The organism is Flavobacterium sp. UBA7682 (assembly GCF_002482945.1).
GTDB lineage: Bacteria > Bacteroidota > Bacteroidia > Flavobacteriales > Flavobacteriaceae > Flavobacterium.
Genome location: NZ_DLGY01000004.1, coordinates 403 through 58073 on the forward strand (window position 1 = coordinate 403; position 57671 = coordinate 58073).

At 34.1% G+C, this 57671-nt stretch carries 55 protein-coding genes (1 of these 55 running past the window's edge); 19 read left to right on the top strand and 36 right to left on the bottom strand.

The genetic code is table 11. The features are described from left to right. From B3C16_RS00370 to B3C16_RS16485, 11 genes are all read left to right on the top strand, one after another. Nucleotides 1-1114, top strand: a 1114-nt coding sequence (locus tag B3C16_RS00370) for a T9SS type A sorting domain-containing protein (protein WP_291127438.1), incomplete at its 5' end; no start/stop codon positions are given. A gap of 430 nt (nt 1115-1544) precedes the next feature. Further along, nucleotides 1545-3503 carry a tetratricopeptide repeat-containing sensor histidine kinase gene (locus B3C16_RS00375; protein WP_291127441.1) on the top strand — a complete coding sequence of 653 codons (1959 nt, stop codon included), beginning with the start codon at nt 1545-1547 and terminating at the stop codon, nt 3501-3503. An 8-nt stretch (nt 3504-3511) separates the two neighbouring features. Next, the gene (locus B3C16_RS00380; RefSeq protein ID WP_291127444.1) at nt 3512-4261 is read left to right on the top strand and encodes a LytR/AlgR family response regulator transcription factor; all 750 of its coding nucleotides are present in this window, start codon (nt 3512-3514) and stop codon (nt 4259-4261) included. A gap of 161 nt (nt 4262-4422) precedes the next feature. Continuing rightward, the gene (locus B3C16_RS00385; RefSeq protein WP_291127447.1) at nt 4423-4950 is read left to right on the top strand and encodes a hypothetical protein; all 528 of its coding nucleotides are present in this window, start codon (nt 4423-4425) and stop codon (nt 4948-4950) included. Between the two features lie 353 nt (nt 4951-5303). Further along, complete coding sequence (locus B3C16_RS00390) at nt 5304-5993, top strand: T9SS type A sorting domain-containing protein (protein ID WP_291127450.1); 690 nt, start codon at nt 5304-5306, stop codon at nt 5991-5993. A 154-nt stretch (nt 5994-6147) separates the two neighbouring features. Beyond that, nucleotides 6148-6561, top strand: coding sequence for a hypothetical protein (locus tag B3C16_RS00395; RefSeq protein WP_291127453.1), 414 nt, complete (start codon nt 6148-6150; stop codon nt 6559-6561). Between the two features lie 39 nt (nt 6562-6600). Beyond that, complete coding sequence (locus B3C16_RS00400) at nt 6601-7341, top strand: energy transducer TonB (protein ID WP_291127456.1); 741 nt, start codon at nt 6601-6603, stop codon at nt 7339-7341. Nucleotides 7342-7371: 30 nt separating this feature from the next. After that, entirely contained in the window at nt 7372-8622 is a 1251-nt protein-coding gene (locus tag B3C16_RS00405; RefSeq protein WP_291127459.1) for a hypothetical protein, read from the top strand. Nucleotides 8623-8779: 157 nt separating this feature from the next. Beyond that, a complete protein-coding gene (locus tag B3C16_RS00410) occupies nt 8780-9421 on the top strand; it encodes a hypothetical protein (RefSeq protein ID WP_291127461.1) in 642 nt (213 codons plus the stop codon). A 53-nt stretch (nt 9422-9474) separates the two neighbouring features. Further along, the gene (locus tag B3C16_RS00415; RefSeq protein WP_291127464.1) at nt 9475-10080 is read left to right on the top strand and encodes a hypothetical protein; all 606 of its coding nucleotides are present in this window, start codon (nt 9475-9477) and stop codon (nt 10078-10080) included. A gap of 216 nt (nt 10081-10296) precedes the next feature. Continuing rightward, complete coding sequence (locus B3C16_RS16485; RefSeq protein WP_414655245.1) at nt 10297-10497, top strand: GAD-like domain-containing protein; 201 nt, start codon at nt 10297-10299, stop codon at nt 10495-10497. Between the two features lie 326 nt (nt 10498-10823). Here B3C16_RS16485 and B3C16_RS00420 read toward each other — a convergent pair whose 3' ends face one another. The 12 genes from B3C16_RS00420 to B3C16_RS00475 form a co-directional block, all read right to left on the bottom strand. Then, nucleotides 10824-11666, bottom strand: a complete 843-nt coding sequence (locus tag B3C16_RS00420; RefSeq protein ID WP_291127467.1) for an alpha/beta hydrolase — start codon at nt 11664-11666, stop codon at nt 10824-10826. A gap of 21 nt (nt 11667-11687) precedes the next feature. Further along, nucleotides 11688-12128 (bottom strand): DUF1572 family protein, encoded by a 441-nt coding sequence (locus tag B3C16_RS00425; RefSeq protein WP_291127470.1) that lies wholly within the window; start codon nt 12126-12128, stop codon nt 11688-11690. A 68-nt stretch (nt 12129-12196) separates the two neighbouring features. Next, on the bottom strand, nt 12197-13159 hold the full coding sequence (locus tag B3C16_RS00430) for a ketopantoate reductase family protein (RefSeq protein WP_291127472.1): 963 nt from the start codon (nt 13157-13159) through the stop codon (nt 12197-12199). 74 nt (nt 13160-13233) lie between these two features. Further along, entirely contained in the window at nt 13234-13812 is a 579-nt protein-coding gene (locus tag B3C16_RS00435; protein ID WP_291127475.1) for a DJ-1/PfpI family protein, read from the bottom strand. A 44-nt stretch (nt 13813-13856) separates the two neighbouring features. Next, the gene (locus tag B3C16_RS00440; protein ID WP_291127478.1) at nt 13857-14537 is read right to left on the bottom strand and encodes an aspartate/glutamate racemase family protein; all 681 of its coding nucleotides are present in this window, start codon (nt 14535-14537) and stop codon (nt 13857-13859) included. A gap of 324 nt (nt 14538-14861) precedes the next feature. Then, the gene (locus tag B3C16_RS00445) at nt 14862-15071 is read right to left on the bottom strand and encodes a hypothetical protein (protein WP_291127481.1); all 210 of its coding nucleotides are present in this window, start codon (nt 15069-15071) and stop codon (nt 14862-14864) included. An 18-nt stretch (nt 15072-15089) separates the two neighbouring features. Continuing rightward, on the bottom strand, nt 15090-15608 hold the full coding sequence (locus B3C16_RS00450; RefSeq protein ID WP_121314209.1) for a GNAT family N-acetyltransferase: 519 nt from the start codon (nt 15606-15608) through the stop codon (nt 15090-15092). Between the two features lie 30 nt (nt 15609-15638). Beyond that, on the bottom strand, nt 15639-16166 hold the full coding sequence (locus B3C16_RS00455; protein ID WP_291127484.1) for a GNAT family N-acetyltransferase: 528 nt from the start codon (nt 16164-16166) through the stop codon (nt 15639-15641). 12 nt (nt 16167-16178) lie between these two features. Continuing rightward, a complete protein-coding gene (locus B3C16_RS00460) occupies nt 16179-16700 on the bottom strand; it encodes a DinB family protein (RefSeq protein ID WP_121314207.1) in 522 nt (173 codons plus the stop codon). Next, nucleotides 16693-17271 (bottom strand): DUF1572 domain-containing protein, encoded by a 579-nt coding sequence (locus tag B3C16_RS00465; protein ID WP_121314206.1) that lies wholly within the window; start codon nt 17269-17271, stop codon nt 16693-16695. Before B3C16_RS00465 ends, B3C16_RS00460 begins: the two co-directional genes overlap by 8 nt. A gap of 25 nt (nt 17272-17296) precedes the next feature. Continuing rightward, nucleotides 17297-17809: a DinB family protein gene (locus B3C16_RS00470; RefSeq protein WP_291127489.1), complete on the bottom strand. Its 513-nt coding sequence runs from the start codon at nt 17807-17809 to the stop codon at nt 17297-17299. Nucleotides 17810-17860: 51 nt separating this feature from the next. After that, nucleotides 17861-18457 carry a TetR/AcrR family transcriptional regulator gene (locus B3C16_RS00475; protein WP_121314204.1) on the bottom strand — a complete coding sequence of 199 codons (597 nt, stop codon included), beginning with the start codon at nt 18455-18457 and terminating at the stop codon, nt 17861-17863. Nucleotides 18458-19376: 919 nt separating this feature from the next. On the opposite strand from B3C16_RS00475, the gene B3C16_RS00480 reads away from it, so the two are divergent. The 3 genes from B3C16_RS00480 to B3C16_RS00490 all read left to right on the top strand — a co-directional run bounded on the left by B3C16_RS00480 (nt 19377) and on the right by B3C16_RS00490 (nt 23600). Further along, a complete protein-coding gene (locus tag B3C16_RS00480; RefSeq protein WP_291127494.1) occupies nt 19377-19862 on the top strand; it encodes a hypothetical protein in 486 nt (161 codons plus the stop codon). 178 nt (nt 19863-20040) lie between these two features. Further along, complete coding sequence (locus B3C16_RS00485) at nt 20041-20475, top strand: lipoprotein (RefSeq protein WP_121314202.1); 435 nt, start codon at nt 20041-20043, stop codon at nt 20473-20475. Between the two features lie 65 nt (nt 20476-20540). After that, on the top strand, nt 20541-23600 hold the full coding sequence (locus B3C16_RS00490) for a T9SS type B sorting domain-containing protein (protein WP_291127497.1): 3060 nt from the start codon (nt 20541-20543) through the stop codon (nt 23598-23600). 707 nt (nt 23601-24307) lie between these two features. On the opposite strand, the gene B3C16_RS00495 is transcribed toward B3C16_RS00490, so the two are convergent. The 10 genes from B3C16_RS00495 to B3C16_RS00540 all read right to left on the bottom strand — a co-directional run bounded on the left by B3C16_RS00495 (nt 24308) and on the right by B3C16_RS00540 (nt 33542). Continuing rightward, entirely contained in the window at nt 24308-25210 is a 903-nt protein-coding gene (locus B3C16_RS00495; protein WP_291127500.1) for a hypothetical protein, read from the bottom strand. A gap of 162 nt (nt 25211-25372) precedes the next feature. Continuing rightward, nucleotides 25373-25993 (bottom strand): hypothetical protein, encoded by a 621-nt coding sequence (locus B3C16_RS00500; RefSeq protein ID WP_291127503.1) that lies wholly within the window; start codon nt 25991-25993, stop codon nt 25373-25375. A 181-nt stretch (nt 25994-26174) separates the two neighbouring features. Then, complete coding sequence (locus B3C16_RS00505) at nt 26175-26366, bottom strand: cold-shock protein (protein ID WP_121314197.1); 192 nt, start codon at nt 26364-26366, stop codon at nt 26175-26177. Nucleotides 26367-26607: 241 nt separating this feature from the next. Further along, nucleotides 26608-27222 carry an RDD family protein gene (locus tag B3C16_RS00510; protein WP_291127505.1) on the bottom strand — a complete coding sequence of 205 codons (615 nt, stop codon included), beginning with the start codon at nt 27220-27222 and terminating at the stop codon, nt 26608-26610. A 106-nt stretch (nt 27223-27328) separates the two neighbouring features. Then, nucleotides 27329-28423 (bottom strand): Fic family protein, encoded by a 1095-nt coding sequence (locus B3C16_RS00515; RefSeq protein ID WP_291127507.1) that lies wholly within the window; start codon nt 28421-28423, stop codon nt 27329-27331. A gap of 181 nt (nt 28424-28604) precedes the next feature. Next, nucleotides 28605-28781 (bottom strand): hypothetical protein, encoded by a 177-nt coding sequence (locus B3C16_RS00520; protein WP_291127510.1) that lies wholly within the window; start codon nt 28779-28781, stop codon nt 28605-28607. Nucleotides 28782-29163: 382 nt separating this feature from the next. Further along, complete coding sequence (locus B3C16_RS00525) at nt 29164-29949, bottom strand: hypothetical protein (protein ID WP_291127513.1); 786 nt, start codon at nt 29947-29949, stop codon at nt 29164-29166. A gap of 60 nt (nt 29950-30009) precedes the next feature. Further along, on the bottom strand, nt 30010-30429 hold the full coding sequence (locus B3C16_RS00530; RefSeq protein WP_291127516.1) for a hypothetical protein: 420 nt from the start codon (nt 30427-30429) through the stop codon (nt 30010-30012). Nucleotides 30430-30432: 3 nt separating this feature from the next. Beyond that, the gene (locus B3C16_RS00535; protein WP_291127518.1) at nt 30433-31704 is read right to left on the bottom strand and encodes an McrC family protein; all 1272 of its coding nucleotides are present in this window, start codon (nt 31702-31704) and stop codon (nt 30433-30435) included. 2 nt (nt 31705-31706) lie between these two features. Then, complete coding sequence (locus B3C16_RS00540) at nt 31707-33542, bottom strand: McrB family protein (protein WP_291127521.1); 1836 nt, start codon at nt 33540-33542, stop codon at nt 31707-31709. Between the two features lie 377 nt (nt 33543-33919). Between B3C16_RS00540 and B3C16_RS00545 the strand changes: the two genes are divergently transcribed. Beyond that, complete coding sequence (locus tag B3C16_RS00545) at nt 33920-34933, top strand: helix-turn-helix transcriptional regulator (RefSeq protein WP_291127524.1); 1014 nt, start codon at nt 33920-33922, stop codon at nt 34931-34933. A gap of 31 nt (nt 34934-34964) precedes the next feature. Here B3C16_RS00545 and B3C16_RS00550 read toward each other — a convergent pair whose 3' ends face one another. From B3C16_RS00550 to B3C16_RS00610, 13 genes are all read right to left on the bottom strand, one after another. Then, nucleotides 34965-35555, bottom strand: coding sequence for a hypothetical protein (locus B3C16_RS00550; protein WP_291127527.1), 591 nt, complete (start codon nt 35553-35555; stop codon nt 34965-34967). Between the two features lie 8 nt (nt 35556-35563). Next, entirely contained in the window at nt 35564-38542 is a 2979-nt protein-coding gene (locus tag B3C16_RS00555) for a type I restriction endonuclease subunit R (RefSeq protein WP_291127530.1), read from the bottom strand. 1 nt (nt 38543) lies between these two features. Further along, entirely contained in the window at nt 38544-39014 is a 471-nt protein-coding gene (locus B3C16_RS00560; RefSeq protein ID WP_291127532.1) for a hypothetical protein, read from the bottom strand. An 11-nt stretch (nt 39015-39025) separates the two neighbouring features. Next, entirely contained in the window at nt 39026-40279 is a 1254-nt protein-coding gene (locus B3C16_RS00565) for a restriction endonuclease subunit S (protein ID WP_291127535.1), read from the bottom strand. Continuing rightward, the gene (locus tag B3C16_RS00570; protein WP_291127538.1) at nt 40279-42018 is read right to left on the bottom strand and encodes a type I restriction-modification system subunit M; all 1740 of its coding nucleotides are present in this window, start codon (nt 42016-42018) and stop codon (nt 40279-40281) included. Before B3C16_RS00570 ends, B3C16_RS00565 begins: the two co-directional genes overlap by 1 nt. Before the next feature lie 62 nt (nt 42019-42080). Then, nucleotides 42081-43169, bottom strand: coding sequence for a hypothetical protein (locus tag B3C16_RS00575; protein ID WP_291127541.1), 1089 nt, complete (start codon nt 43167-43169; stop codon nt 42081-42083). 3 nt (nt 43170-43172) lie between these two features. Next, complete coding sequence (locus tag B3C16_RS00580; protein ID WP_291127544.1) at nt 43173-44768, bottom strand: AAA family ATPase; 1596 nt, start codon at nt 44766-44768, stop codon at nt 43173-43175. Nucleotides 44769-44858: 90 nt separating this feature from the next. Then, nucleotides 44859-45953: a DUF6998 domain-containing protein gene (locus B3C16_RS00585; RefSeq protein ID WP_291127547.1), complete on the bottom strand. Its 1095-nt coding sequence runs from the start codon at nt 45951-45953 to the stop codon at nt 44859-44861. A 91-nt stretch (nt 45954-46044) separates the two neighbouring features. Next, nucleotides 46045-47604: a hypothetical protein gene (locus tag B3C16_RS00590; RefSeq protein ID WP_291127549.1), complete on the bottom strand. Its 1560-nt coding sequence runs from the start codon at nt 47602-47604 to the stop codon at nt 46045-46047. A gap of 68 nt (nt 47605-47672) precedes the next feature. Further along, entirely contained in the window at nt 47673-48461 is a 789-nt protein-coding gene (locus B3C16_RS00595) for a hypothetical protein (protein WP_291127552.1), read from the bottom strand. Between the two features lie 59 nt (nt 48462-48520). Continuing rightward, complete coding sequence (locus tag B3C16_RS00600) at nt 48521-50047, bottom strand: ComEC/Rec2 family competence protein (protein WP_291127555.1); 1527 nt, start codon at nt 50045-50047, stop codon at nt 48521-48523. Nucleotides 50048-51174: 1127 nt separating this feature from the next. Then, complete coding sequence (locus B3C16_RS00605) at nt 51175-52056, bottom strand: ImmA/IrrE family metallo-endopeptidase (RefSeq protein ID WP_291127558.1); 882 nt, start codon at nt 52054-52056, stop codon at nt 51175-51177. After that, a complete protein-coding gene (locus B3C16_RS00610) occupies nt 52040-52402 on the bottom strand; it encodes a helix-turn-helix domain-containing protein (protein ID WP_291127561.1) in 363 nt (120 codons plus the stop codon). The genes B3C16_RS00605 and B3C16_RS00610 overlap by 17 nt, the downstream gene beginning before the upstream one ends. 406 nt (nt 52403-52808) lie before the next feature. On the opposite strand from B3C16_RS00610, the gene B3C16_RS00615 reads away from it, so the two are divergent. The 4 genes from B3C16_RS00615 to B3C16_RS00630 all read left to right on the top strand — a co-directional run bounded on the left by B3C16_RS00615 (nt 52809) and on the right by B3C16_RS00630 (nt 56878). Continuing rightward, a complete protein-coding gene (locus B3C16_RS00615) occupies nt 52809-53288 on the top strand; it encodes a multiubiquitin domain-containing protein (RefSeq protein WP_291127564.1) in 480 nt (159 codons plus the stop codon). An 8-nt stretch (nt 53289-53296) separates the two neighbouring features. Further along, nucleotides 53297-53635, top strand: a complete 339-nt coding sequence (locus B3C16_RS00620; RefSeq protein WP_291127567.1) for a hypothetical protein — start codon at nt 53297-53299, stop codon at nt 53633-53635. Beyond that, complete coding sequence (locus B3C16_RS00625) at nt 53632-54960, top strand: HesA/MoeB/ThiF family protein (RefSeq protein ID WP_291127570.1); 1329 nt, start codon at nt 53632-53634, stop codon at nt 54958-54960. Before B3C16_RS00620 ends, B3C16_RS00625 begins: the two co-directional genes overlap by 4 nt. 502 nt (nt 54961-55462) lie before the next feature. Further along, nucleotides 55463-56878, top strand: a complete 1416-nt coding sequence (locus tag B3C16_RS00630) for a cyclodeaminase/cyclohydrolase family protein (protein ID WP_291127573.1) — start codon at nt 55463-55465, stop codon at nt 56876-56878. A 126-nt stretch (nt 56879-57004) separates the two neighbouring features. Here the strand turns inward: B3C16_RS00630 and B3C16_RS00635 are convergent, their stop codons facing one another. Next, nucleotides 57005-57671: the 3' end of a reverse transcriptase domain-containing protein gene (locus B3C16_RS00635; protein WP_291127576.1), read on the bottom strand. The gene runs 1241 nt beyond the window's last position; only the last 667 of its 1908 coding nucleotides appear in the window; its start codon lies off the right edge, out of view; its stop codon occupies nt 57005-57007.

The window sequence follows — 57671 nt, forward strand, 5'->3', positions numbered from 1 at the left end:
GCTTCCGGCAACACCGACGATTTCGGCTACGGGTGCGACGACCTTCTGTAATGGCGGAAGTGTAACCCTAACCTCATCATCGGCTACCGGGAATGTATGGTCTAACGGTGCGACAACACAATCAATTACGGTTGCTGCTTCGGGCACTTATACGGTTTACGTAAATAACGGAACCTGTGAGTCGCCAGTTTCTGCCGCTACGACCGTTACTGTGAACCCGCTTCCGGCAACACCGACGATTTCTGCTTCGGGCGCTACGACATTCTGCGATGGAGGAAGTATTACCCTGACCTCATCATCGGCTACCGGAAACGTATGGTCTAACGGTGCGACAACACAATCAATAACGGTTGCTGCTTCAGGAACCTATTCAGTTTATGTAAACAACGGAACGTGTGCATCGCCAGTTTCTGCCGCTACGACAGTTACTGTAAACCCACTTCCGGCAACACCGTCGATTTCCGTGTCGGGTGCGACGACTTTCTGCGATGGCGGAAGTGTTACGCTGACTTCATCATCGGCTATCGGAAATGTATGGTCTAACGGTGCGACAACACAATCAATAATGGTTGCTGCTTCGGGCACTTATACGGTTTACATAGATAATGGAACCTGTGAGTCGGCAGTTTCTGCTGCTACGACCATTACTGTAAACCCGCTTCCGGACTCGGGTGTCACCCAAAGTGGCGGCATAGTTACCGCGACGCAGTCGGGAGCGACGTACCAATGGTTTACGTGCGCAAACGAAGAGATTAGCAACGAGATGGAGCAAACCTTCATACCAACGGTTACTGGCAGTTATTATGTAGTGATTTCAAATGGTGATTGTACCGTGACTTCGCAGTGTATTTTGGTTTCGCAACTAAACACTTCCGACTTCGGTCACAGACAATTCAGGATTTATCCGAATCCTGTAAGTGATATCCTGAACGTTGAATACAACGACTTATTGACGGAAGTGGAAGTTTTCAATATGTTCGGACAAAAGTTGATTTCAAGAAGTGTAGACACTACTTCGGCCCAAATCGACATGAGCCATCTGCCGGCCGGTACTTTCGTTGTGAAAGCTACCTCTGGCGCTGCTTCTCAAACCTTCAAGGTTATCAGGAAATAATTTAATATACATTTTAAAGCCCGGAAGCAAATTGTTTCCGGGCTTTTTTATTTTTTCGGATTTTTATGTGAATGTCGGTTGCAAGTCACGTAGTGTACGCATTTTTGCAACAATAATTGTGTCGGTAATTTTTTTAGGAGCGAGTGGAAGGAGTGGTAAATTACTTCAATTAAAATTTTAAGCCATACATTGTTAGAAATATTTAGAATCAGATAAAAATTGGCTAAAACAACTATTATAGAAATCCTTATTGGTTGTGTGGGATTGCGGTAACTTTTCAGAATCCAGATGAATTTGCATATTGCTTCGTACTTCTCTTTCCTTTTGAACTTTGGAAGAAGGTTTGAAGTGTTAAACTATTGTTACGGATTTAAATATCTTCTTTTTTTATTTACTTTTAGCCAAGCTTTATAAACCAAAAAATACTTACATGTCTAAAATTATCAGACTAATTACCATAGTTGCTTTTTTATTTTCTTTTTTCATTTCCTATTCGCAGGATAAAACCATAGATTCTTTAAAAATAGTGTTTCAAAACTCTAAAATCCATGACACTACAAAGCTGCATGTGATATCTACCGTAATGGGCGAAAAGTATAGCCTTAATGAGCCCAATTATTATTACTTGAACACTATGCTCGAAAAGCTGGCCATCAAAAATTACCGTAAAAAAAATTCACCGGAATTGCATAAAATATATGCCGCCATGCTTGCAGAATCCTACTCTTCGGCTGCAATGGGCGAAGAAAGAAAGCGGAATTTCACTAAGGCTTTTGCTTATATAGACAAAAGCATCGCCTTATATAAGGAGGCTGAGTCCTATGAAAACATGAACTTTGCTATTGTGACAAAAGGTACACTATATTCGGACATACAGGAATATGAAAAAGCGATAGCCTGTTTGTTTGCCCCACTGAAATATTTTGAAAGCGCTAAAGGAGAAAACAGTGCCAACGGTGTATGCTATGTACAAACCTATTTTGGACAAATTTATTTGAAGCAGGGAAAGTTTGAAAATTCAATCGCGTCTTACCAGAAGGCTAACCGCTATTATGATAAATTACCAGCCATGACGGCACAGGATAAACACGCAAGAAGTTATGTTTATGGCAATCTCGGAAAATGTTATTTTGCCCTGAAAAAATATCCTGAAGCAATTAACAGTTACAATCAAGCAATTGCGCTGGCCAAAAGCATCGGAGATCAGGTCACTATAGATGTGATCTTAGGCAAAATTGCCTGCGTAAAAATAGAACAATTAAAATTTGACGAAGCGGAACAAATTTTGAAGCAAACCTTAAAAAGTGATTTCCATCCCGTAGCCACTACCGGCAACTATATAAATTTGGGGGAACTGCATTATAAGAAAAAAGAGTATGACCAGGCCGATGTCTATTTGAGCAAAGCCATTACATTGGCTAAGGAACATAACTTATTTGAACTCCAACAAAGTGCTTCTGACCTTTTATATAAAGTAAGTGCGGCTAATAAAGATTATAAAAAAGCCCTCGAAATGTATGTTTTGCATGATCAGCTGCTTGATTCGAGTAAAACGGAAACCTCAAAAAATGCTTTAATCCAACAACAACTCAAATACGATTTTGAAAAAAAAGAATTTAACCTAAAAATCGATGCAGAAAAGAAAACGGCTGCAAAGAACAATTGGCTTATTGGACTTTCTTTCTTACTTCTATTATTTCTGTTAGGGGGTTATTTTTATTACAGAAACAATAGACAAAAACAAGCCATTACCGTTTTAGAGAAAAACCAAATCAAACAAAAACTACTCATCACACAGATGAATCCACATTTTATATTCAATTCCGTGCAAAACATAAGGAGTTTGATTAACAACAACCAAAACGAACAAGCGGTAGATTATCTGGGTAAATTTTCGAAACTAACAAGGCAAATCCTCGAAAACTCTAATGAAAACTACATTTCGCTCGATGAAGAAGTGGAAATGATTGAAAACTACCTTTCGATACAACAACTGCTCTATGAGAATAAATTTAAGTTTACCGTAGATGTCGAAGAAGGAATCGACAAGGAATCAATATTCCTGCCGCCAATGTTGGCACAACCTTTTATTGAGAACGCAATTAAACACGGACTAAGCAACACTTTTAAAGACGGAAAAATTGCTGTTCATTTCTATTTAAAGGAAAACAAACTTTTCTTTGAAGTAACAGACAATGGTAAAGGATTTGATACGGACAAAAAAGTAAGCAACCACAAATCATTGGCAATGACCATTACCAAAGAACGATTGGTTAGTTATACCAAAAACAAAGATTTCGTCGTGCAAACAGATAACCTTTTCAATCCGGAAGGAATCGTTGAAGGCGCCAAAGTTGTTTTTGAAATACCTTATATTTACGAAAAATAAACCTCAATATGTTACGAGCCGTAGTCATAGACGATATAGAAAAAATCAGGAAAGAAAACATCGCTATTATCAAAGCGACCTGTCCTAGTATTTCGATTATTGGACAAGCTGAATCAGTAGCTTCGGGAGTAAAGTTGATAAAACAGTTGACGCCTGATTTGGTTTTTCTAGATGTTGAAATGTCCGACGGAACTGGTTTTGATTTGTTGCAAAAGCTAAGTCCAATAAATTTTAAAGTGATTTTTATAACCGGTTATGAAGATTTTGCCATTAGAGCTTTCCGTTTTTCCGCAATAGATTATTTACTAAAACCATTAGACAGCAAAGAATTATTAGATGCGGTAAAAAAAGCGGAAGATTCGTTGAGCAAGGAATTCTTTGATATGAAACTCCATAACTTGTTCACTAATCTTGAACGTCCCAAAAACCTTCAAAATCTAGTACTCAAAACAGCCGATAAGATATACTCCGTAAACATTCAAGATATAATCAACTGTGAATCTGATAAAAACTACACAACCTTTTATTTTATTAATGCACCTAAACTCGTTGTTTCTACCAATCTAAAAGAGTATGAAACCCTTTTGAGTCCTTATAATTTCTTTAGAACTCACAAATCCCATCTGATTAACATGGCTTACTTTGACCATTTTATTAAATCGGAAGGCGGCAACACTATAGTGATGAAAAACAAATCTTCCATTCCGCTGTCGGTACGTAAAAAAGAAGAGTTTTTAGTTTTACTCGACAGTCTTTAGTAGCTTTTAAATAAAAAACGGTTCTCCTTCAATTAGCTCCGTTAATCTTCTAAATCCTAACGTTAATTCATTGGTCAAAATTCTCATTTTTCTTTGATTTATTATTGTATTGTCATTCCACGTAAGGTGGTTTTATGTTCAACTAAATAAATTATAAAAAAATGAAAACAGTATTTAAAATTTTTGGAATCATTATCGTTTTGATTTCCCTTTTAACATGTTCCATGTCGATTTACAGAGCGCAAATGGATAAAAATGATTTGGCCGAAAGCCAAACCCAAATAGCAGAAGCCAAAACCCAAATGGCAACACTCAAAGACCAAGTAAAAAACATGACCGGAGAATCCAAAACGGAATTGGATGCGGAAATAGAGAGAATTGAAAAAATGCTCGATACAGTGCCATCGGCCACCACCTATACCATCGTTCAAATTATGCTGGCTGTATTATTAATTTTGTCGCTTGTTTTCGCCGTATTCTTGTTCAAAACGAACCTTAAATTATCTAATCAACTCTTTTGGGCTACCGTAATTTTAACCATTATTACATTCTTTGTATCACCTGATTTGGAGAGAGGACAATATAGCGGCTTACCCAGCAGAACCTTGGCATTATTATCGGGAATTCCTGTAGTAATTGCAGGTCTTTTCTCTGTATTGGTCGCGAAAAAAAGTATTGTAAAACACTAACTTAATTACTCAAGATTACTATAAAAAAAATGTTCTTATTACGTTGTTGGCTTGTTTTTGTAGTCATTCCCAGATTATTAAAAAGGAAAAGGAATTAAAACAGACGGAATTACGGGGGCTGTATATCAAAAAAATATAGGCAAGATTATTTTTGCGAAAGATTTCGATCCTACATTAAATAAAGGCCAAGAGATTGGAATGAATCTCAAATCCGTGTTTGAACTAGAGTCATAAACGCAGATATACTTCAAAGCCTATATAGATAATTCTCTATTCAATGTGTTGGACAAATTCAAATCGGCTCAAATATTCTCGGTGTAGCAGCAAATGATCAATGTGGTTCCAGTGTCGCGATGTCAAGCGATGGTAGCATTGTTGTAGGTTCATCTCCTCATGAAGGAAGCGGTGCTACAGCCGGTCCGAGAGCTCATACCCGTGTATATCAAAATGTATCATGGGTTTGGACACAAATTGGAGCAGATATAAACGGTAAAGCCGCTAATAACCATAGTGGTTCAAGTATTTTGCTGTCTGGTGACGGCACTATTTTAGCCATAGGTTCACCACGAAATAACAATGGGAATATGCAGAAATGTGGTCTTGTCCGAATTTATCAAAATATTGGTGATTTTTGGACGCTTCTAGGTACAGATATTTTTGGCTTAGAAGGCAACCACTTAAATGGAACCAGCGTTTCTTTATCAAGCAACGGAACCACCATATCTATAGGTACACCAATGACGTATGATAGCAGTCTTCCGGGCATGACTGGTCTATATAATTTATCGACTATTCTATCCAGTGATGATTTTGAACTAAGCAACTTTTCAATATACCCAAACCCCTTAAAGGATTTTGTCATTATTTCAAAGGAAAGCAGTTTACAACTGGAAAAGGTGACTATTTATAATCAGTTAGGCCAGTTAGTGAAAACAGCCGCCAACAATGTAATCGATATTTCAGAATTGGCGAACGGAAGTTACTTTGTAGAAATTGTTATTAATAAAGGTAAGGGACAAAAATACTGCTTAAAGGCTAACTAGGAATAATTAAAAATACAAAAATTCTATATTTGATTTTAAACCCCAAGTAATAATTTTGGGGTTTTGTTAATAATTGTGGAATCTTAAATATGAATTGACTTTAACAACTATATGAGAATACCAAATTTAATTTATAAACTATAAATATTTAAAAATGAACAAATTTGCACTACTGATTACTGCTTTTTTAATCACTTTACCAATATCTGCGCAGAAAATTGAGCTAAAAAAGGATGTTATACTGATTGATGGAAAAGATACTTTTAACTTCAAAGATAAATCGGGAGAATTGACTATTTATAAACTTAATACCAAAGAAGAAATCGTTTTTATCAGACATAATGATAATGGAACCATTGGGTACAAAATGTATGATGATGATTATAATGTCATCAATTTTGTTTCTTTGAAATTAAAAATGGAAACTAAAAAATGGCATGCGAGATGGAAAAATACTGTTCTTTGGCTATACGAGAATGGAGTTTTAACAAAAGATGGCGAAATAGATGCAGAAAAAACAGCTATACTCATTGATAAATACAGCGAAAATCTTTCAGGTAAAAATTAAAAGTAAAGAAAATAACTAACCATTCATGACAGAAGAGCAATGAAATCAACCTTGACAATTTTAATAAGCCTATTGACATTTTCGGTCTTTGGTCAATCCGTAACATCCAAAGATACAACCTTCCACGATGAGGATGGAGTTAAAGTAGCAACTTTTGAATTATGCCATCATTACAAAATCGGCACGCCTGGCATAGTAGATTCGCTGAATGTTATTGAACGGGTTTACTTTAAATCGGGCCAACTTAAAGCAGAAAACCCCTATTTTAAGAATAGATCTCACGGAAAAAGAAAAGAATGGTATGAAGATGGAAAAATACGAAGAGAAATTGATTATCAAAATTCAAGAATACATGGACAATTGATCACCTATTGGGAAAATGGACAGCTTAAGCGCAGGGATGTTTACGACAATGGTAAACGAATTAAAGGTGAAGTTTGGGATGTGAACGGTGCTCTAATGGAGTACTATAATTATGAAATTGCCGCTCAATTTCCCGGAGGGAAAAATGCTCTTTTTGATTATTTAGCTGAAAAAATCATCTATCCTAAGAAATCAAGAGATGAAGGGATTGAGGGAAAAGTTATGGTGACCTTCATGGTTGAAAAAGACGGAAGTATTTCACAATGCCAAATCATTCGTGGTGTCAATGACGAAATAAACGCTGAAGCGTTAAGGGTTATCAAACAAATGCCAAAATGGAATTCCAGATCAAAAGATGGTATAGCAGGCAAGCAAAGAGTAAGTTTAAACGTAAATTTTACCTTAGAAGGAAAATAAAGTCTGGCGATTGAACAAAAAGGCTCTAATATGAAGTTCAGACTTTTGTTATACATAATTTTATTTGCACAATTGGGATTTTCTCAATCCAAAAACGATTATTTGCAAAGTAATCGGTACGATATATTAGATGCAAGTTTTGAATTCCCTCACAGCGGTTTTAAGATAATGGGCTTTGGTGCTTATCACGGAAGCCAGGAAACAGAAAATGCCGAAAAAATAATACTAGAACAACTAATCAAAAAGCATAAAATTAAATATTACCTGCCTGAAACCGATTTTGGAATAGCTTATTATTTTAATCAGTATTTAAAATCGGGCGACACACTATTATTAAAAGATTTGGTTAAGCATTATGGGAGCAGGGTGCCACAAGAGAGGAGCATTGAAACATACAATAAATGGAAAAACATAAAAAAAATAAATGATAATCAATCAGCAGAGGATAAAATTGAAGTAGTTGGAATTGATTTAATTGTGACTTACAAATACACTTCAAAACTGTTGATTGAATTATTTGAAACCGGAAAAGGAAAATTTGTTTCATACGATAATTTAGCGGCAATGCTAGAGATTGATACAACCGATTATTCTCCAAACTATGACAGCCACTCGAAAAATATTCTAAAAGCGTTTGTGGCTGATTATGAAAATAATAAGGCGTATTTTGAATCCATTTCAAAAAATCAAAAAATCACAGATAATCTGATTGACAATATATCCCTGACTTTTAAAAAGAGGGATAGGGAAAAAACCATTTTTGATAATTATTTGTCACTAAGTGAACTCTATAATTTTAGTTCAAATGCGCAGTTTGTCAGAATGGGATTTTTTCATATCGAGAAAGAGAGAGAAAACAGTAATCCATCATTCTTCACGAGGTTGATAGAAAGTAACGTATATAAAAAAGAAGAGATTGTTGCAATCGCAGGGTTTTTAACCAAAAGCCGTGTGCTATGGGACTTGAAATTTGACGACAAAAAGAAATATATTGGTTACACAACAGAAGGAGGTTATGGCATTGGAGACTATTGGAAAGAGTATTTTAAGGGAATTAACAAACTCAAAAAAAACAGATTGTCCAACTTAACACTTTATAGCCTGAACAAAGAAAATTCACCATATACCAAAAATGAAACAGATTTGATGGAAATCAAATTGTTTCTGAAAAAGTCAAACAAAAATGATTTGAAAGGTAAAACAACGACAGATTATTTTGATTATGCGATTTTGATAAGTAATTCAAGGGCAAGTACCCCAATAGACGAAATGGACAAATAAATAACCATACATAAAGCCCCGAAACGGTATTGAATTAAAAGAGGTTTAGTATATTAGACAACGCAATTAAGTACTTGATTCATTTACTTAAATTTTAGAGCGTGATTAAATAATATGCGAAGAATTATAAATAACCTAATTTAAAAAAACAGACACAATGAAAAGAATAGCACTCTTACTTCTTTTGCTGCCATTTACCGCTATGGCAGATTTTTATCCGGGTACCATAACATTTGTTAATGGAACCACAAAAACCGGACTTATTGAAGAACCAAAGGGCAAAGACCAAAAAGTAGTCTTTAAAGCCGATGAAAAAGCAAAAGAAGAGAAATTTAAAACCGAAGAAATCAAAAGTTTCCAGCTGACAAATGCTGATAATGTGACAGAGTATTACACGACTATGATCCTTGGTAACAATAAAATATTGAATCCAAAGTCATTTAACCTTGATTCGAAAAAATCGGTTGTCAGGATTATTAAACAGGGAAGAATTACTATCTATGGATTACGCTTTTTAAAAGGCTCACTCAAAGGCAATAGCAGCGTTGGGATGAATAATGCAAAATACGAGTCTGAAGCCTATTATATGCAACGGAGCAAGGAAGATTTTGCGTTTGCTATTGGTATATGGCAATCTGATCTCAATTTTATGACAGGCTTTAACCTTTATCAGGTTGTGGAATTTAATTTTAAGGACACCTGCCCCTTGTTTGTGGAAGCATTGAAAAAAGCAGACCTGAAGAATACTGAATTTGCCAAGATTGTTGACATTTATGAAGCTACATGTATTGAAAAATAACAATGATTGGTGTATAATGTTTTCAGGAAAGTACAGATTTAATTAAAAGGAATATGAAGGATTTGGAATTAATTGCGGTGGCCCAACACTCCAAAAATATAAAAAAAGGAATGCGAAATTTACTTATACTTATAGTATTGTGTATAGTTTTGATGATTGTTGCCAGATTGTTTTACGAAGGACGCGTACATGAAGCAATAGTGTATAGAAAAGGAGCTCGGATAAATGCAGAGGTGGGTTGGCCGGCTACATTGTTTTCTATTGGAAGTTGGGGATTGGTTGCCTTTCCTCTTTTTTTGGTGTATCTGTTCTTTAAGCAAGACCTAAAACAACCAGCAGTTGGTGTTAGCAATGAAGGTTTGTTTATCAATCAGCAATTGTTACGTAAGGCTTTTGTGTCCTGGGATAACATAGAGCACGTTGAATTGAGAGGACATATTTCCAATCCAATATTGCGGGTGTTTTTTAAAGATGTTGACGTTTTGCTTAAAGGCCAGTTTTTTATTTTTAAATCAATTGCCAAAGCAACATTAAAATCAAACCCCAGTCTTGGTATTTCAAAAGATGAGGCCGTTGGCGATTTAGTAAGCATGTTTGATTTTATTAAGGAAAAAGGTGTAACCGTCCAAGATCGCATGGACGGACGGACGAAGATTTAATGAATAACAAAACGATATCTTGAGCCAACTGATGAATGTAGTTTGAGAGAGTATCAAATAAACCCATAAATGGATTTAATCAGAACAATTTTTAGGTTATTCAAAAGAGCAGCTTAATGACTGTAAATGAAGTAATTGGCTATTTATATAGTTTAAAAGAGACATAAAATAAAATTTCTAGCATGGCTATAGAAGAAATTCTACAAATTACACAACCTGAAGAATGTTTATAGGGAGGGCTTGTTTTGGCTGGTAAATCCGGACGACTACAATGTATTAGGTAGAAAATTCCCTAATATTTCTGAAAATGCAATCTTTTTTGCGAGGACAGGAATTGGAAATTTGTTTTTGTGGAGGATGGAGTTACAGGACAAAATATTAATTATCTCAATAAACATATCGGACAAGTTAATTTAGTTAGTAGAGGTTTTGCCGATTTTATGGAATTTATGCTACCTTCTGAAACCGTTTGGAAAAATGACTGTTATGGGAAAATAGAACTTAAGGCAATAAAAAAGCAGACATTTCAGCCAGACGAATGTGTAACCTTCATCGACAGTAGGCAATCCTAATATTGACCTGGCCAATATCATGGAGCTGGCAATACAACTTATTCCCAATGACGTGCCTGAGTTTTTGAATAGGGTGCAGGAGCTACATGCTGACGAAGAAAGCCAACCCGAAGGATAGCCTGAGTATTATTACAGCACGATACGGATTGTAGAAGAGGCTTCGTGATGTACCTATTTCTTATTTTTTGAACCTAACACCTTAAATGCATTTAATACTGCCTGATGCATTATTGTAGCGTGATTTTCTTGTGGTAAATAATCAAAAAAAACAGAAAAGTTTGTGTTTTGAATATTTTGTATTTTCTCAGCTAATAGATTTGCATCCACTTCCATTACTCTGGGAATTTCAGTTGGTGTGAAACCTTCTTTTCCAACAGCAATGTAGACGTCAGTTTTTTGAGCCAAATTGGTTTGCCACCATTGTATTTCTTGATTTAAAATTGAACCATTATTCCACCACAAACTTGGGCTTATAATAATATATTTAGTAAAAAGTACTGGTTTGGTTATTAAAATTTGTGTAGCTAACAAGCCCCCTAAAGATTGTCCAATTATTGTCTTGGTCGAATTTGTTTTATACTTCTTTTCAATAAACGGCTGTAATTCGTTTTCAATAAATGCAATAAATTTATTGGAGTTGCCAGAAGTTGGATATGCTAATAAATCTTTATCAATAGTAGTAGGAAATGTAAAATCTCTACGTCTGTCAATCGTTGCGATACCTACCACGATAGACTTTGGCACTTGATTTACCCATTCAAAATTATTGAATTGCACTATTCCTACAATGTGAATAAAATCTTCGTTCGCCGAACCGTCAAGAAGGTAAATAACCGGATATTGTATGGTGTCATTTAAATTATAACCTTCCGGAAGGTAAATATTTAAAGTTCTTTTTTCGTTTAATTCTTTGGAATAAATTTCGTCAATATTGCCTAATACAAATTGTTTTTGATTTTGGCCAAAACCTAGTGATGCTGTTGCTATAACGACTATTAAAATAATTCTAATCATTTTATCTGAATATATTTGTGCTTAAATAAATCTTCTGTGGTAATTAATTTGTCCGAGATGATATGATAAATGAGTTGCTAAATGAACCAGTAGGTACTCAGTGATTGTCATTTCTGATAAAACTAAAAGAGGATATTCTCTTTTTAGGTCTTTATGAGTTAGCGTTTTAAGTGATTTGTTAATGACTTGTCTAATTTCAGTAATACTTTCAATTAAATCTTTTCTTGGAATATTTTTAGTAGAAAATTCAAGCTCTCTATTTCTAACATAATTATTTTTTGCAATTTCCTTTCCAATGTAAGTGTTTAAGTTTCCAATTATATGTAACACTAAATTTCCGGCGGAATTAGAAATATTTTTTTCTATTCGCCATATATCGTCTTCATTTTTATAAAGCTCAATTTCGGAAATTAATTTTTTTAGATTTAGATCAAAAAGTAATGATAATGTGTTTGTAATCATTTTATAAAGTCAATAAAAATGAAATTGTAATTTGCCTTGATTTTATTAGAATCTTCGATTGATATTTTTTAAAAACTATTTGATAACGTATGATGTTTTTCAATCAATTGAGTTAATCCGCTTTCAAAATGAGGTGTTGGAATCTGAAATAATTTGGCTTCTTCAATAACATATTTTATTAGTGAATCCACTTCCGTTTGTTTGTTTTTCTCTAAATCCAGTTGAAACGAAGATTTTCCATGTCTTTTAAAATTGAGGAGTAAATTCATATTGTTAAGCACTGTATTATCATCAAAAGCAATCTTTTTTGCAGCAGCCAATTGCATTAATTCAGAAGTTAAATTGATAAACAAATATTCTGATTTTGTAGTTTCCAATATTTCAGAAAAAGTAATTTCGAAAATCGCTGTGACGATGGCCGCTGGAGAAACGAACATAAACTTCTTCCACACAACAGAATTTATATTAGTAGTGTAGGTTGCATTTATACCTGCATCATTAAGGATTTTGGCAATCTTATGTCCTTTACTATTGCTTTCTCCTTCTGTACCAAAAAAAAGTTTTGCAGGGCCACTAACGTGTTGTATTTTACCCGGTTTAACGATGTTTGAAGCTATGTAAATACTTCCTTCCATAAGTGTTGCCAGTTCTGGTAAGTAAGGCGTTAACTTTTCTTTTCCATTTACTGTGTTTTGTGTGGTAATTATTGTTACATCTGACGAGAGGTTAACCGCATATTTTATAAATATTTCTTCTACAGAAAAGGTTTTTGTACAGACTATGAGTATATCTATTATCCCGATTTCAGAGGGATTGTCAGAAGTTAAGGTTGGTATACATTGATAGGAAGTGTCATTAGAATCTAGCCACAAACCATTTTTGTTAATGGCTGCTGCTATTTCTCTTCTTGCTATAAATATAATTTCTACATTCTCAGTATTCAAATAATGATATGCTAATTTCCCACCAATATATCCACCAATTCCGCCAATACCTGCAATCGCAATTCTTGTTTTTTTAGTATCATTCATATTTCAATAATTCGGTTAATTTTGTTTGATTGTCCTTTTTGAATGAGCTTATGAAAGACTGTTTGAGGATAGAATTAATAAATACAAACCTGTCCTTGTCCAATTGGTAAGACAGAAGCGATAACTGCATCTTTCACCTTACTATCATAAAGTTTTTCAATTGCCCACCCAAATAAGTCAATCGCAGCTAAGCAACCGGCGGCTGTTCCTATATTTCCGTGAGTCACCAGATGTTTGTCTTTATGTATCTTAACACCATAGTTTTCTAAATCTTCGAACGCAGATGGGTAAGTGGTAGCCGAAAGGCCGTTTAGGTGTCCGAGAGCCGCTATGATTAACGCTCCCGAGCACATTGAACAGATTATTTGTTTGCTTGGATTTAATTTAAAACGTTCGAGATAAAGGTTGTCTTTGATTAAATTTCGTGTTTCCTGACCACTACCGAAAAAGACTAGGTCAGCCTCATTACATTCTTCAATAAGTCCGTGAGTGGTTATGTCAAGTCCGCAAACGGATTTGTGAGATGATCCTGTGCCGATGATTTTTACTTGAAATTCTTTGTCGCGAAATTTTACCCGATTGAGTAAGTCCCAAGCCAAAAAAATATCGATGTCTGTGAATTTATCGAATGCTACAATTACTGCTTTTTTCATGATATAATTGCTCTAAATTTGATTTTATATGCTACTTGTTATTGCTAGTTCGTTGCGTAATCAACTATCGCATCTGAGTGTACTTTTGCTGTATCGATAATGGGGAATGAAAAGTCATTTTGGGAGATTAAGGTTGGTATTTCTGTACAACCCAGAATAATGCACTCCGCACCATTTTTAATTAATTCATTTGCAATATCAATATATCTTAATTTGGTATCGGGATTAATAAAGCCTATACCCAATTCTTCTTTAATGGTCTGCTGTATGTAATCTCTTGTTTCTTGACGATCGGGAATGATTACTTCGATACCAAACTCTTGTAATTTTTTACTGTAGAAGTCCATTTCCATAGTGAATTTAGTTCCTAAAAGCCCTGCTTTTTTGATGCCTTTTTTATTTAAAACTTTTGCCGTTTCCTCAACAATATGAATCATGGGTAACTGTATGTTTTCCTGTAATTTATCGGCAAATAAATGTGCTGTATTGGCGCAAAGTACTATGCAATCAACCCCACTTTTTTTTAAACTTTCGCAAGCATTGAGTAATAAATCGTAGGCATTGGTCCAACTAAGAGCCTGTACATCCCCAAAGTTCAGTGAATAGATTACACATTCAGCGGCATTTAGCCCTCCTAGCTTTTTGTTAATGCCTTCGTTTATCAATTTATAATAATCCATTGTGGACACCCAACTTATGCCTCCAACTAAACCTATTTTTTTCATGTTATTCGTGTTTTAATTTCTTTTTAAAGTTTCAATTAATTCCGTTATTCTGGCCAAGTGATGATCGTCATGTTCTGCTACGAATAAATAAAGATCCATAGTTCGCATGGGTATTTTTAATCTGGGATGAAGTGCTGATTTGAAGACTGTTTCATCATCAATAGCTCGAAGGGTTAGTAAAGTTTGTGTTCTTATTTTTCTAAAATCAGAGAGAAGATCTTGTATTGATTTGGCATTGTGATTTGCTAAATCGGTTTTAGTGTTTTGCAGATCAGTTGGTCGTAGCTCTAGTTGGTCATTTTTAATATCATCAAGCCTTCCTTGCTAAAGTGTTTCAAGGTCGATTAAATGCCCGATGTTCTCTTTTATTGACCAAGTATTATCATCAGAAAATATCAAAATATTTTCTGTCACATCTTTAACCTTCTCTTCCAATCTGATTGGAGTTCCTGAAAGGCGTTCTAAAATAGATGGAAAAATATTTTGTTGATTATCAAAATTAAAACTCCTGTCAAACCATTTTGTTTGTTTCATATCGCTTGAATAAATTGGTTATAACTCCATTTCTAATAAAGCCACTTTGAGATTTCGATGTTGATCGGGAAGCTCTGGTGTATTTGGCGTTGTGTAATCTTCAATATGAATAAAACCAAAGCTTTTATAGTATTCAATTATGTTTGGATTGGCTGCCCAAGTATCCATACGGATGTATTTCAATCCCTTTTCTGCAGCAAATTCTTTTATCCAATGCAGAATTTTATCAATTTGCTTTTGTCCTTTAAACACCGGATTAACTACAATTCTATGCAAATAGATTGCGTCGCCATTTTCCATTTCTCTCCAAATAAGGGCATCACTGAAGCAGATGCTAAAAACTGCGAGTATTTCATCGTTTGCTGTTATTTTGAATTGAAGTTTGTTTTCTAAATCCTTAATTAAGTAGGTCTTATCATAGGTCGTCCATCCGATATAATTATTCCTTTTTATATAATCGATTGCCTCTTCAAACAATTGATAAATTATTTTTAAATCACTATGCTCGGTGTTTAAAATTTCATAACCATTGCTCATATTTGTGTTGTTTTAAAATGTCATTGTATATCAGTTTTTATTTTTTAAATGCTTTACCATATAGATTGCATCAACATATTGATTATCAATAATTAAATCATTTTTAATTACATCACCCAGTATTTCAAAACCAAAGCTTTTATAAAAGTCAATTAATGAATCTTTAGAAATGATAGTAGAAAGTTGTAATTGTTCAATCTCTGTTATAGGTCCGATGGTGCTTAACAAACTACTTATAAGTTTTTTTGCGATTCCTTTTCCTCTATGATTAGGTTGAACATAGAGCGAAAATAAAGAAGCCCGATGTCTTGCTTTTGAACGATGGTCTCTTTTAAATTTCACAAAGCCAATTAGTTGGTCTTGATTTGAAAATGTACCTAAAGTGAAACTTTCTAATGGATTACCTGTTTTCTTGATTTCCAACTCAAAATCTATGATTGAATTTTTTACTTGGTCTTCATAACTATCACTAAACGCAAAAGGAGATTCTTGAAGACTGCTAAGTCTTAATTGGCGATAAATCACTGCATCATTTTCTTCTAAAAATCGAATATTCATGGCTTATTTTTTTCAATTTTTTAAATAATGATTCATTATTATTTTCTCGTGATGTTGCACATGGTAAATAGTAAAATACAGTGTTTCTCTGACCGTTATTGTTCCAAGAGCCGGGTGTGGGCAATGGTATAGGTCTAGCTCCTCTTCTGTCCAATCATTCAAATTAGAAATGAATATTTCGAGTAGATTTTTACCATGGTTGATTAACTCTTTAATATCTCCGTTGAGATTTAATTCCGGGATAAAAGCATCTGTTGCTTTTACGCCACTTGACATAGCATTAAGGTATATTTTGACAAGTTTTTCATAGGTAGTTGACCTTCTTTCTGATAAACCACAGAGTGTTTCGATTTGCGATTTTGGCAGTGCCAGATAATTGCCTAATCTCATTATTGAAATGTTAATGTGATCTACATTTTGATATACTGACCATTTGCCCTTGATGCCAATAGTTGGGTTAGGTAATTGAATTGCTGTTTCCCAAAATTTGGCATGGTAATCCATAAGGTTGGTTATTATTTCGCTTTTATTCATCTTTATTTGATTTATTTAAAAACTCATTTGTAAAATGTTCTCTGTTTTTTTCTTTAGAAAATTTTTCGGCATTGAAAGTGCTAGAATTTCCTTTTGGAATAGAAAGTGAAACCCACTTTTCATTTTGAATCATTTTTCCAATAAACACCATCTGACCTACGTGGTAGGGGTAGTGTGCCAGTTGTCTGTTGATAGCTTCTAAAACCGTGTGGCCTTGATTGCGTATATAAATTATTGTTGACCAATCATCCTCTTGTATAGTGCTTAGTGCATTGAAAAAGCAAGTCCAGCCATCATTCCATTTTTGTAGCAGTTCATCTTTAGTTTTAATGCTGTTTTCAAATTCTTGATCCCGATTTCTCCATTCTTTTTCACCGTCGGAAGTAAGAAAATCTGTCCAACGGGACAACATATTTCCACTTAGGTGATTTACAATAATTGCAATACTGTTGCTTTCGTCGTTGTATTGCCAAAAGAGTTTTTCGTCTGGTATTTGAGCAAGGGTTTTATCACCGAGCATTTTGTAATACTCAAATTGTTTTTTTACACTTTCTAAATATGTTGTATTCATATTTTTAAAATTTTAAAGGTTTCTACTATTCGTTTTTTATAACATTGCATTTTTCAATCACTTGTTTTTCAGTTAGCCCAAATATTGAAGGTGTTGCTACATCTAATAGGTTTAAATAGATACATAGTGCACCACAATGATGAATTTCGTGAATTACTAGCGCTCTTAAGAAACTACTTATTTTGGTTTCAGCATTGCTTAATGTTGTTATTTTTTTATTGAGATCTTCATCACTTAACGAGTTGAAAATTTGTAGAGATTGTTTGTGCATTTCATTGAAGTAATAGTGTACCTCATCATAACCATCTGCTAGTTCTTTTCCACATCCTTGATAAGAAGGTATATTGCCTGATACTATTTCAGCAAACACGTTTCTTTCAATTGCAGCAATGTGTCTGATTATATCTGCAATTGTGAATTTTCCGGATTTATAAGTCCAATTCATTTTGTCTTTTGGAATGACGTGAATAATTCGATTTGTTCCTTCACGGACTTTTTCGAAGTAGTTTAGAAATGATTCTACTGTTTTAATTTCCATTTATGAGTGTTTTAACAATAGACCGATTGGTCTTTTTTGTTGTAAATTTTTTTATTCCTTTAAATTTTTAATCATTTCTTCCAAATATTTCATAGTAACTACAAGGGCTTCAGAACTTCCAGTAACTTTAGATTGCATCATGGCGCCTTCTATTAATGACATTAATATATATGAAAATTCATTTGCGTTGGTAGATGCTTTAATCTCCTTTCTTTCAATACCTGTTGCGATTGATTTTTCAATGGCTTTTTTCCAAAAATTAAGTGCGGTAATCGCTTTTTGCCTTAACAAGGGATGCGTATCATCGGCTTCCGTTGAAGTATTCAATATGGGGCATCCCGCTTTTAAGAATGGTAGTTCTAAAAATTTTCTATAGGTCTCGGGATATACTAATAATCTATCAATCATGTTAGGTCTAACTTCGATTTGTTTTCTTAAATAGGCCACAATTGTATTATAATTTTCATCAAAAGCAGCTAGTGCTATTTCATCTTTGTTTTCGAAATTGCCATAAACACACCCTTTACTCAAGCCTGTAGCCTCTAAAATATCACTCATAGAAGTTCCGAGAAATCCTTTTTCATTGAAAATAGGTGCTGTTTTTTCTATTATGAATTGTTTAGTGCGGTCTGCTTTTGAAAGTATCATTATAAATGGAATTAATTTAGTCAAAAGTAATTAAAATAAACCAATCGGTCTGTTTTTTTTAAAAAATATTTATTGTTTTAAATATCTAGATAGTGACTTTATCATAAAGTCTTAATCCTTATGGAAAAAGTATCTGTTAGTATAGAAAAAATAGAGGACGCAGAGTTAGGTTTAATACTCGATTTCCACATTATTTAAATAAGCTTAGAATAAAAATTTTGCGAAATGCGTACTTATTTGTCTTCTAAAGGAGCTCGTAGATGCTGTGGGCATGTCCGTCGCAAGTCGCGTAGTGTGTATTAATGTTTTTCCCGAAGTGTCTATTGATTTTTAATGGAAGGACGAATAGCTTTGAAAAGTTATTTCAATAATTGTGACGGTAATTTTTTTAAGAGCTAAGGAGTAGATAGGATGAGAAGTGTTTTCTTTGGTTTTGAGGCTCAGCTGGTTACTTTCTAATTTTTTGAAACTACTTTTTTTGAACTTCAATATGCATTTTGGAGTAATGGATGTCAAATAGTTGACAATATATTTTTTTCTTACAAATTTTTATATACTTTCGTATTAAATAAGGCCAAAATACCACTTGCGGGTTTTATTTCTTTTTTCAAAAAAAGAACAGATTTCAATTAAGATTCCATTTTAAGTCCACTTTCACATTTACTAAGTAAATGGAGGTAGCTTTTTGGCAAATATTTAGTTAACTAATTATTTACCTCCTCAGCTGATTCTATCAAATGCTTTGTAGATGATTGTTTGCTGGCGTTAATATGGTACCCAAATTATATTGAATTTTAAACATTTTACAACAATACTTAAATCATATATTATGAAAAATTTATTCACCTTTATTTTTTTACTAAGCCTATAACAGTACAAGCACTTATTTTCAATACAGAACTCCTAATGTCTTTACATCATGGTAAAATTAATTTTATTTGCTTTTGTTTTATCGTTATTTTGTTCATGTTATAAGGTGCAATACAATGAGTATCATGTACCCGCAAGAATAATTGATAATAAAAAATTAAACACCCCTGATAGCATTTATAAAGCATTAGATACTTTAGCATTATATCAGTTAATAAAATATAAAACCATTGGAGATTTTTTTATACCAAAAGAAGATTCATTTATCAGATTTTACGGTAAAGGAAAATTAATCAGTTATGCTTCAAGAATTGCTTTAAGTAAAGAATATTTTAGACCCGCGAGAGGACTGCAAGGGACCTATTTTGTAAAAAAGAAAAAAACATACTGCACTTTTTATAATGGTGGTGGTGGTGCCGGTGTCATGAATTTCAAAAAAGACACATTAATAATTTTAGTTAAAAATGTAGAATATTATTATTTAAAGGTAAAAAATGTTGATCCTGATTGGATAGATTGGCAGCCAGATTGGTAATAATGAATTTGAAAACGCATCTTGGGATGGGAAATCATATTTTCACTATCGAAGTCCTAATATCATTACATCTTGGTAAATTTTTTAATATTACTCATGTATCAACTTTCGACACCTTTATTTGATAATTAGCTTGAAATAAAAAAATCATATCATTAAAACAACACTAAATAGAAAAATGAAAAAAATCATAATCTTACTCACAGCAGTAACCCTGCTAGCATCCTGCAGCAAAGACGATGGCGACATCAAACCCACTTATCAAACCCTTGCGGGATTATGGAAGTTTAAATCTATAACAAGAGCCGATGGAGCAGTAGTTCCTTTTGAAGGGCATTGCTCCACTAAACAGGATTACCTGCAAATATTCGCTTATCGAAAGATTACGACGTATAATTATTATCCGGATTGCGTTGATACGCAGAATTGGGGCACTTCTGACTATAGTATGGATTCAGATGGTTTAATATATGCAGGAGGCGTAATTTTCGATGAAGCAACCGTCACTCATCTTTCTAGTTCTGGTTTTACAATAGAATATGCTGTTCCAACAGATTTAAATTTTATGGTTGATATTAACGATGCTAAAGCTATTAGGTTTGAAAAGATGTAATTTTCATCTGTCTACTGAGTTGACATTTTAGTATAAAATCAGCATATATTTGTTGAAATTAAATTTTGAAAAAGCTAATAACCATATTCATCCTTACAACAACACTCGCCTTCTCCCAACAGGAAGCGAGTGTTTGGTATTTTGGGCAAAATGCCGGATTGAAGTTCCAAACTAATGGAACAGTTACTCCTTTATCCGATGGTCAGCTCAATACTGAAGAAGGCTGTAGTTCTATAGCTGATGCCAATGGGAACTTACTTTTTTACACTGATGGCAGGACTGTTTGGGACAGAAATCACATTCAAATGCCAAACGGTAGTTTTGATCTTGGGACTGAACTTTTCGGAGATGGCTCCAGTACACAATCGGGGATTATAGTTCCAAAACCGGGTGATCCAAATATCTATTATATTTTTACAGTTGACGAACCGCATCACCAAAATGCAGACGTCTATCCTAATACTTTTAGTGGCAATTACGCTCAGACGGATAGCGGCCAAACACCCTTAAATGATGATGGGAAAAATAACGGATTTAACTATAGCATTGTTGATTTAACTGTTATTGGAAGCAATGGTAGTATTGGTAACGTAGTTTCAAGAAACAACCATCTGATCACTTATGATACTGATCCCAATGGGGAAGAAATAAAATATAAATGTTCAGAGCAAATTACTGCTATAAAGAATGATACTGATGGCAGTTATTGGGTAATCACTCAATTCATCAATAAGTTTTATGCTTTTAAGGTAACCGCCTCCGGAGTTGTCTCTACGCCAGTAGTTTCTACAACTGGGTCAAACATATCGCTTTTAGGCTATCGCAGAAATGCAATTGGTTACCTTAAAGCATCTCCAAACGGGCAAAAATTAGCCATTGCCCATTCGCAAAACGGAACTGTATCCGGAGCTTCCAGTTTTGGCACAGGAAATATTGAATTGTTTGATTTTGATGGCAATACAGGAATAGTTTCAAATGGTATAATAGTAATTCCTAATGTTCAGGGATATGGAGTTGAGTTTTCACCAAATTCTGAAAAACTGTATGCTACTTATCGAATTGGAATGTCACCCACTATGGAATTAGCACAATTGGACTTGACGAGTGCAAATATTTCTGGTTCAAAAGTTGTAATTTATAATTTGCAGAACTATTTGTTTGCTTTGCAGTTGGCACCAAATAACAAAATCTATTGTGCTACAGGATATCAAAGTTCTTTAGGCGTTATCAATAATCCAAATGATCCAGGAATAGCTTGTAACTATGTTCAGCTAGGTCAACCTTTGGCTGCAACCAAAATCGTAAAATTAGGACTGCCTCCATTTATCACCTCATTTTTTAATGCCTCATTCACAGCTGAAAATTTCTGTTTAGGGACAGCAACACAATTTACCTTGAATAGCTCAACGGCAGTTACAAGTGCAAGTTGGAATTTTGGCGATGGCAGCCCTTTGTCAAATGTGGTTAATCCCAATCATCAGTATTCCGCTTCCGGTAATTACATAGTTACGTTGACTGCCACATCAGCTAGTGGATCAATTACTAAATCGAGGACTATAACCATTTCGGCAATTCCTGTTATTGCCAATAGTATTTCAAATCAATCAGTTTGCGGAACTCCAAACATGAATTACGATTTAGCCCAATTTAATAATACACTTTTGGGTAGCCAATCTGCGACAGCTTTTGGAGTGGCTTATTTTTCAAATGTGACCGATGCTGGTAATCATTCAAATGTATTGGCTACTAATTATTCTTTACCGATAGGAACTACAGTTATTTATGCTAAAGTCTATGGTTTGGCTAATAACCAGTGTTTTGCTTTAACCAATTTCACAATTGGTTTGTTTTCTTCACCGGTTGCTAATATTCCTAATGATATTTTTATTTGTGATGATATTGCAAATGATGGTTTTGGCATGTTTGATTTGCAAAGCGTAAAAGCGAGTATTTTAGGAAATCAAAATCCAAGTAATTACAATGTTAGCTTTCACTTGAATCAAAATGATGCCAATAGCAATAATAACCCTTTAGCACTCAATTATCAAAATATAAGTAATCCTCAAACGGTTTATGTTAGGGTTGAAAACAATCAAAATGCCACTTGTTTTGCAACTACCTCATTTCAGATAGGATTGTATTCAATGCCGGTAATAGCTAGTCTACCAGATAATTTATATGCTTGTGATGATGGGAGTGACGGAGTTGAGATTTTTGATTTGAACCAACAGACTTCAGTTGTTTTAGGATCTCAATCCGCAATTGATTTTTTAGTAACTTATCATAGTTCTCAGAATGATGCGAATACAGGAAGTAATCCTTTGGCAGCTAATTTTGCAAACACTATAACACCACAAACTATCTATGTAAGGATTGTAAATAGATTGAGTAATACTTGTTATGCAACAACTTCTTTTCAATTGCACGTCAAAGCAGAACCTGTTTTATCAATGGAGGATAGTTATACCATCTGTGAAGGTCATCCCATAATCATAACAGCACCTGCTGGTTTTTCTGATTATAATTGGTCCACCGGAAGTGTAACTTCAAGTGTAACGATACCAACAGCCGGAAACTATTCTGTCACAGTGATTGAAGATTATGGCACGATACAATGTAGTACTACTAAAGATTTTGTAGTTTACAATTCAAACGTGGCGACCATAACAGAGATTGAGATTAACGATTGGACAGACGAACAAAATTCGATCGCAGTTCAAGTTACGGGTGATGGTGATTATGAATTCTCGCTTGATGGTATAATCTATCAAGATAGTAACGTTTTTTCCGGTTTGAGAAGTGGGCAATACATGGTTTATGTTAGAGATAAAAAGGGCTGTGGAATCGTAACTGAAAGTGTATTTCTATTAATGTACCCACGATTTTTTACTCCTAATGGAGATGGACGTAATGACACTTGGCAGATCAAATTCTCAATGGTTGAGCCACTGATGGAGTTACATATTTTTGACCGCTATGGTAAATTAATAACCATTTTTAAAGGTTCTGATTTTGGTTGGGATGGAACATACAATGGCAGGGAACTATTTGCAGACGATTATTGGTTTGTGGTAAAAAGACAAGACGGTAAAGAATATAAGGGGCATTTTTCTTTGTTGAGGTAGATGCTTTTTTTGCTTGAGGTTGCATCCGATTTTATATTGATAATTGAAAGCAAAAACTGGAATAATAACACATCTTGAACTACTGATGTCTACAAATCCCAATTCCCATGGCATCTATTTAGTTGTTGCACTATTTGCGGAGTTGGGGTCAAGTGCTTTTGTAAAAGAAAAGGAAACCTCTTTTTCAAAACCAAAGACAATCTCGGTGTACAATATGTCACCCTGAGCATTTGAAATTAAAAGGAGGACTGCCGGTGGCAGTCAGGTTTAAAAGTCTTTAGACTTTTAAAAAGCTAAAAGAATCGCACACCACATTGTCATCCTATCCCAATAATTATCGGGAGTCGAAGGACTTCTGTCGTCCTCAGCAGTCCTTCCGTAACCCTCCGAAGCTCGTTTGAAACCTTCCGATAACCAGTTGAAGCCTCCCGAAGCTGGTTTGAAACCCTCCGAAGATGTTAAATGCAAGTCAGAAGATCGTTTGAAGAAGTCCGAAGCTTTTTCTTGTGAGTCCGAAGCTCGTTTGAAGGAGTCCGAAGCTCGTTTGAGGGCTGGGAAGGCTTGGAAATGTTGGAAAGTTGGTTTTCGGAGAAAATATTACACCTGACAGGTTTTTGAAACCTGACAGGTGTGGATTTAGGTTGTTGTGAGGATTGGAATTTTGCGCTATCGAGATTAGGAAATGAGTAGTATTAGGTTTTTCGTAATTACATTGAATTCAATCTGTTGCAATGGTTGGGCGAATTGTAAATAGGTATAGCAAAATTAGGCATTTGTAAGCTACCGTTTTTTATTAAAAATGTTCGTGTAAATTCTTTCTTCAATGCTTTTTTTCTTGATTTTAAAAAACCGTAAAGTCTTCCATATATTTTTTTCATAGCGCTGTCTTTGCATTGCACTTCTAAAATTTCTTCTGCTTTTAGATTGCCTCGTATGCAATAGTCTATTTTAATTTGATACCTATTCCTTTTTATTCGCTTAATTTTTCCGTCTGCTAAAGTATCATCTGGGCCAATTAAGGCATCACTTTGTCTATGCAGAAGAATGCCTTTTTTATTAAAAGTGTAATGGTAAAATTCATAAGTTTTAATGGTGAATTCCTCCTTATCATTGAAACCAAAATAAGAACACCATCGCATATGACTTGTGGAATAAGTGACGCTACACATACTATCCAGCAAATCACCCAAGGTCAGAATTTTGATTAACTCATCTCTTTGATAAAAAGTGACCATCTCAAACTGTTTTATACCATAGGCACCACTAAAATCGTCAATAATAATAATGTTTTGCCCATCATCTGAAATGACAGCGGTCCTCATTTCTATAAATAAACTGTCATTTTTTATGGTGTAAAGTTTTTGATCGGTTTGCTTATCATATAACCCCCAATAGTAGCGGTCAGGATAGGAATAAGAGGTTTTTTGATAGTTCTTAGTAACACTATTATAAATAGAATCGGTATATAACTTGTTATCTGAAAAAATAGTATCACAAGGCCTTAATTCAAACCTTTCATTTTTACTTTTAAAAGAAAATGTCATTCTGGGCTGATCAGCATATACCTGATGAACAAAACAAAACATTAGTAAGGAGTAAAGTATTTTCATGGGCGTTTTTCTTAGCATAAAAATAGGAAAGATTATTAGCGGCTAAGCTTAAAGAAATCATAAAAAAGGAACCGATTGATTCTACTATTGCCACCCTGTCCCGATAGCTATCGGGAGTCGAAGGGAAGGGCCAACTTCCAACTCCAAACTCATAACGCTCTATCAATCATATTCAACAGAGAAGCGTATCTCTTCTTTATGGTTTGTTTTAGTCGAAATCCTAATCTCTTTTAAACAAGCTCCTTTTTTATCTTTAGAAGCGCAGGATATTAAAACTTCGTCAATGAGTTGATCATTTTTGTCCCTAACCACAATTTTCGAGAGTTCATGGTTGGTATAATAAAAATACCGGGTATAGAAAGGGGTAAAATTGTCTGTTATTTTTGCAATAGTACCATCGGGATTGTAATGGTATATCGCTTCGTTTTGTTTGTATCTTTTTCTCGTATAGCAACTAATGCGTTCCCGCTGATTGGGTTGCCAACGTGTTTTGCAGTAATACGGTTCTTTATCAGGATACGATTCTACCACAAACCATAATTTTTTTTGGGTTTCTTGCAGTGTATTGCCTGTGGCATCAACTGTTTTGGAGTATTTGATGCGGCCATTTTTAGTAAAGACCATTTGCTTGGTATGCAAAAGCTTTTTCTCATGGCCTTTAACTGTATATACTTCTTCGGTGGCTGTCTTTATACCGTCAGGCAACAGCCTTGCCTTGGTATACTTTTTTGTAGCACAGGACAGTAGTGTTAAGAGCAGGATAAAAACAAGAATGACTCTCATAACCGTTAAGTTTAGCGATGTGCTAAGTTACGGATTTTAAAAGATTTAGAAAATAAATTGTGTGCTATTAGAACCTTAGGTTTTTATTTTTGGAAAAGCATTATTAGTCCGGGGGCTACTTAAAACAAAAAAAAAGCCAATCAGAAGGATTGGCTTTTAACAAACACTGGTAAAATATATCTTAGATAACGTTTACATTGGTTGCGGTTGGCCCTTTTTGACCGTCCGTTACATCATAAGACACTTTGTCGTTTTCCTGCACCGCGCCATTAAGACCGGTTGCATGTACAAATAAGTCTGCTCCGCCATTGCTTGGCGTAATAAATCCGAAGCCTTTGGCTTCATTGAAAAATTTAATTGTTCCTTCGTTCATAAAAATGATTATTAAGTGGCGAAGGTAGTCTTTATTATTGATTTTTAGGTGTTTACTTTGAATTGTTTACACTGTTGCATTATTTTACGGCTTTTGGTTGCCATTGCTCACCATCATGGTATTGGTTATTTTTTGTGATTAAGCACAGATTACACCCGCGCTATCGGGAGTTGAAAATCCAACTCATAACTCGTAATTCGTAATTCGTAATTTCTAATTCGTAATTTCTAATTCGTAATTTCTAACTCGTAATTTCTAACTCACCTTTTATCTTCTCCAAACACCTACTATACACCACCACAGTCCCGGCAAGGTAGTCACTAACACTTCTATGTCGGGGATTCATCAATACCAAAAGTAAAGTGGCAAAATAATATCCATAAATCACTGCCATCTGCATCCACATCGGAAAAGGGTAAAATGATTGTAAATAGTTCGATTGCTCCACCCAATTCAAACGGTCAAACGCCGCTTCATCTGCCAAGCTTATAGCCCAACCCTGAACGACAAAGGCAAGTAAACTTATGATAAGCATAGGCAAGTGTTTTAAAAACGACTCGCGATACGATATAGCGGAACCGTCTAGTTGCAATATCGTCAATCCCATGACACGCTTACCCGGAGTAGCGCCATAACGCACGGGTAAATAGATGCCATACGCCATGATAACCAATTGCGTTATCGCAAACGTATAGTAATAATGATACAAATGCAGACTGTTAAAATACAGTGACCCCAAGGTTACAGGAGTAAGGAATACCCCATCTAAAAACCCGGCTGCAATTCTTTCGCCGAGGTTACCGTAAAGACTAAAAGAGGTGTTTTTTAAATGGAGTGGGAGTTTTTTGGTGGTCATTATTAGGTTGTTTATTTTAGGATTGGTATGGTGTTAAGGCACGGATTGCACACGAGCGCAGCGAACTGACGAAGTAAATCCGCCTTTTCTTTGTCTTTAACAAAAATTATTGGGATAATATTTCAATAAGTTTTTGATTGATATAATAAATTTCATTCCCAATTTTAACAGAATTAAGAATGTTATTGGACTCTAATTTTTTTAGATATTCGCTGGCCGTTTGTCTTTTAGCAATATTGTTATCTTCTAAAACTTTAATTTTTATGTAAGGATAACTAAACAATAAATCTACTAACTCTTTTGAATACGATGACTTAAGTGCTGCTTTGGCGTTGATTTCAGTAGTAATTTTTAATTCTAAAATGGCGTTGATTTTTTTTAAAGTCATTTCAGATGTTTCTGCTACTCCGTTTACCACAAACAAAACCCATTCTTCCCAATTGTTTTCTTCGGTAATTGATTTTAGTAATCGATAATAGTCTGATTTGTTTTGAATAATATAATGGCTTAAATACAAGACCGGCAATCCCAATAATTCTTGCTGAATTAAATACAGTACATTCAATATTCTTCCTGTTCTACCGTTGCCATCACTAAACGGGTGAATGGCTTCGAACTGATAATGAATGAGCGCCATTTTTATTAATGGATCTAAATCAGAAAATGTGGCATCATTGATGAAAATTTCAAGCTTTGATAATTTATCTCGGATAATATTTTCACCTTCGGGTGGTGTATAAACAATTTTATTATTGGTAGGATTTCCCAATTTTGTACCGGTATTTTTTCGAATGTTTTCAGACGAGCCACGCAGGCGTTGCATTAAACCTACTAACAAATTGGTGGTTATTAAATTATTTTTTTGCAGCTCTCCAATGCCCCAATAAATCGCTTTGCGGTATTGTAAAACTTCTTTAGCTGATTGGTTTTTTATGGCATCGCCCATTAAGGTTGCTTTATACAACTCGTCTTGTGTCGTGACTATGTTTTCTATAGCGTTAGACTCTTTACTCTCTTGAAGTACAACTGTATTTAATAACATTTGTGGATATGGCAAAGTTTGACAATATCCTTTTAGTTCTGCCAATAGTTTGTTTGCTTTTATGGTCGCTTTAAAAATTGCTGTTGTTTCCAAATTATTTTTTGGAGGCAAATCCGGTAAATCATTGTATGGAATATCTTTGTTATAGGCTGTTTTCATTTCTAAATGGATTAAAATTACTATGTCGATTGAATCGACACTTGTTACATCTATGTCGAAATTATTAAAAAAAATCGACATACTTTGTGTCTATGTCGATTGAATCGATATTTATGATATCTATGTCGAAATTATTAAAAAAAATCGACATACTTTGCATCTGTGTCGATTGAATCGACAATTACATTGTTGTTGTGGCGCTTTCTACCAATTGGAATAGCCATCCGCTTTTTGGTAGATGGGTTACAGGAGTAAGGAATACCCCATCTAAAAACCCGGCAGCGATTCTTTCGCCGAGGTTACCGTAAAGACTAAAAGAGGTGTTTTCTAAATGGAGTGGGAGTTTTTTGGTGGTCATGGTGGGTTGGGTTTAATGGTTTGGTTTATAATTGGAATAGCAATGTAGCACTTGTATTTTATCGTTAACGTCACCTCGAGTGATTTTTAAAACTTAAAACGCTAGTTTTTAGTTTTAAAAATTGTATCGAGAGGCTCGTATAAACAACGGTTCTCGATACACTTTCCACTTCACTGTGTTACGTGAAAACCACTCGAACTGACGACCTAAAACTACACCGTCACCCTGAGTGTCCCGATAGCTATCGGGATGTATCGAAGGGCGTCACTTCGAGTGATTTTAAAAACTGTAAATGCTAGTTTTCAGTTTTTAAAATTGACCCGAGGCTTTAGCCGAATTGAGCGTAGCTAATCGAGAAGCTTCTAAAAAAAAACAATTCTCTTTATTTCCGATACTTAATACTTCTCCTAAACTCCGATTGTTTCACCCGTTTACCATCCTTAAATTTATAGATAATCATTTGTGTCCAATTCCCCTTTTTGTCATACCGATACTCATATTCGTTATGCTTCGTTTTGATTACATCTCCCTGTTCATTTTTTACAATAGAAAGGTCATCGAATGATTCATAGTTAATTTTACCGGCCGTTTCCGAAAGCAATTCCCCTTTTGTGTTATAAACACTAGTAACAACGCTATTGTTAGCATAATCATACGCTGCTTTTTCTTCACCATATGGTCTACCATTACCATCAGTAGTGATAACACTGGTCGCATTACCATGGTCATCATTCTCTATTACAGTCACCATAATAACCTGTTGGTTTTGATTCCTTTCCGTGGTTTTAATCAAATAACCATTGGCGTCATACTCATGAGTAGAAGTTTCAGCAGTATAGCCCATAAGCTTGTGCCAACGTTCTAATTTCCGCCCTAAACTTTTAGTGCCTGTGGAGTCAAACATTCGAGTTAGCCTGGCGATTAGCACTCCGTTTTCATCATATCGAAGTTCAGAAGTAACATAATGCTGTACATTTAAAGTGGCCACTTCTTTCTTTTTCTCTATACTGCCAGTTGGGTTATAAAAAGTCATTTCTGTGGTAATTTCACTGACGGCATGACCAACCCTCAAATCTTCGGGTTTGTTCATGTTAAGGGCTGTGCCAACGTTTTGAGCGTGGCTAACGGAAAGGTATAAGTAGAGGAGGAGAAAGATGAAGTGTTTCATGGTTTTATTTTGTTTGCCTCAAAGATGGGTGTCGATAGCTATCGGGAGTCGAAGGGCCAACTACAACACCCTAATCTTCTGTGCCATAAACTCCTCCTCACTCAGTACACCTTTTTCTTTCAATACACTCAATCGCTCCAACTGATTTATAGTATCATCTTGAGAGGTTGGCTTTACTTCAGTTTTATTATGGATACCGCCTTTCAACAAAGCCAATTCCGTTTCCATCATCCTTTGCTTTTTAGTTTTAGTCACCAATAAAACGATACCTACAATAAAAAAGACACCACCAACAAAAGCAAAAGCACCGCCAATTCCTTGATCACGCTCTCTGTTGGCTCTATATTGGTCAATTAACTCCTCTTGAACTTGACCTTCAAAACTCCTATTGTAACCATCAGTAGAGGCAATAGTACCCACACCAGTTACAATGGCAAAAAGCCCAATTAATAAAAATAGAACGCCAAAAAATTTCTTCATAATTTAATTATATTTAGTTAGTAGGTTATTTATTTTAGGGGTGAACCAATTCAATATTTTTTCTCCAATTTCCTCATTCAATCTAGTCGAACCTTCTTTAAAAATACAAACCCTCCCCAATCCACAAGCATGATGCTTATCTTTCCCTTTCAATGCTTCAAAATCTTTAAAATCGTCTTCAAACGAAGTTGTATTACCAGGATAAAGCAGCATAGCTTTATCCGATTGCCAATACTCATTATACACATACATTTGCCTCAAATCATCAGTACTCGGTTGGCTGTAACTGATGTTTTTCCATTTAGTATCTATGATAAAAGTTTCTTTTTCATCGCCTTCACCTTTCTCAATCACTATATCCGGACGAATATTTATGCCATTCCAAAACGAAGTCGACTGCTGTCCGCTAATCCTCACCCCATACTCATCCTGAACCTGTTTCAGCCTAACCAACACATACTCCTCCCAAAGCGAATTCATATCAAACAACAGTGCTAACATCCTTTCATTACCACTGGATATGTTAGGCGCATAATTCAATATAATTAACCGGGCTATGGCCAACGCCGTTTCATAAGGTGCTGTTTTCCTGTTTTTGGGAAGTTTAGCAAAAGTAGCCTCACTTACCGAAATAGAACTAACCTCAGGAAAGTCCAACTGCACCGTCTTGCATTTGCTGTACAGATAATTACCTTTAGTACATTTTTCTACTATATCCAAAGCTTTAAAAAGTACCTGATGAACCAAATGATCTTTATCATACACTTGATGCGTGGTGTAAAAACGCTCTTTGTGCACTAAGTTTTTATTAATATGCCCGGCAAACTCTATTTTACCTTTTAAGGCTTTTACGTTCCCGGTTTCTTTATAATATTGTTTGATTAACCCTTGATGGAGTAGGAGCTGCACTTCATTTAAAAACCATTCAAAATAAATATCAAGCAAATGAATCTGTTGCTTTCTAACATCAGCATCGCCCACCTTTTGTACTTTCAGCTTTCGGGTTACCCTAAGCATTTCTACCAAAACGCCTTGCCACATATTGACGTCCTCACCGTTATTGTCAATCTTGGGCAAAATCTCAATCGTCAGACCATCTACCTGAATCACACCCACAAATTGCTTAAACACAATACCGTTATGCTTCAAATCAAAATACTGGTATTGATGCAAAGCATTAAGCTTCGACAAAGCCACAAAATGACGTTGCTCAAACTTACCTCCTATAGGAAGAAAGCTGTGTTCAAATACCTGTATAGTGTTTCCTTTTGGCATGTTTAAGCAAGTAACGTTTGAAGAGCCGTTTCAAATGCAACTTCCGCAAACGGAATCAATTCATATGATTTCACAATATCAACTTCGTTTTTAGTTTCAAAATCAGCAAAAATCGACTGACCATTAGACTTCGTGATACTGTTATCCCTCACAAACCCTTTGCCTAAAACCAACCCTATTTTCCCATAATCATTATAAAAATATTCCTGTAGTAACGGAATAATTTCATTTTCAAAGGAGTTTTTAAAATTCTCTTTTATAAAATAGGCATGCCCTAAAGTGTGGTTTCTATCCAAAAGCAATTCAATTCGATTGTTGATTTTTTCCATGATTTCAACTCTTTGATAATCACCAAAACCTTTTTCTTCAACAACTTTACTTCTCGGTGGCATCTCCTCAAAACTAAAACGTCTTCTCAGTGCAGTGTCCAAAGCTTCCACACTGCGGTCTGCGGTGTTCATAGTGCCAATGATATAAAGGTTAGGAGGGACGCCAAATTTTTCTTTACTATACGGTAAAGTAACTTCCAAGGCTTCGTCTTTTCCCAATCGTTTATCTTCTTCTATCAAAGTGATAAGTTCGCCAAAGATTTGGGAAACATTACCACGGTTGATTTCGTCAATGATTAAAATGTAGTTTTTTAATTTTTTTTCAGTAATTACCTCAGGCTGATATTTATTTAATCGATCAAGTATAGATGGATAATATATGCCTACACCGGTTGTGCGGACTTCCTTTTTCTTATAGTAATAATCCTTTAATGTCCCTATGCTCAATGTATGACCGGTTCCACCACTGGCTTTTCTAAATTGTATAGATTTTTTTGTAAATCCAATTATAGTAAAATCTTTGCCTTTAGTTTTTAAAGGAAATTGAGTTTCAATATCTTCTTCCCAATCTTCTTTTAATTGAGAAAAGGCTTCTTCAAAAGAAAGTTTTGATTTATTTCCTTCTCTTACATCTTCCCAATTGTTTTGAGCTAAATCACAGATATCTAAAAAAATACCGGGTATAACATCATAAGTTACATTACCCAGAAGAGTTTCCGGTTTAATCCCTTCAATAAAATCTTCATAACTCATACTTTGATGAAATGTAGTAAACACTATTTGTCCTTCCTCCATTTTTTTATTAAAAAGTGCTTTAACCGCTTCTCTATTTTTGAAGTTTAATTTTTTCACATCGTCATCATTAATGATTTCAAGTGCTTTGTTAATTGTGTTATAGGTTTTCCCTGTTCCAGGTGGACCATACAGGATTTGATTCAATGAATGAGTCACTTTTTTTTCTGATTCTTTTACAGGTGTGGTTTTATTGCCAGTAAATGAAGGATACTCCTTCAATAACTCGATTACATGTTTTTTTGAAACAGTAATTAGTTCATCCCAATCAGCTATAGCATCATATTTTTCAAGCTTTACAATTGGTGAATTGTTATAGTCTCCTCTCCGTTGAAAATAGTTTTGCCTTTTGCTATCACCGTCTAGTAATCCAACTGTATCTATTTTAATGTTATAATTGAAATTACTGTCGAGCCCTAAAGTTATCGCAATCCACTTATTATTTTCATAATCTGAGGCAGTTGGATATAGTTTGGACCAAAGATATCCATCGAAATAATTCCCTTGATTTGTTGGTCTTTTTGTAATCTTGAAGACACCGTTGGGGAATAATTGTTTTTTTATCTCATTTCCCCAATATTCTAATTTCACATAGGCTCTGAACAACTTGTCGTAAGCTTCCTTATCTTCAGGGTCGTTTTTATCATATTTTTTACCTTGTGTTTTATTTATTAGTTCAAACTCTTCTGGAGTAAAAAAATCCATGGTGTGTGTCATACTTCTTTTGTTTAAATTTACCCGCTCTACTAAGTTAATTTCTTTAAAATCAAATGTTTTAGAGCATTATTTGTTGTATTCGTTTTGGTATTCCAGTTGCAATTTTTTGATTCTTTGATAAAAACATTATGCAATATATTTCATCTGAACTATTGTCTAAAATTTCTTTAGAAATATCTTTAACATCTCTTTCTTTCTCAAGGCCATTCTATTTTATACGGATTGACCTCGTTAGCTCTGATTATAATATGAATTTGATCCAAAGATTGCTGAAATATAGTTTGCGTTTGCTTCAATCTATTTTATATTATTGTACTGAGCAATTTTGCTGTATTATCTTATTTTTCTATTTACGTAAATATAAATAAATTCTCATTATGGCAATAACAAAAAAACCGCTGATACGCTATAAAATTTTGGATGCTTGTTTCCGAAATTCTTTTAAAAATTATAGCAAAGAACTTTTGCTTGAAAAGGTGAATGAAGAACTATTTGAGATTACAGGTGACGAAAGTCATTGTATTAAATTACGCCAACTACAAGATGATATAGCCTTTATGAGGAGCTCGGAAGGATGGGGCATAGAATTAGCTGATTTGTTTGATGGAAAGAAAAGAATCTATCGTTATGAAGATACCAACTTTTCAATAAATAATGCACCACTAAATCATGTCGAAATGGGTGAGTTTCAATCGGCAATACAAGTGCTGGCTCAATTTGAAGGTATGCCGCAGTTTGAAGGTATTCAGGAAATTATTGCCAAACTGAAATATGATTTAAAAGGGAAGAAGGAAACCAAACCTTTTATTGGTTTTGAAAGTAATCAGGATTTAAAAGGAATGGAACATTTCAGTTTTTTATATAATGCTGTTCAAAATAAAATTCCTTTGCAGATAGTTTATAAAGATTTTAAAACAGAAGAACCTTATACCTATGTTTTACATCCTTATTATTTAAAACAATACAACAATCGATGGTTTCTCTTTGGCATGCACCAGGAATTAGGAAAATCTGATTGGAATGTAGCAATAGATCGGATTGTTTCAGTTCAGTTCAGTAATGATAAATTCATTCCTAATGTGGAGATTGATTGGCAAGAGTATTTTTCGGATATGATAGGGGTAAGTAAGCCTATTGATGGTAAGATTGAAGAAGTCGTTTTGCATTTTAATCAACTAACCGGCAGGTATATGGAAAATAAATCCATTCATGAAACACAACGACACAAATGGATTGACGAGAATAATTTTGAAGTAAGGATTAAAGTGTATTTAAACTATGAACTGGAAAGATTGGTCTTGTCTTATGGAGATAGTGTAAAAGTGATTGAACCACAAAAATTAAGAGACAATATCGTATTGAGAATAGATAATAGCAGAAGAAATTATTAGCCAAACCGTTTTTGTTTTGCGTGTAGCTTTATTATTTTCCTGTTGTCCAAAGCAATTTATCTACCATTCTATTTTCACATATCAAATCAAGATTTTCAATATCTTCAAATTCCTGATGAATAATAAGTGATAGCGGTTTAATATAGTTAATCAGAATCTCGAAAGTTGGCTTGTTTTCCTTTCTGAACTCATTGATTTTTTTGTTATAAATAAAGTATTTATTTTGGTTCATTTCTAGTGTTTTCCTCGCTAACGTGTCCATCGGAACTATTTGCCAAGGATTATTTAAAAATAAAATTTTGGAAGCCATAGATGCCATTATTTTTCCGTGAGTTAATTCTTTTTCTCTTAGGTTTTCCGCAAATAAATCAACATTATCTCGGTCATTGGTTTTAATCCAAGATGAGGTTTCTTCTAATAGATTATTTACTGTTCCTCTAGGAAAATTTCTAACTACTCTAAAATCCACTAAAAAAGAATAAAAACTACCAGCATCTTTTTTTAAATAATCTTCAAAGGAGATTTTGCCGGTCTTAAAGTCTTGAAATTGCTTGATATAATTTAAATCATTTCTATAATAAGTTAGAAAATTACCAATAGTTTGGATTTGTTTTGTAGTCATATTTTCTTTTAAATTCCCCTAACTCTCTTATTATATAAATCATCAAACCACATTTTCTTAAACATTAAGTTTACGCGATCTTCAGACAGTTTGTTGTAGAGTTCCAGTTTCGTATTAATAAAATTCAATAATTCGCTGTCAATTTCTTCACTGAATTTGTCTTGGATATTATCTCTTGAATTGTTTTTGTTAAAGAAACTCATCAGTTCTTCATTTGAGTAAATTTTCTCCTTCATCTTTTTGAATTCTACTTTGTCTTCTTCCGTTAAATCAATTCCGAAAGTATCATTCAAAACTCTGATAATATTGGTTAACATATCCAATTCATCTTCTTCTTTTCCGAAAGCTCCTCCGGGTGTCATACCATACATTTCACCATCTTCCGAGACTAACGCCAAGTCAGTAGTATATTGATGTTGAATTTTATAACTGTCCAATTCCACTTCACCCAAAACATCCAAAGGTAAGTTGGCCTTGATATATGGAAGCATTTTAACCAATGCAGTAAGGAAAACATAATATTTTTCCAATTCGACATCGGAGAATGTGATAATCTGACTTAAGAATCGATAGAGTTTTAAAAAGGTTTGTGCTTCCGATTTGAAATTAATTTGATCTTCTTCATTTAACTCAGCTTCAAATCGCTTTGTAACTGTTTTGAGTAATGGATTTAACTTTTCATAATTACTCCCTTTTCTGAAGAAGATCTCAGCAAATGCTTCCACTTCGTTTTGGTAGAAAACATTAAAACTATCAATCTTACTCTGAACTGTATATAAACTGTTAGGGTCTGTCTGATTATCTTCTTCCATATAGTTTTCACCATAGTAGTATTGAAAATCAGCTTGTACTTGTTCTGGGTCGTTAACAAAATCCAGTACCATGGTGCTTTCTTTACCTCGCATAGTTCTATTCAAACGGCTTAGGGTTTGTACAGTGGAGGCACCGCCTAATTTCTTATCTACAAACATAGTATGCAGCATAGGCTCATCAAATCCGGTCTGGAATTTATTGGCCACAATCAATATTCTGAATTGGGGTAGTTTCAAAGCTTCCGGTATAGAGATTTTTCCTTGCAGTCGGTTCATACTGGTTTCAGTATACTCCTCATTAGTTTCACTATCTTTAACCGTTCCGGAGAAAGCCACTAAAGCACCATAAGGCAACTTCATTTCCTGCATAATTTCGTCAAGCTTGCGTTTGAATCGCACAGCATGTAAACGTGATTTGGTAACTACCATTGCTCTGGCTTTACCTTGAATTTCATTTTGAGTCTGACTTACAAAATGCTCAATGATTATGCGCGCTTTACGCTCAATGGCATGGTCTTGTAAGTCAACATAAGATCCTAACAAACGAACCGTTTTCTTCTTCTCATATTCCTTATCGTCAATATCTGAACGCTTAATGATTTTATAATAGCGTTTGAAAGACATATAATTCTTCAATACATCTCGAATGAAACCTTCCTTGATAGCTTGCTCCATAGTATAAGTGTCAAATGCTACTATTTTGCCATCTTTTAAACGTCCAAACAATTCTTCGGTTTTGGGTTTTGGAGTAGCAGTAAACGCAAAAAAGGAAATGTTAGCTTGCTTTCCTTTGCGTTTGATTTCATCGGCAATAATATCATCTAAATCTTCTGTTACATCTTGCTTTTCTGCTTCTTCTAACGATAAGGATTTCTTTAAATGGCGTGCTGCTTCACCCGATTGGGAACTATGTGCTTCATCAATGATTACTGCATATTTTCTTTCGGGCATACTGGCAATAGTTTCCGAGATAACCGGAAACTTTTGTATGGTAGTGATAATAATTCGTTTGCCTTCCTCAATGGCTTTTTTTAGGTCTTGAGCAGTTTTGTTTTCGTCTATATAAGCTACCAATCCGGGTGTATTATCTAACTGGCGGATATTATTTTGTATTTGCTTATCAAGTACTCTTCGGTCATTGACAATGATAACCGAATCGTAAAGCGCTTTGACATCGCTGTCATTTTGGTAAAAACCAGCCAAGCGATAGGCTAACCAAGTAATAGTGTTTGATTTACCCGAACCGGCAGAATGTTGTATCAGGTAGTTTTTACCAACACCTTCTTCTTTAACAACATTCAACAAACGTTGCACCGCTCTTCGTTGATGGAAACGCGGAAATAATAACTTGGTCGATTTCTTTTCTTTCAACCCCTTAGTGGCATTGTCATACTCTTTCTCAACATCAGTTTGTATGTTGATGTAGTTTTGCAATAAGTCTAATAGTGAATCTTTGGTTAATACATCTTCCCACAAATAGGAAGTAGCAAAACCATTTTCGTTATAATTATCTAATCCTTTATTGAAGGGTAAAAAGAACGTTCCTTTTCCTTTTAACTCGGTGGTCATAAACACTTTTTCGGTACCTACTGCAAAATGAACCAAACAACGTTTGAATTCTAAAAAAGGTTCTCCTTTGGGATCACGATCTTGGATGTATTGTTTAATGGCATTATGATGGTTTTGACCGGTTAGTTCATTTTTTAACTCTAGAGTCACTACAGGAATACCGTTAACAAACAACACTATGTCAATAGAGTTATTGTTTCTATTGGAATACTTCAATTGACGAACAACAGATAATCGGTTTTTCTTGTATTTAAATTCGTGATCGGGTGTCTTATTATTTTCGGGCTGCCAATAAACCATGACAAATTGTACCCCGCGGTCTTTAACTTTATTCCTCAATAAGTCAAGGGTTTTATCTTTACTGTCTTTATAGGTTTTGGCAATATTGGCTACGATTTTTTCATCTACTTTGTTACCATATTGTTCTTCTTTGAGTAGATTGTATTTCTCAGGTTGGGTTTCCTGTATAAAGGCAATGGTCTCATTGGGAATAAGGCACAATTCTCTATCATAGGCAGTAGGAGATACTTCATGAAAGCCACCATACTCTACTAAATATTTTACAATATCTTCTTCTAAATGAATTTCTCTTGTGCCATCAGCCATATTATTCTTCTAATTTATTGAGGAGTGATTTTATTTCTTCTTTTTTGGTTTGTATAGCTTTATAAATCTTAATTTGCTCTTCCAACTTCTCTTTCTCTTTCTTGAGCTCTTCGATGATGATTTCAAGTGCTGTTTTTTCTTTTTCTTGTGATTCTTGAAGCAACAATTCTAATTCGCTTTTTGAAATAGCATTAAACTTATTTAAAACATCAATTACAACCTGAACGTTTTTTACATGGTTTTGTTCAAACAATTTAGTGTTTTTATAAGTCACTTCAACAATGTTCCATTTTGAAGTTCCATAATAGTTATTCCAGGAAACTTCTATTCCTGTATTAACTAAAAGGAATTTATTCTTATCATTAGCATTACTATCAGGCACTTCTAATACTAAATTTAGAGGCTGTTTAAAAGAGTTATGATATACTGCTTCAAACTTATTATCTTTAGTTACGATACATATCTCTGCCATGATTATATAATTTATTGTGTTACTTCTGTGTTAGGTTGCCAATCCCTCACATCTATTTTACCTGTTACCGCTTCTGAGATTAAGGATTGACGGTAAGTTTGCATATTTTCGATTTGAGTAGAGATCTTACTTAATGTCAAATCGACTCTTGATGTCAAATCATTAATGAAATTAACAATTTCAACTTGCTCTTCATATGGTGGATAACATAGATGTATATTATTTAAATTATCTTGCGTCATACTCGGAACTGCAGAACTCTCTTGATAATAATCAAATTTTATTGTAGTTGATAAATAAAATAGAAATTTTGGGTAAGTATTATCATATATTTCAGTGTAAAAAAGTGTATCAACAGTCCAAAATGGCTCCTCAATATAAAATGGTTTATCAATGGTACCTTTTCTTCCCAATAAAACTGACGGTTTATCATATAAAAACTCTGAAGCTCTACCAAACACACCTCCAGTTCCCAAAACTGGGTAACCGCCTTCTTCTATTAAAACTTCTTTTTGGTCTTTACCATTTCTAATTTTTGCAAGATATTTTAATTTCTTAACCTCCCAATGCACTGGAATTTCTCCCAACCACACCACACCACTATCTTTCATAGGAGCATTTGGGTTTAAACCCTTTGTAACAGCTTCATTAATAACAGCCTGGCGTTTTTCTTTGAGTAGTTCAATTAAACGTTTTTTCTTTTCAATAGTAGTATTGATAAGGTTGGTTTTGTAATCTAGATAAAAAACTATTTTTTTTATATCTTCATTTGAAAGATTAGGTATTACGATATTACCAATTGTTTCAGTGTTTAAGTTTAATTGAGTTCCAATTTTTCCTAAACCTATGAAAGGTAACCCTGTTTGGAAAATATAATAAAGATATTCCGGATTAATTTTTAGTTCAGGGAACCAAACAAAACCATCATGAATACAACACTTTATTTTAGTTATAATCGGCTTCCCAACAGAACCTGCAATTGAAAGGAAAAAATCTCCTGGATATTGTTTCACACTTAATGATGCCCCAAGTTCTGATAATTTTTCTTTTGTATTTTCTAAATATCTTTCACTTGCAGAAACATCCGCGATTCTAACCCATGAAAATTCCCCATTTTCATCAAAATATTTTAAATCATCAATTGGTCTTGGAGAAGCACCTCGTTTAATTTGAGTAAGCCATTTTAATTTAATGACCTTCCAATCATTTGGAATCTTTCCAATCCATTCAATGCCACTATCTTTATAATTATTGTATCCTTTCATTAGTTCAATAATTCATTTAATAAAGTAGTAATTTCAACTTCAAGATTTACAATTTCTGATTTTACGTCTGTTGCTAAGCGTACTCCTTTGTATTCATAGAAGTATTTGTTAAAATTTATTTCATAACCAATCCGCGTTTTATCAAAATCAATCCAGGCATCAGGTACATGAGGCAATACTTCATTTTTAAAATATTGCTCGATATCAGCATTTAGAGGCACGTTTTCTTTGTCACGCTTTTTGCTGTCGGCCTTTGGTTTCTTGTTTTTGTCCACTTGTACTTTGCCTTTATCGTCATACAAAGGTTGTTCTACCGTCAATTGGTAATAACCAAAATATTCGTTGTCAAAAATCTTAGAATGTTTGGTTTCTTTGAAATCGGTATATAAATCTAAAATACTGCCAATGTGTTTACCGGTAATCTCATTACGTTTGTTACCAAGGCTTTTTTTGTTACTACGACAATAATCCACAGCATTTATTAGTTGCACTTTACCTTTTCTATGTTTTTCTTTTTTGTTGGTCAAAAACCATATATAGGTATTGATACCGGTATTGTAAAACATGTCTTTTGGTAACGCAACAATACATTCCAACCAATCGTTTTCTATAATCCATTTACGAATGTCGCTTTCACCACTTCCTGCATCACCAGTAAACAGGGGAGAACCATTGGTTACTACACCTATGCGGCTGCCTTCTCGCTCCATTTTAGAAATCATGTGCTGTAGGAACAACAACTGTCCGTCGGAACTTCTTGGCAAACCTGCATAAAAACGGCCGGCAGGGTTTAAGGCTTCATTCTCAATATAGTTTTGGTCTTTTTTCCAGGTTACACCATACGGAGGATTGGCCATCATATAATGAAAATGCTTCCCTTGAAATTGGTCCTCGGAGAAAGAGTTCCCATGTTTCACATTATTGGCTTCTTCACCGGTAATTAACGCCTCCGACTTGGCAATGGCATAGGATTGCTCGTTAAGCTCCTGTCCATAAGTGTTTATTGTTGGTTTGTTTTTACTGTCTTTGAGTAACGTGTCAAGTATATAATTCTTTCCAAGATTTACCATACCGCCAGTTCCACAAGCCGGATCAAAAATGGTTCGTATGATGCCCGGTTTGGATAAGGCTTCTTTTTCAGTCGCAAATAAAATGGTATTCATCAACCCAATTACATCCCGAGGTGTAAAGTGTTCACCAGCAGTTTCATTAGATTGCTCATTCGAAATACGGATAAGCTCTTCAAAAACATAGCCCATCCCATGGTTATCGATTTTTTCGGTATGCATATCAATCTTACATATCGCATCTATCATTTCATACAACAACTTGTTTTTAATCAATCGGGCTACGATTTTATCAAACTGAAAGTTGTCCAATATATCACGCACTTCCTGATTAAAGCCGTTAAGGTAATTGTTGAAATTAATTTCAATATTACGGGCATCATCTTTTAAGGAATACAAGGTATGATTGGAAACGTTGTAAAATTTTAACCCACCAGCTGCTTTTCGTAGTATAGGATCAAGTTTATCTTCGGCTACTTTTTCTTTAAAATTATGATAAGTAGAACGAACATTTTCATTAAGACCATCTAAGATACAATCCAGACGGCGGATAACCACAAAAGGAAGTACGACATCGCCTATTTCATTTTTCTTAAACGCATCACGCAATACATCGTCGGTGATTTGCCAAATGAAACCTACTTCTACTTTAGTGTTATTATTGTTGCTCATTATTGTTTGTTTTTATTTTGTTTGTCAAAGATAAGGGTTTGGTGTGCAGGATTGGTGCGGAGTTAATTTAATAATCTGTTTTTAATTGTCGTTGATTGTCCTTTAATAACTTCAACTCCGTTTAGATAATACCTATAAGCATAATCATTTGGACCATTTGCATTTATTTTAGCAATACAGTTTGCTGATAATTCCTTAATTCTTTGTGTACCAATAGTATGTTCTTTAAGATTACTGTCCTTGCTTGCAGAATTATAGATTTTATCAAAAAAAGCATTTAGGTTTAAGTTATCATCATTTTTTGTTTTATCAGGAATTCTTAATTGAAAAGCTGAAAAGCAATGTGAAACACTACCTGTTTTATAATTAGATAGTATTCTTCTGTTATGTGTGTGCACATAATATTGGGTACTTGGATGACTAAAAATCATTTCAATGATAAAATTATAAGGGCGTAATTTTCTAATTTCTGTATCTAAAAAAATAGATACACCATCACACTTACTTTTGTTATCAACCCCTGGCCATTTGGGTTGATGGTCAGCTTGTATTATGATGTGATAGTCGACATTTAATTTGTCCGGTAATACAGCATCTAGAATTCGTAATATATTGTTGGTCCCTAAATTAAGTTCTTTTCCTCCAACAGTTTCTTTGTTTGTGAACAAATTTCTATCATTTATTATTATAGAATTGGATGGAAAATTTTTAAAAACATTAAGAATTGTTTTCCAATTATTTACTATCATTTCGTCTGCTACCCAATGGCTATATATGCCTTTGAGCAATAATTCATCATCTACCTTAACTCCGTTATTTACAATAATACCTGTCTCCTCTTGAAGTTGTTCAGTTTCCTTATCTGTTAAATTCAAAAAATAAGCAGCAGTTGGGTTTTCAACAACAGTTTTATTATTGGCATATATCTTTTGAAAAAATGTATCTGCTTCATAAATATCAATTTGTTTTCCACTAGAAAGTAAAAATTGAAAAATTATTGAATTAGGGTCATTTAAATCAGAATTAAGATCTACGTTGTTTATATCAAGATGTATCACTGAATGGTTAATAATAATTTTTTCCCAATTTGGACATTTTCCACTTGAAATTATATCTTCAAAAATAAGCTTGTCAGAGTAAATAGTAAACATAAATTATCCCTTTAATCTATTGTTTTGAATAAGTTGCATGGTGTGTTTTGACGCTTCATCATAAAACCCTTCACCAAAGTTTTTATCAAAATATCCACTTTCAAGATACTCCATTTTATAAGGACCAGAATCATCTTTTTCAAAATAATATAGCCCAAATGGATTTTTCAATAATCTTTTTTCAGGATGTGAATTAAAGGTCATTTGCATGAGTTGGGACTTTCTGATTAAATATTCAGAATGTGTTTCCACTATGAATTGAATTCCAAAATTTTCGCAAGCTTCAAAAAAAAACTCCGCCAATTTAGACTGCAAAGCAGGATGTAGGTTGGCTTCAGGTTCTTCAATCAAAATTATGGGATTCCTGTTTCTTCTTCTTTCTCTTAATTCATTTCTTGTTACAAATCTTTCATTTATTACTATCGCAACTCTTAATAAAATTGCAAAAATTTGACCGGCACCAAAACCCTTATCTACTAAGTTTATCCAATCTCCATTTTCTTTAATTTCAATTATAGAAGCTAATCCTTCAATAGGTTTTATTCTGTAATCTTCTCCAATATCAAATCTTTGCATCCATTCTTTTAGGAATTTCGCAGCATTACGTTTTTTATCTATTGGATTTTCAGAATGGACTTTAATTAATTCATAAATATCATTATTTCCACTTTCGTTGATGTACAATCTTGTTTGAGTATTACGGTTAGGGGTTAAATGTTTTATGTTTAGATTAAGTGAATCGAGTATATTGTCGGCTAAGATTGTAATTCTAAACAGTTCTTTATTGGCATTACTTAACCCTATATTTTTTTCATTTTCTCTAAAATATCTGGATAAAACGCGTCTTAAAACTCTATCAATTGATTCTAAACCATCAAGTTCACTTAATTGGAATGTTGGATTGAATTGTAATTTGTCTTTTACGCTTTTTTTATCAAGGTTTTTAATTCTTTTATTTATATCTTTTAATTTGTCTTTTAGGGATTTAACAACATTCAAATAATAAATTCTATCAGTACTTGTAGCATCTAATTTTTTTAAAAGAGATTCATTTTCTTTTAAATCAATCTCTATCTCAGATTTAAATTTTTTGAATGCCTGAAGTTCATCAGTTTCTTGAAACCCTTCATCTTCCTGATATTTCCCGTGAATAAAAGCATTGTCAATAGTTAATAGATATTCGTCATTAACCATATTGCTTATACTACATATTGAACCATCATCCTTTCTTACAAAAAGGATGTGTTTTAATTTACCTTTATCGAATTTTCCATCATTGTCTTCAGACGGGTAAAACACATAATCTATAATGTAATTTTTATTTTCTATCGAAAATTTAATATCATAATTTTTTTCTTTTATGTTACTACGGTTTATGGCATTTGTAAAACAATCTATTTTATGGTTTCGGGAATTTTTCCCATTAAATTTCAGTGTAAAATGATTTTTGGAACTGCCAAAATCATCAATGAGCATTAGTGCTTTTAAAACACTCGATTTTCCCGAATTGTTAGTTCCTGTCAAAAAAGTAATGGGTGCTAATTCAAGCTCCCACGTTTCCTTAACTTTTCTGAAATTAGTTATTGTAATTTTTTCCATTTCATTTTTTGATTTGTAGTTCTAATCTTGCTGCAAGATAATCTTTTTGCCAGCAAATTTGATTTGAAACTGTGCATTTTTCCTGCATAGTTAAAATTCAGTAGTTATCATAACGACCATAACAAACAAGATGATTAAACCAATAACAATCAATTCCCAACCAAAAGAGAATGAAGTGTTTTTAGAAATGGGCGCCTCCTTTGATTCTTTCTTTATAGCTTTTGGTTTTGGAGCTTTTAGTGTAATATCCTTGAAAACTATTTTGGGTTTCTTTTTAATTGGTTCCATTTGGGTTGTTTCAGTAAAACCTTTAAATTGTGATCTATTAGCTAACCAAGGGATAGTAGAGGGAACCACAGTATAAGTTTCAGGAGTGTTGTTGACAATTTGGAGTTTGGCTTGCTTAGGATTAACAATGTTTTTAGTAGACATAATCCACATCCCCGAGCATTGAAAACATCGGTCTAAGGTAACTACAACAATATAATTGGCATGTTTGCCCTCAAGGTTATTAATCCTGCGGGTTTCATTTACTCTTCTTCCGCTTTGATAAACTCGTCTCGTTTTTATTTCAAAGGTTCGGCCACTAGCATCCCGGGCATCAATACCTTTTTCATTCTTCAGGTGTGATAACGTTAGGTTCAAATGGGTTGCAGCATAAAACTCTCCTATATCGCCCACAATTCTTCTACTTCTGATAATGTCATGTTTTTCTAAATCATGATAAGCCTCAGCAAATAATTTAATTGTTTTTTGAACATTCAAATTGATGGGTATTGCAGGAGGAATCTCAATTTCAAAGGAATTGAGATTTGATTTTGTTAGGTTGATCTGAGATTCAGGAATTTTATCGGACTCAATTTTTAAGACTTTCAAAAGCGAATAGGAGCGGTCAAAATACACAACAATTAAAAAATCAAACAAATCAGTCTCTAACTTTTTAATGCTGTAATTAAAACTTCCTGAAACAACTTTTGCCTTTACTTGATACCTTTTTCCTTCTTTACATATGGCATCAACTGCTCTAGTAACTTTTTTGGTTCTTCCCAAATCAAAAAGTTGGCAGGCATAGTATTCCCCAATCTCTCCGGTAAAACTATCAGTCTCAATAACACCATAGTCAAAAAGCTGATCACTGAGGTCAGCAAATTTTTTTAAAAGCTCCTGTTGGAATGTAGTTAACAAATGATGAAGTTGTTTTTATAAATGAGAGATATTCAAACATACCAAAATTCCTTCACCCATGCAATCAATAGTGATAGGTGTTTTCGACTATTTAATCCTTCGAAATATTAATTGGCAATCCAATCTTAAGCCCAAAATTCATATCATCATCAGGGTGCTCATTTAAATTAAGCCTGCTCATAAATAATTGTATGGCAACGATATTCTTTTTGTCTTTTGATTTTAAATTGATTAGGATGCCGGTTTCAAAGGGATAAGTTTCTTCTTTGAGTAAGGCATCATTTTTTGAATAGCCAATTTTGCCGAATACTCCGGCTACAGGTATCGGTGCCACATACAATTCTAAATTTAAATTGGTAAATGTTCCATACTCATAGTTTCGACCTGCTTTATTAATGTATCCTGTTTTGACTTTGGTGACTTCTATCGGAATACCATTAACGTTTTCTGAGGAACTGGTGAAGCTGTAATCTTTTTTGTCGTATTCAGCAAAATTATTGGAACGGCCTATTGCATTTAATAATCGGATAATGTAAAAGCTTCGGTTTTTAAACACCCGGACATGGTTAAGACTAAGGCCAACTCCATACAAATCGCTATTGATTTGATTAAATCGATCTTTAAAAATTGTAGTTGATGGAAGATTTGGATTATAAATATCAAACCCTTGTCTTTCATAAAAAGGACTCACGCCCGCATACCAGCTCCTTGCACCGATCCAGTATTTTTTGAAAGTGGCTATTTCCAATTTGTTATTTTCAGTAGTATAATTTTCAAGTCTTGCATAAGATTCCTGATAGTCTTTAAGGAGTTTTTCAAGTTTAAAAATTTTGGCAATGGTAAAGCTATCAACAACGTTATCATCATTGTCAAGAATTTGATAAGTTTCTTTTACTGGCTCTTTGTTGAGCGTATCAATTAAGACGTCAAAATCTGAAATCCCACCTTTTTTATAATACACTTTTAGTCTTTTTAATAGCCTTTCTTTATTAGCAGTAATATTATTATAATCGGCTGCCGTGTAGTCATAAGGCACAGTATGGGTTTTATCTAGCATTGCTCGTTGTCTGTCAAATTTTTTACTTTTGATAGAGACATGAGGGATTTTCAAGGTACCTAAGATAGCCTCAAAATCCTTAATTTTGTAATGAATGCTATCAGCTAATGCCATGCTTTGAACTTTGTTTTGTATCATGGCCCTTCTGGAATCTATTTCGTTTGGTTTTGATTCATCCAGAGTTCTATAAAATTTAGAGTTCCACGGGAGATTAAAAAAGAAATTTAAAGTGAGTTTACCTTTTTTGCTGCCATCAGTCTCATCAAAAATAAATGCACCACTGTCAATTGAAAATTTTCCATCAACAGTCATAATAAATAGGTCTGTGCTGTGGAGTTTTCCACTAAGATTGAGTTCAGTATTATTTTCTTTATATTCATAACTAATCCCTTGTTTTACATTATCATCACCAAGAACCATAAAGTTAAGTTCACCAATAATTAACGAATCAAAAGCAGTTGAACTTAATGGCGCTTCGACTTTTATAATTTTCTTGGTACCCTTTTTTCCACTACCAGTGGATGGGATGGGATTTGTCTGACCGAACCCCAAAAAACAGCACATCATCAATGCAAATAGGAATCTTGTTCTCATAACTAATATATTTATTTATTTATTATAATTTGTCTCTTATAAAAGCCATTTAAGTGTTAACTCCTAGATCATTCATTTTTATTTTTATCTGATTTTGATAGGGTAAAAATTTTAAATCCTACACCAAGCGAAATCCACAAGTTACCTTGGTTTTCCCAGCCGTATTTTTTGTTATTGTTGATTTGTTCGGCACCTAAATAAATACCGGCTTGAATATCATTATATTGCATCATTAACCCCATGAATCCAGTGATGGTTGATACATTTTGCGCGTCGTCATCCGTTACTCCGCTGGCATTTGAAGCGTCAAGTTTTACTGTCCCAATTCCTGCACCAAGCTGTGCATAAAATTTAGCCTTCTTAAAATACTTATTACGAATAAGAATACCAAAGGTGGTATTAAGGTTAAATTGTGTCTCAAAGTCTGCATCTTTCTGCGGTCTGTATTTAAAAGGAAGTGTGAGGATACCAAAATTAACACCATCAGGGAATTCCACATCTTTGGCATTAGATTTATAATCATTGTAGCTCATTTTAAGCAATTTGTCATTGTAATAGAAGCTTTTGTCTCTATTTGTTCCTCGGTCAGCTTCGGTTTTAGAAAGATTGAAATTGTCTGCATAAAAATACACTACACCATTTGCCTTATCAACTGATTGTAAGATGTATAACACTTTTGACTGTGCCATCATTGCTGTATTAGCTGGAAGTGCTGTATCTAATGATACATTGGCAATAAACTTTACAAATGTTGCATTGGTGCTGGCTTTTAAAACAAAAGGTTGCCCAATGTTTTCACTTTGCTGATACGCTTTTAAAGAAACAAAAAAAAATATGATGGTTAAAGCTGTTTTCATTTTATTGATTTTTGGTTTAATAATTATATGAGTTTAATAGTAAATGATCGTAGTCAGAATCAAACCAAATATTTGAATTCATTGAGAGCCTCATCCCAAACCAATTTGTGAATGTCCCAACTGCCACGAGGTGCATTCGCTTCAAGTTTTTGGGCTATTAAAACGTTTTTACCGTCAGTTCTTACGTTAATCATCCCATACACAGTAACAGCACGTTCTTTTGTAAATTTTATCTCTTCCCCGGTAATCGGATCCAAATTGGGTTTGCTGGGATTTAATGACCGTTTAATGAATTCAACGGTAGAACGCGCTAACTCAGTAGAAAAAATCAAGGAACGGTCTCCACGACTATGTTTTCCTATTGTGCCTAGGGTGTCAGGTCGCGGATGTACATGAGGCTCTTCATCACCGCTTGAGATGATAGTGGCTATAGGATTAACGGCTCTTAAAAATTCACTTGTAAAATCGTGGCTTCCATGATGGCATGATTTTGCGATATCAACCTGAAATTCATTTCTCGCTTGTATTACTGCGCTTTCAATCAGATTTATGGCTTGTTCTTTTTGAGCTGGTGTTGAAGTTTTTTTGTCAATAATTTCTCGTTGCGCGGTAATATTTATACCGGTATATTGAGACATAATCCAATCCTCAGAGAGTTCGTTCAAATCACCGCCAAGTAACATTTTTAACTCACCAATTTTCAGTTTAAGAATGACTGAATGACCATTTTTAGTTTTCCCTTTTTCATCTCGTTTTTGTGGTCCAAAAACGGGTAGCGCATCCTTGCCATTAATATCTACAGCGACTGGTCCGAGTACTTCAATGGTTAGTCCGCCTTGGCTATGAATTGGAGGACTTCCTTTACGTAATCCATATTTATCTGCTTTAGCGTTTACCAGCAAGCCTGCATATAGTCCGGAACAATTGACTATCCTGTTAAGGTAATCGTTTTGAGTATCGCATAAATCTGTGATGTAATCAACAGACAGATGGGTCTTTAAAGTACCCAAATCACTTGCTTCTGTTCCTGAAGTTTCAATCATTCCGTTGTGGTAAATTTTTTCAATTTCCATTTGAGGGTTCACTGTTTTTCCTGCCATTTCAAAAATCTTCATAAAACCATAATAATGGTCTTTGTCGGAATGTGATATTACGACGGTAAACGGCGGTGCTTTAGACTCTTTGTTTTTGAGGTTATAACGCCACTTTAAAAACCGGTACATATTATCAGATTCACCCGCATCGATAATAAAATGCTTATCGTCCGGTGTAACGATATGACATCCATCGCCTTGACCAACATCGATAAAATTAACTTCAAGTATTCTGTCAAATTGTATTTCTTGAGGAAGGATATAGCCGTTTTGGTTACGTCCTCGGACTTTCAAATATTCCTTACCGTTAATGGTTTGATATTGAAGATTACCATTGTTATCTTTTATTAATCCTATCCAATCTCCAAAAAGTAAATGCTTTACCCATTTGAATTCTATAGTCTCTTTTTTTTTGTTTTTAACAAAATCTTTTATAAACACTGATGGATAAACTGCAAAGCCGTATCCTCTGTCAAGTAATTTTTGCTCCATGATTTTTGAATTTAATTAGTTTCTCAGATATAATAACCCACAGCAAAGCCATCCCCAACATCTTAATATTGAGTAAATAAAAGCGGTATCTGAAATAGTAAAAAGGGATAACCTAAAGTTAGGCAATTGTGGGTTATACTGTTTTTTTAAGAAGGATTTATCGGATGAAAGTCATTTTTTATCGATAAAATGTTAGTTTCTTTCGTCGAGTTACATTGTTAAACTTTAATAATTAGTGTGTTTTATGCTTTATTGAACTTTGCAAACTTCATTGTACAGATTACAATCCCCAAAAAAATCACTTGAAGGGCATTTGACCATTTACCTAAATTTTAGAAGTCTTGTAATTTTGACAACTACAAATAAAATATTCAGCCGTTGGTAACGATTGCTCAATAATGGGTTTGGTATTCGCAAATGAAATAAAAATGGCGAAAAAAAATCCAAGAAAAAATTCTAAACTGGAATTGTGAAAGAAGGTGTATAGATTCCAGAGGCGAAAAAAATTTCATCACAAGTTTTGATATTTCTGAAGGCCCTTAACGAGTTCACACCCCTAAAAACGAGGTTTTTCGACCTTTTTTATCTTTATTAATCTATTTAGATATAAATTTCCTTATGGAGAATTCTCTTCAGATTGTGCATAGTGAGTTTCCCCTATACTGAAACTCAGTTATAGGTTATCACTCCACTATCAGGTTAAAGTTAACTTCCTTCCGGAGCCATCCTCCCGTCATGTGTCTAAAGTAGTCCGATTAATGCTCTTTAGATTGGTACCAACTGTCAGGTTATTAATCAACCTCCAATACTTTCTACTCGTACCTTAGTGCCATAGTGCTGCTGTGTATTGTCCCCTTTCGGTAGCAGATTTAAAAACAAACGCCGAAGATTTTAGCCAAACCATTTGTTTCGAGTTGTCTTTAAAGAATCAACTGTACAAAGATAAAATATACAATAACTATTTCTTTTATAGAGTTAAATAGTTATCAGCCAGTTTTTAACAAAACTTGATTCATCATTTTCTCCAAGGAATTAAGACAGTGCAAATTAGGTTTACTACAAAGTGTAACCTAAATTGAATTGACGAAAGAGATGCACAAATGAAATGATTACGAAGCAATTATTTCTTAGCCCATAACGATTTTAGTTCTGGTTGGTTTATTCTCGCCTTTAGGGAAGATTAGAACAAAAGCATTATAAGTGTTGTCAAAATAGTGATATGTGAAGTCTACATCACCATTAAGGGTTTTGAGATTGATTGAGCCATTTGTTTTCCATTTCTTTTTCAAAAAAAGATGGTCTCTTATGAATTCCCATTTGTAACCAAAGTTTTCTGGCCATTCTATGGAACCAAAATTATTTAGAAATGGTTCAGAATGAAACGCGTTTCGAAAATCACCGTTCGGAACTTTCCCTTTTGCAGATAAATTTTGGAGCACAAGTAATGCACATCTAAATTTAGAATTTTCAACATAACGTCTAAATGTGGCATGCGCTGATGCACCAAAATGTTGAGATAATTGCATGACGGATGGTAGTCCCAATTCCAGCTTTTTTACCTCATTGTCAAAACGATCATTTTGAAAAAGAGTTATTGATGCAAAATAGTTGGCTTCACGTTCAAATTCTTCCTGTGTGTCGGGGTCTAACGTCTCATCGTCATCGAGAAATTCAAGAGTTTTACTTTGCCATGGGAGCACATTATGGCCGGTCTCATGCAAGGCAACAAAATTCTGCCTACTAATTAACTGATCCATATCAAGATAAATAACTTTCTCACGACGATCTAAAAAGCCACGAATTTTTGATAAACCAGCTTTTAGTGCCTCAGAAAAATGCGAACTTTTGTATTTCTTCTCCAATGATTTTAAATCGATACCTCCCGCAATATAGAGTTCAGAATGTGCAACAATTTTATCAATGGGAGTAGGGAATACATCCAATGATTTAGAAGATTTTAAAATGTCAAATGAAATATTTTCAATGTCTTTTTTAGAGTGTAGTGTCATTTGTCTTCTTGTAGCGTAAAAATTTAATAAAATCAACTACCTCTTTTTCTTCTTGTGGAGATAACTTGTCCTTATAAAATTGTATTTCTTTTTCAAGTAATGTTAGCTTTGGTGCTTCAGTTTCATCACTCTTTTCAATTATACCAGCTGCATGAAGTAATACGTTTAAATCAATTTTATAGACATTCGCCAATTTATATAGTATACTAGCGGATGGTTTTTTAATTTTTTCATTCTCTAACTGACTTAGATAAGCATTAGATATACCGGTTGCGTTTTCAACGTCCTTAAGAGTTAGGGAAACGTTTTCACGCGTACTTTTCAAGGTTTTGCCTAAAGTTTCCATGGTTATATTTTTCACAAAGTTATGAAAGATATTAATTATAACAAAGTATATGTTAATTATTTTTAGAAAATTTTATCAAACACCTTGTTTGATAAAATTAGATTGTGTATATTTGCATCATATTGATTACTTAACCTATAAATTAGCTATACCAAATGATAACAAAATAAAACAAAAAAACCCAGAACCGTTTGCACCGGTGCTGGGCTACATACGAGGGAATAAAGTTTTGCGGACTTCTTATTGACAGGCTTATCACCTAAGTCAACCCTTCTTTTCGTGGTTACAAAGTTAGACGTTTATTTAAACTGTACAAGTTAACCTCGATTTTTTAGCACTATGAGGACATAAAATCAACTCCGTCTTTCAAAGTATTATAGGAGATAACTTTTAAATAAACGTAATTATGTCGCAAGATATATCAAAAAAAGAAGACCATAGTAATGGCAAACCGTCGTTGGAGTTTAAAATCAATGACAAGAAGTATGAATGGGCAACACAGTATATTTCCGGTTCGGAAGTTAGAAAATTAGGAAACATCCCTGAAGAGGATAAACTGTTTCTTGATATTGAAAGACCGTGGGAGGATGAAGTGATAGCTGATGATACGAAGGTAGATTTAGCCCGTCCTGGGATTGAGGAATTTTATTCTCATAAACATGAAGAACCACGTCAGGTGGAAATTTATGTGAATGATAAAGAATATAAAATTTCCAGAGGTAGGCATTCAGTTGCAGAAATCAAGAAGCTTGCTGGTGTTCCTGCTGCTCATGAACTTGAGGAAGTTATTAATGGAAAACTCACACCTTTAGCTGACGATGCCTTTGTTTTGATTAAAGGCTGCGAAAAGTTTTTTAGTCATGTTAGAGATGGTTCTTCATCATAATTTGATTTATGGATTTTCCTGAAGATCAGATTAAAGAATTGAAAAGTATAGCCCCAGACCTGAGCATTGCTCAGGATGGGGGTATTACTTATATTAGGATTGACAATCTGCAATTACCTGATCATTGCGAACCAAAAATTGTTAATGCCTTATTATGTCCTTCGCATAAAGACGGGTATGAATCGAGTCTTTTTTATTCTGTAATCGTTACCGGAATACCAAGCCGTAACTGGAACAGAAATGGAGTAAGAATTTTGGGAGAAAGCTGGTATGCTATTTCTTGGAAGGTTAATGCGGGATTGCGATTAGCAGAAATGCTGCAAATTCATTTAAGAGCTTTAAGATGAAAAAACAGTTACAGAATATTCAGTTCAGAATACCGAAAGAGGTACATGAAAAAATGCTCATTGACCTTAAGCGACCACATGATTTTGCTTATGAAAGGGTTGGTTTTTTGTTCGCTAAGACTATACTTTTATCACCAAGTCAGTATCTTGTTATCGCAACGGATTATAAGCCAGTTGCAGATGATAATTATATAGATGATCCAGAAGTAGGTGCTAAAATCAACTCTACTGCTATAAGAAATGCAATGCAGGAAACTTTTGATAAGCGTTGTGGTTGTTTTCATGTACATCTTCACGATCATAATGGAAAACCATATCCAAGCCCTACAGATGAAGCAGGTCTTCCCGGAATTGTTGACAGTTTTACTAATATTGCCTCGCAACATGCAAATGGCATACTTATTCTGAGTAAGGATGCGTTTTATACAGCAATCAAAGTTGGCGGGTCAAAAAATTTTTTAAAATCTACTTCAATTAGTATTGTTGGTTTTCCTTTTTTACTGCAATATGGTAATAATTCGTTATCAAAAAATGCTGTGTTTGATAGACAGTCATTTTTGGGACCAAATTCACAAAATCTAATTGATAATATCAAAATTGGAATTATAGGTTATGGAGGTGGCGGGTCACATATTGGTCAACAACTTGCTCACATAGGATTTAAACATATCACTATATTTGACGATGACCATATTGAAGATAGTAACCTTAATCGTCTTGTAGGAGCAAATTATGCAGATATTAAAAAAAGTACACCGAAGACTGTTATTGCCAGTAGAATTATCAAGAGTATATTACCAAGCGCTAAGGTGACACTCGTGGAAAAAAAATGGCAAGACCTGCCGGAAGCGTTGCAAAGTTGTGACATCATTTTAGGTTGCGTTGATTCATATTCGGAACGACAACAACTTGAAGCAGAGTGTCGGCGTTTTCTAATCCCATTAATTGACATCGGGATGGATGTTTACTATTCTGAGGGTTACTCGATGAGTGGACAGGTTATCTTATCTATGCCAGGTTCAAGCTGTATGTCTTGTTATGGATTTTTGACAGAAGCGAAGTTGGCTAAAGAAGCTGAAAAGTATGGAAAGGTTGGCGGACGACCACAGGTTGTATGGCCAAATGGTGTTCTTGCATCTACAGCAATAGGTATTCTTGTTGATATAGTTACTGGATGGACAGGGATGAATAATCAGTCTGTCTATTTAGCTTATGACGGCAATTCGGGGAAAATAGAAAACCATATTCGTAAGATGCACGCGCCTAATTGTTGTGAACACTATCCTATAACTGCAGTTGGACAAGCACAATATAACAAGATTTAAGTATAAATTATTGCCATTCCCAAGAAAAATGAAAAGATATTTAAATATATCTTTTCATTTTTTACTATTCCTCCAGCCGTAGTTATGCTACTATTTTACAATACACTTTATAAACAATACGAAAAGATATTCCAATCAAGTTAGGTTAGAAGTATAAAGGAAAAGTCATGCCGTTCTTACGATTATAATGTATTTAGGAATGATCCCAAAATACTATATCAAGTTTATTTGTAGTATGCAAATTGGAAAAAATGTTTTACTTTTTTAGAATCAGTACGTAGGATATAAGTGCGGGGTTTTCTTAGGTATGTATTTGGTTACTTTAATCACATAAAAGGACTGACATCGTCGAATAGTATTTCGCGATGTACCGTTGAAAATATAACTAGCCATTGTTTCTATTGGTTTTATTAGCTGTTCTTATGGTGTTGATAATACTTGATAAATTTTATAAATTTGATATTTTACATTAAAAGTGTTAAATTTCTGGCGATTTTAAAAAATGATTATGGAGTTTGACTTTTCAAAAATAACTGTAGAGGAACTTATGTTCGAATTGGGTAAGGGTGGGCATAAGCCAGGTTCTGGAAGTGCGGCGGCATTGCAGGGCATGATATCCGCAAAGCTTGCACAGACTGTGATATCAGTAACCAAAACTAAAAAGTTTCGTGACAAATATCTGGGTGTTATACCAGATTTGACTGTTCGATATGAAGAGATTGAAAATATAATATTTCCTAATCTTGTGAATTTTTTTAAGGAGGATGCCTATTACTTCGATAAATATATACAAGCTATGCATGAGTATGAAAAGTCACAGCTTGCAGGTGATTTTTATGAGACATCTCGTCGCCGTAAGGAAATGGCTGAATCAATGAAAATGGCGGTTAGAATTCCGTTGGAGATAGCTGAGCATTGTGTCAAACTAGCTGATACGGCCTTGCTAGCTTTCAAATTTGGATGTAAGGAGGTTAGAGGCGATTCACACGTGTCCTTGGGAGGAGCTATCGCTTCATTAGCCGGATGCTTATCGATAGTTCAACTAAATTTTCTAACATTTTGTATTGTGCACTTTTACTGGACCACTGAAATGTCAACCTGGTATAACAAGTTGAAAAATGATTATGCTAGACTGAAAGACGAAATTGACATATGTATTGGAATTTTAGAGAAGGAGGTGGCTGATAGAATGACTTTGTATAGTGAAGTAACAAGCTTTCTTGAAATATCAAAAACAGACACTCAATGGAGTGATGAGGAGATTGAAAAGCTTGCATCAGATTTTCTAAATATGCTTTGGAAACATCATCAAACCATTTGGAAAACTGAGCTAACTGATTCCAGACAAGTACTCGATCCACAAACAATTTTCGAAGAGATATTTGATTATGACTTTGGAATGCTTCCAAAACTTGACGATAATGATGACGGAAGTGAATGCGCTGGCTATATAGATCAGAGAGAAAGACATATTGTTTTATCGGGAAATTATAAAAATGTAGTGCAGAATTTTACGGCTGCTCACGAATTAGGTCATGCACTTTTACATAATCAACATATTCTTCATCGTGATATACCTTTGGATGGTTCACATACAATTCCTCGATTACCTGAAGAGAGGCAAGCGGACAAGTTTGCTACATACTTTCTGATGCCAAAAAAGAAAGTGGTAAATTCTTTCATCAAGCAGTTTGGAAAGTCAAAATTGTCAATCGACAATGACACGGCCTTTAATTTATTGCGAGTAAGCACTTCAGAATTGAGAGAAAAATGTAAAAGTTTGAGAGAGTTTACCATTCTCGTTGCATCAGCAGAAATTTATGCTGGAAAACCATTTAAATCTTTGGCACAAGAGTATAGGGTTTCGGTGACGGCTATGGCAAGACGTTTAGAAGAACTTCAGTTGGTCGAATATTGAATGGTCTTTATCAAAGGTTAAAAAGCCCTTTAGATATATTTATTTATTTATCTTCTGTTAATGATAAAAGTTTATATAAAAAACTCAATATATTAAAGCAAAGCAAACCATTGCTGTAAATCGCTTTTAGTTATACTCTTGAATTTGTTTCAATAGTTTATTCAGATCATTTTTATATTTTGTATATTCTTCTCTGTTCACAACCCAACTTTCCATTAATTCTTCTCCCGGATGTGAAATGTTATTTTTATTACGTCTGTCAAAAAATTTAATAGAAAAATTTAAATACTCTATTGGTAATTTCAAACTATCTAAATAGTCAGTAACATTATTTTGATTGTAGTTTTTCAAAGTTGTTTTTGAAGGACTGCTATCATTCGCAAAACAGAAATAATGATAAATGTTTAATAAATGATTGAAAGCTAAATTAAATTTGCCTTCAGTTTCAGCTATTACCAACATCTTTATTTGTTGCATTAATGTATCATGTTTTTCTAAAAATGTTTCTGAAATTGATAAATCATTATGAGATGTTAAAACTAAAGTTTTATCCATCATTTTTCGAATAAGATTTAAATAAGAATTGTTTTCATGAGCATTTAATATTTCATTATTAAAATTTTCATCATGATCATTTGAAAGTAAATATTTTTCTAATAAATACAAATATTGTGGATTGCTTAATTTAAATTCTTTGTTTTCAATTAAAAAGTTCTTCAGCAATTTATTCTCTTTTGAATGTTTAAGTAAATAGATTAATGCTTGTGAACTCGTTAAAGTGAGAATTGGATTC

Bases quoted from the DNA above. Each gene is read 5' to 3' on its own strand.
- B3C16_RS00375 (WP_291127441.1), top strand. From the start codon at position 1,545: ATGTCTAAAATTATCAGACTAATTACCATAGTTGCTTTTTTATTTTCT.
- B3C16_RS00380 (WP_291127444.1), top strand. From the start codon at position 3,512: ATGTTACGAGCCGTAGTCATAGACGATATAGAAAAAATCAGGAAAGAA.
- B3C16_RS00385 (WP_291127447.1), top strand. From the start codon at position 4,423: ATGAAAACAGTATTTAAAATTTTTGGAATCATTATCGTTTTGATTTCC.
- B3C16_RS00390 (WP_291127450.1), top strand. From the start codon at position 5,304: ATGTCAAGCGATGGTAGCATTGTTGTAGGTTCATCTCCTCATGAAGGA.
- B3C16_RS00395 (WP_291127453.1), top strand. From the start codon at position 6,148: ATGAACAAATTTGCACTACTGATTACTGCTTTTTTAATCACTTTACCA.
- B3C16_RS00400 (WP_291127456.1), top strand. From the start codon at position 6,601: ATGAAATCAACCTTGACAATTTTAATAAGCCTATTGACATTTTCGGTC.
- B3C16_RS00405 (WP_291127459.1), top strand. From the start codon at position 7,372: ATGAAGTTCAGACTTTTGTTATACATAATTTTATTTGCACAATTGGGA.
- B3C16_RS00410 (WP_291127461.1), top strand. From the start codon at position 8,780: ATGAAAAGAATAGCACTCTTACTTCTTTTGCTGCCATTTACCGCTATG.
- B3C16_RS00415 (WP_291127464.1), top strand. From the start codon at position 9,475: ATGAAGGATTTGGAATTAATTGCGGTGGCCCAACACTCCAAAAATATA.
- B3C16_RS00420 (WP_291127467.1), bottom strand. From the start codon at position 11,666: ATGATTAGAATTATTTTAATAGTCGTTATAGCAACAGCATCACTAGGT.
- B3C16_RS00425 (WP_291127470.1), bottom strand. From the start codon at position 12,128: ATGATTACAAACACATTATCATTACTTTTTGATCTAAATCTAAAAAAA.
- B3C16_RS00430 (WP_291127472.1), bottom strand. From the start codon at position 13,159: ATGAATGATACTAAAAAAACAAGAATTGCGATTGCAGGTATTGGCGGA.
- B3C16_RS00435 (WP_291127475.1), bottom strand. From the start codon at position 13,812: ATGAAAAAAGCAGTAATTGTAGCATTCGATAAATTCACAGACATCGAT.
- B3C16_RS00440 (WP_291127478.1), bottom strand. From the start codon at position 14,537: ATGAAAAAAATAGGTTTAGTTGGAGGCATAAGTTGGGTGTCCACAATG.
- B3C16_RS00445 (WP_291127481.1), bottom strand. From the start codon at position 15,071: ATGAAACAAACAAAATGGTTTGACAGGAGTTTTAATTTTGATAATCAA.
- B3C16_RS00450 (WP_121314209.1), bottom strand. From the start codon at position 15,608: ATGAGCAATGGTTATGAAATTTTAAACACCGAGCATAGTGATTTAAAA.
- B3C16_RS00455 (WP_291127484.1), bottom strand. From the start codon at position 16,166: ATGAATATTCGATTTTTAGAAGAAAATGATGCAGTGATTTATCGCCAA.
- B3C16_RS00460 (WP_121314207.1), bottom strand. From the start codon at position 16,700: ATGAATAAAAGCGAAATAATAACCAACCTTATGGATTACCATGCCAAA.
- B3C16_RS00465 (WP_121314206.1), bottom strand. From the start codon at position 17,271: ATGAATACAACATATTTAGAAAGTGTAAAAAAACAATTTGAGTATTAC.
- B3C16_RS00470 (WP_291127489.1), bottom strand. From the start codon at position 17,809: ATGGAAATTAAAACAGTAGAATCATTTCTAAACTACTTCGAAAAAGTC.
- B3C16_RS00475 (WP_121314204.1), bottom strand. From the start codon at position 18,457: ATGATACTTTCAAAAGCAGACCGCACTAAACAATTCATAATAGAAAAA.
- B3C16_RS00480 (WP_291127494.1), top strand. From the start codon at position 19,377: ATGGTAAAATTAATTTTATTTGCTTTTGTTTTATCGTTATTTTGTTCA.
- B3C16_RS00485 (WP_121314202.1), top strand. From the start codon at position 20,041: ATGAAAAAAATCATAATCTTACTCACAGCAGTAACCCTGCTAGCATCC.
- B3C16_RS00495 (WP_291127500.1), bottom strand. From the start codon at position 25,210: ATGAAAATACTTTACTCCTTACTAATGTTTTGTTTTGTTCATCAGGTA.
- B3C16_RS00500 (WP_291127503.1), bottom strand. From the start codon at position 25,993: ATGAGAGTCATTCTTGTTTTTATCCTGCTCTTAACACTACTGTCCTGT.
- B3C16_RS00505 (WP_121314197.1), bottom strand. From the start codon at position 26,366: ATGAACGAAGGAACAATTAAATTTTTCAATGAAGCCAAAGGCTTCGGA.
- B3C16_RS00510 (WP_291127505.1), bottom strand. From the start codon at position 27,222: ATGACCACCAAAAAACTCCCACTCCATTTAAAAAACACCTCTTTTAGT.
- B3C16_RS00515 (WP_291127507.1), bottom strand. From the start codon at position 28,423: ATGAAAACAGCCTATAACAAAGATATTCCATACAATGATTTACCGGAT.
- B3C16_RS00520 (WP_291127510.1), bottom strand. From the start codon at position 28,781: ATGACCACCAAAAAACTCCCACTCCATTTAGAAAACACCTCTTTTAGT.
- B3C16_RS00525 (WP_291127513.1), bottom strand. From the start codon at position 29,949: ATGAAACACTTCATCTTTCTCCTCCTCTACTTATACCTTTCCGTTAGC.
- B3C16_RS00530 (WP_291127516.1), bottom strand. From the start codon at position 30,429: ATGAAGAAATTTTTTGGCGTTCTATTTTTATTAATTGGGCTTTTTGCC.
- B3C16_RS00535 (WP_291127518.1), bottom strand. From the start codon at position 31,704: ATGCCAAAAGGAAACACTATACAGGTATTTGAACACAGCTTTCTTCCT.
- B3C16_RS00540 (WP_291127521.1), bottom strand. From the start codon at position 33,542: ATGACACACACCATGGATTTTTTTACTCCAGAAGAGTTTGAACTAATA.
- B3C16_RS00545 (WP_291127524.1), top strand. From the start codon at position 33,920: ATGGCAATAACAAAAAAACCGCTGATACGCTATAAAATTTTGGATGCT.
- B3C16_RS00550 (WP_291127527.1), bottom strand. From the start codon at position 35,555: ATGACTACAAAACAAATCCAAACTATTGGTAATTTTCTAACTTATTAT.
- B3C16_RS00555 (WP_291127530.1), bottom strand. From the start codon at position 38,542: ATGGCTGATGGCACAAGAGAAATTCATTTAGAAGAAGATATTGTAAAA.
- B3C16_RS00560 (WP_291127532.1), bottom strand. From the start codon at position 39,014: ATGGCAGAGATATGTATCGTAACTAAAGATAATAAGTTTGAAGCAGTA.
- B3C16_RS00565 (WP_291127535.1), bottom strand. From the start codon at position 40,279: ATGAAAGGATACAATAATTATAAAGATAGTGGCATTGAATGGATTGGA.
- B3C16_RS00570 (WP_291127538.1), bottom strand. From the start codon at position 42,018: ATGAGCAACAATAATAACACTAAAGTAGAAGTAGGTTTCATTTGGCAA.
- B3C16_RS00575 (WP_291127541.1), bottom strand. From the start codon at position 43,169: ATGTTTACTATTTACTCTGACAAGCTTATTTTTGAAGATATAATTTCA.
- B3C16_RS00580 (WP_291127544.1), bottom strand. From the start codon at position 44,768: ATGGAAAAAATTACAATAACTAATTTCAGAAAAGTTAAGGAAACGTGG.
- B3C16_RS00590 (WP_291127549.1), bottom strand. From the start codon at position 47,604: ATGAGAACAAGATTCCTATTTGCATTGATGATGTGCTGTTTTTTGGGG.
- B3C16_RS00595 (WP_291127552.1), bottom strand. From the start codon at position 48,461: ATGAAAACAGCTTTAACCATCATATTTTTTTTTGTTTCTTTAAAAGCG.
- B3C16_RS00600 (WP_291127555.1), bottom strand. From the start codon at position 50,047: ATGGAGCAAAAATTACTTGACAGAGGATACGGCTTTGCAGTTTATCCA.
- B3C16_RS00605 (WP_291127558.1), bottom strand. From the start codon at position 52,056: ATGACACTACACTCTAAAAAAGACATTGAAAATATTTCATTTGACATT.
- B3C16_RS00610 (WP_291127561.1), bottom strand. From the start codon at position 52,402: ATGGAAACTTTAGGCAAAACCTTGAAAAGTACGCGTGAAAACGTTTCC.
- B3C16_RS00615 (WP_291127564.1), top strand. From the start codon at position 52,809: ATGTCGCAAGATATATCAAAAAAAGAAGACCATAGTAATGGCAAACCG.
- B3C16_RS00620 (WP_291127567.1), top strand. From the start codon at position 53,297: ATGGATTTTCCTGAAGATCAGATTAAAGAATTGAAAAGTATAGCCCCA.
- B3C16_RS00625 (WP_291127570.1), top strand. From the start codon at position 53,632: ATGAAAAAACAGTTACAGAATATTCAGTTCAGAATACCGAAAGAGGTA.
- B3C16_RS00630 (WP_291127573.1), top strand. From the start codon at position 55,463: ATGATTATGGAGTTTGACTTTTCAAAAATAACTGTAGAGGAACTTATG.